The organism is Saccharopolyspora sp. MMCC62 (genome assembly GCF_057736575.1).
The window spans coordinates 394,476-449,959 of the sequence record NZ_JBYKCM010000001.1 but is presented as its reverse complement, the minus strand read 5'-3'; the positions used below and the strand labels follow the sequence as shown (position 1 = coordinate 449,959).

Below are 55,484 nucleotides of genomic sequence, written 5' to 3'. Positions count from 1 at the left end.
CCACACCGAGCACCTCGACCTGTCCACCCTCGAACCGCTCATCGCCCGCCCGTCCTCGCCCGGCGACGTCGTGCCCGTGCGCGAAGCCGCAGGCGCCGACATCGGCCAAGCCGTCATCGGCTCCTCCGCCAACCCCGGGCTGCGCGACTTCGCCACCGCCGCCGACATGGTCCGCGGACGCCGCATCGCCGAGCAGGTCAGCTTCGACATCAACCCCACCTCCCGCCAGACCCTCACCGACCTCGCCACCACCGGAGACCTCACCGCTCTGATCACCGCGGGCGCCCGCCTGCACCAGACCGGCTGCCTCGGCTGCATCGGCATGGGCCAAGCCCCCGCGGCAGGCACCCGCTCGCTGCGCACCTTCCCCCGCAACTTCCCCGGCCGCTCCGGCACCCCCGACGACTCGGTGTGGCTGTGCTCCCCGGAAACCGCGACCGCCGCCGCCCTCACCGGCCGCATCACCGACCCCCGCGACCTCGCCGACGACCTCGGCCTGCGGCCGCACGTGCGGTGGCCGCAGCACACCGCGATCAACACCGGCATGCTCGTCGCCCCGCCACCGGCCGCCGAAGCCGAACGCATCCGCCCCGAGAAGGGCACCAACATCTCCGCGCTCCCGGAGTTCACCGCCCTGCCCGACCAGCTCGACACTCCCGTGCTGCTGATCACCGGCGACGACGTCTCCACCGACGAGATCTCCCCGGCCGGCGCCCGCGCCCTGCCGCTGCGCTCCAACATCCCCGCCCTCGCACGCTTCACCTTCACCCGCCTCGACCCCGACTACCCGCGCCGCGCGGAGAACACCGGGCCGCACCTGATCGTCGGCGGCGACAACTACGGGCAGGGCTCCTCCCGCGAGCACGCCGCCATCACACCCCGCTACCTCGGCGTGCGGCTGGTCCTCGCGAAGTCCTTCGCCCGCATCCACTGGCAGAACCTCATCAACTTCGGCATCCTGCCGCTGCGGTTCACCGACCCCGACGACCACGACCGCATCGACCTCGGCGACGTCCTCACCACCAGCGGCCTGCGCGACGCACTCCGCTCCGGCGAACCCCTCACCCTCCGCAACACCACGAAGAGTCGCGACATCGCCGCCGAACCTCACCTCTCCGAGCGACAAACGGAGATCGTCCTCGCCGGAGGCATCATCGCGCTGTCGGCCACTTCCCCCTAAGTCTTCGCACGATGGTGGCCAGCCTTGTTTCGATCGGACTAGCGCTCCTACCGTGAGGAAACAGCGGTCGAGCACCCGGCCATGACGTCCCTGGCCCCTCGGAACCGCAGCGCCGCACCCCAGGCCCGCCACCGAGATCACCGGTGGCCGCCGCAACGCGCCGCCGCGATCCCCGAGGACCCACGGACCCACCAGGCCGGCCCGCCGCGAGCAGCACTCGAACACGGGGGAGGCAGTGTGATTCTCGCGAACACCGGCAACAGCGACCGCACCGCGCACCAGCGGCACGACCAGGTCGAACTCGCACCGCAACGCACGATCACGCCACCTCGCGACCCCGGGGAACCCGTCATCGGCACCCCCGGCCACCCCCGCGCGCTGCGGCTCGCGGTGCACCGGCCCGACCCCGGCGTCGTCATCGTCCACGTCGGCGGCGAAATCGACCTCGCCGCCGCACCACGCCTCGGCGAAATGGTCCGCCAACGCCTCACCGCCGCCGCCCTGCGCGCCATCGTCCTCGACCTCGCCGACGTCACCTTCTGCAGCTCCGCCGGACTCGAACTGCTCCTGCACGCCCAACGCCGCGCCGAAGCCCGCCGCACCCCGCTCTACATCGTCTTCGGCACCGGAGCCGTGCTGCGGCTGATCACCCTCACCGGCCTCGCCGACCGGTTCACCAGCCGCGACACCACCACCCACGCGCTCGCCGACATCCGCCGCCACCACCTGTGACCGGACCGCGAGCTCACCACGGGCGGCGCATCGCCACCCGCGGCCACCCCGGGAACACCGACCGCTCCGCGTCGAGCCGCGCCGCCAACCCCGGCGACAACGCCCCCTCCGGCACCACCCGGAACCCCGAGCGCGCGTAGTACGGGGCGTTCCACGGCACCTCCCGGAACGTCGTCAACGACACCCCCGCGCACCCGCGTGCGCCAGCAACGCCGCACCGATGCGCCGCCGCGCCCACCCCGGATCCACGCTCACCTGCGCCACGTGCAACGCCCCGTCGAGCACCTCCGCGGCCAGGAACGCCACCGGGCCCGGCCCCTGCACCGCCACCCACAACGAACCCGACTCCCGGAAACCCGCCAGCACCTCCACCGGCAACGGCGCGTCCGAGGCCACCCGCTCCATGCCCACCTCGGCGAAGCACCACCCCGAACGGCGCTCCACCTCCGGCAACACCGCCAGCTCCTCGGCCCGCGCCGCGCGAATCAACACCACCCCAGCATCACCACCCGCCCGCACCGGCGGCAACCGAATTCGAAACCGACCACACCGTTTCTCCCACCAACGGGGAAACCGCACCGCACAGCCCCGCGAGCGGGCACACTGGGCACCGTGACCGGATCACTGGAAGATCAGGTGGCGCAGCGGCACACCGCTCCCGCGCCCAGCATCGCCGACCCGCCGAGCCTGGTGGAACTGGCCGCCGGAACCATCCGACACATGATCATCAGCGGTGGGCTCCGCTGCGGCGACCGCATCGTGGAGAACCGGCTCACCCACGAGCTGGGCATCAGCCGCCCACCCCTGCGCGAAGCGCTGCGCGTGCTCGAACACGAAGGCCTCGTGCGCCAACTGCCCCGCAGAGGCGTCATCGTCACCCCGCTGACCCTGCACGACATCTACGAGATCGTCACCCTGCGCCGCGAACTCGAACGCCTCGCCGTGCACCGCGGCATCCCCGTGCGCGAACCCGCCCGGCTGCGCCGCTGCCGCACCGCACTCGACGCCCTGGCCGCCACCACCGGCGACCCCGCGCTGTTCGCCGAACGATCCCTGCAACTGCGCCTGGCCGTCATCGGACTCGCAGGAAACGAACGCCTCGAACACACCTGCCGCACCCTCGGCCTGCAGCTCATGCTCGCGCTCACCCTCACCCACCGCGTCGCACCCGCCCCCGACCTCGCCGCTCAACGGCGACTGGTCGAGGTCATCGCCGACGGCGACCCCGATACGGTGCTGGCGGAACTGGCCCGCACCACCGACCCCCGCGCCTTCGACGGCATCGAGGGGGTCGTCGGCGGCCACTCCCACGACGCGGTGCAATGGCTGCGCCGCGAACGCGCCGACCCGGAGGACCCGTGAACGCCCCAGCCGACACCGCCCGCACCATCACCCTCGGCGAACACACCCCGCAGCTGGCCGAGAGCGCCTGGGCAGCACCCGGCGCCACCCTCATCGGCCGCGTGCACCTGCACACCGACGCCAGCGTCTGGTACGGGGCGGTGCTGCGCGGCGACAACGAGGACATCACCATCGGCGAACGCAGCAACGTCCAGGACGGCTGCGTGCTGCACGCCGACCCCGGATTCCCCGCCACCGTCGGCCGCGGCGTCACCGTCGGGCACCGCGCCGTGCTGCACGGCTGCACCGTCGGCGACGACTGCCTGATCGGCATGGGCGCGGTCGTGCTCAACGGCGCGGTGATCGGGGAGGGTTCGCTGATCGCCGCCGGAGCCGTCGTCCTCGAAGGCGTCGAGATCCCGCCCGGCTCGATGGTCGCGGGCACCCCCGGCAAGGTGCGCCGCGAACTCACCGAGGACGAACGCGCCCGCCTGCGGTTCTCCGCCGAGGTCTACGTCGCCAACGCCGGCCGCCACCGCGACGCCCGCACCGGCTGACCCGCCACCGGTGCGGCAGGGGAGGGGAGCGGTACCCGCCACACCGGCCTCGAACATGCGAAATGCCGTGGCTTCCGTCCGAAGTGGACGGGAGCCACGGCATCGTCAGCAAGCCTGCGTGGGTCGCGAGGTCTCACTTGATGTGGCGTTGACCGTGCTCGCCGGATCACCGCCAGAGCGGTGGGCGCCGGTCCGCGACCCGGTGGGGCGCCACGTTCAGCCGGGGTGAACCGGGGCTGACGAACAGAGCCTTCAGCTCTGACCGCGACGGGCGGCCGAGCTCACGACCTGCGAGTGGGGGTGTCGCATCACGGTGCGAGCCCGTCCCATCTCCCGTGCCATGTCACCCAGCCAACGAACCAGACCTGCCATCTCGGCATCCCTTCACGCGTAGTGGTCCAGCCGCCACCACCCGCCCCGTGCCCCGCGAACTGGTGCGCCCCGGGTGAGCGAGTGGTGCCACCCCCGTAGTCGTCACTGGTGAACGCCGTGTTTCACCCTGCAAGTAACGAAGAGGTAACGACCACGGAGTGGGCCGATTTCACCCCCCACACCCGAATCAAACGATTCACCCCCGCCCGCCGAACCAGCGTGCGCAACGCCCCCGCCCTCGCCCTGTCAGCGGCGAAGCCGCTGAGCGGCGGCCACCAAGGACACCGGCACCGCCGCGGATTCTCAGCGGTGCTCACGCGAGGACAGCGTCTTCTCCTGCGGCGGAGCCACCTGCGAAGCAGCGAGGAGAACGCTCAGGTTCCGCCACCTGACCTCCCCAGCAACGGAACCAGAGCCGGACTCAAACAGGCCGACTGCCCACCGCATCCCGCACTTCTTCCACCATCGACATCCCCGACTCCCGCGCACAATGCGCACAGCAGAAGAACCGCCCGCTCACCTCCACCCCGTGCCCCAAGATCCGGCACCCGCAGTGCTCGCACTGCGGCGCCAACCGCTGCGCCGCGCACTCGAACGAATCGAACACGTGCACCCCGCCACCCGACGTGCGCACCTCGAAACTCATCCAGTACTCGTTCCCGCACACCTCGCACGTACCCATCACCACATCGCCTCCACGACCATCGGGGACCGCGCGCCACACCGGCACGCCCTGCGAAAGGCCCCAGCATGCGAGGCCCCGCGCACCCCGGCAACCGCCATGACCTGCACGAGCGATCACCCGGCCCGGTTCGGCGGCACCCACCCCCACCGGCGATGTGCCACGATGATCGACGCTCAGCAGTGGTCTGCACCAACCCGCTCCGAACGAGGGGACACCACATGCACGACGACCGCGCCGTAGTGGAAAAACGCCTCGACCGCATCCTCGCCGAACGACTCCGGCCCGCCGTGCACACCCGCACCCACCCCCTCGACATCGCCGCCTGGCACGTCCCCGGCGAACCCGTCCCCGCCCACCAAGCCCTCCACGCCCAGTACACCCCCGTCCACATCGGACACGAATGGGGACCCGCCTGGGGAACCACCTGGTTCCGCCTCACCGGCACCCTCCCCGAAGACTGGGCCGACCAACCCGCCGAAGCCGTCATCGACCTCGGCTTCGACCTCGACCGCCCCGGATTCCACTGCGAAGGCCTCGCCCACACCGACACCGGCACCCCCATCAAAGGCCTCAACCCCCGCAACACCCACCTGCCCCTGCACGCCCCACCCGGACAACCCCTCACCTGGTACGTCGAAGCCGCCGCCAACCCCCTCATCCTCGGCGACAACGGCTTCCGGCCCACCCACCTCGGCGACCCACCACCCTGGCTCGACGGCGGCACCACCACCGGCGCCCCCCTCTACCGCCTCACCCGCGCCGACCTCGCCCTCCGCGACCTCACCGTCCACGAACTCGTGCACGACACCGAAGTCCTCGCCCAGCTCATGCGCGAACTCCCCACCGACTCACCCCGCCGCCACGACATCCTCCGCGCCCTCGAACGCATGCTGGACCGCCTCGACCTCCACGACATCCACACCACCGCACCCGCCGCCCGCCACGAACTCACCACCGCCCTCCACCGCCCCGCCCACACCACCACCCACCGCATCAGCGCCACCGGACACGCCCACATCGACTCCGCCTGGCTCTGGCCCCAACGCGAAACCATCCGCAAAGTCGCCCGCACCGTCGCCAACGCCACCGAACTCATGACCCGCGACCCCGACTTCACCTTCGCCATGTCCCAGGCCCAGCAACTCGCCTGGCTCAAACAACACCACCCCGACCTCTTCGACCGCGTCCGCGAACACGCCCGCACCGGCCAATTCGTCCCCGTCGGCGGCATGTGGGTCGAATCCGACACCAACATGCCCGGCTCCGAAGCACTCGCCCGCCAATTCCTGCACGGCAAACGCTTCTACCTCGACGAATTCGGCATCGACACCCAAGAGGTCTGGCTACCCGACTCCTTCGGCTACAGCGCCGCCCTGCCCCAACTCGTCCACCACTCCGGCTCCCGCTGGTTCCTCACCCAGAAGATCTCCTGGAACCAGACCAACAAGTTCCCCCACCACACCTTCTGGTGGGAAGGCATCGACGGCACCCGCGTCTTCACCCACTTCCCACCCGTCGACACCTACAACGCCGAACTCACCGGCGCCGAACTCGCCCACGCCAGCCGCAACTTCACCGAACACGGCCACGCCACCCGATCTCTCGTGCCCTACGGCTACGGCGACGGCGGCGGCGGACCCACCCGCGACATGCTCGCCCGCGCCCACCGGCTCGCCGACCTCGAAGGCTCACCCACCGTCGAACTCCACTCACCAGCCGAGTTCTTCACCGCCGCCGAAGCCGACCACCGCGACCCCGCCGTCTGGTCCGGCGAGCTCTACCTCGAATTCCACCGCGGCACCTACACCTCCCAAGCCCGCACCAAACAAGGCAACCGCCGCAGCGAACACCTCCTCCGCGAAGCCGAACTCTGGTGCACCACCGCCCACACCACCCTCGGCCACGACTACCCCCACGACACCCTCGACCGGATCTGGAAAACCGTCCTCCTGCACCAGTTCCACGACATCCTCCCCGGCTCCTCCATCGCCTGGGTCCACCGCGAAGCCGAACAGACCTACCAGCACGTCGCCGCCGAACTCCACGAACTCATCGACCACGCCCAACGCGCCCTCGCCGGCACCGGACCCGGCACCACCACCTTCAACGCCACCCCCCACGCACACCACGGCATCCCCGCCCTCGGCGCCGGAACACCCACCACACCCGCCGCCACCACCGCCACCGAGAACCCCGACCGCACCACCACCCTCGACAACGGCCGCATCCGCGCCACCATCGACCACCGCGGCCTGCTCACCTCGGTCCTCGACCTCGACACCGGCCGCGAAGCCCTCGCCCCCGGACACCCCGGCAACCTCCTGCAACTCCACCCCGACCACCCCAACGCCTGGGACGCCTGGGACATCGACGAGTTCTACCGCCACCAAGGCCACGACCTCACCGACACCGACCACATCACCCTCGACGGCACCACCCTCACCGTCCAGCGCAGCTTCGGGAACTCCACCCTCGTCCAACGCCTCCACCTGCACGGCCGCACCCTCCACATCGACACCGACATCGACTGGCACGAAACCGAAAAACTCCTCAAAGCCGCCTTCCCCCTCGACGTCCACGCCGACCGCTCCACCGCCGAAACCCAATTCGGCCACCTCCACCGACCCACCCACACCAACACCACCTGGGACGCCGCCAAGTTCGAGATCTGCGCCCACCGCTGGCTCCACGTCGGCGAACACCTCTACGGCCACGCCCTCATCAACGACTCCACCTACGGCCACGACGTCACCCGCCACACCCGACCCGACGGCGGCACCACCACCACCGCCCGCCTCTCCCTGCTGCGCGCCCCCCGATTCCCCGACCCCGACACCGACCACGGACACCACCACCTGCGCTACGCCCTCGTCGTCGGCGCCGACATCGGCGACGCCATCCGCGAGGGATACCGCCTCAACCTCCCGCCGCGCACCGTCCCCGGCAGCAACCCCGTCCCACCCCTGATCACCCTCGACAACCCGGACGTCATCGTCGAAGCCCTCAAACCCGCCGAAGACCGCAGCGGCGACATCATCGTCCGCCTCTACGAATCCCGCGGCGGCCGCGCCACCACCACCCTCACCCCGAACTTCCCGCACACCACCATCACCCCCACCGATCTGCTCGAACGCCCCACCGGACCCGCCCGGGACCACACCGAACCCCTCACCCTGCGCCCCTTCCAGATCCGCACCCTGCGCATCACCCGAACCTGACCCGCCGGTACCGGGACCAGGGGAGCGGGGCACCGACCCGACCCGGTGAAACCAGCGGCGCGCCGGGGTGAACAGCGCCGATCCGGTGATCGCCACCGCGCCCCGCCACCACCCGCTCCGCATCATGGCCGCAGAGCCCGCACCCGACCGCGCACCGCGCCCGGGAGGCTCACCGGACCGCGCCCCACGGGACGCGGACGAAAAAGGGGTTCGGGGGGGCCGCCCCCCCCCCGCGCCCCCACCCCCCCCCCCCCCCCCCCCCCCCCCCCATGGCTCGCGGGGGGGCCCCCCCCCCCCCCCCCCCCCCCCCCCCCCCCCCCCCCCGACACCGACCACCCGCACCGACTCTCGCGGGTGATCCCCGCAGCCCGCCCTGGGTACCGTCGGACGGTCAACACGAACGACGACGGAGGGACCCCCGTGCTCGTGGCAGTCACCGGCGCACCAGGCGCCGCGAGCCGCGCGGTGCTCGACATCCACCCGAACGACCACACCCGGGCATGACCACCACACCCCGCGTCACAACCGGCCACCCTCGACGTCCCCATCCGGGCGGGCCGACACCCGGCGCCGCGCACCCGACGGACGGACGGGCGGTACCCGCGTACCGCGGTGGGGGACGACCATGAACCGGTTCGCCGAGTTCCTGCGACGACAGATCGACATCGACCTCGAACTGCTGCGCTGGATGCGCGAAGACGTCGAAGCGGGCAACGCCAAACCCTGCGGCGGCACCGTCTTCCGCGGCTTCCGCGAATGCGAGCTCAAAACCAGGCTGCTGCGCCGGCACCAGCTCTGCGGCTCGGGAACCGGACCCTGCGACCGCCTCGGCGAGGCCTACCCGCCCGAGGACGAACGCGGCTGCGCCACCCGCGCCCTGCTCGGACTGCCCTACTCCGACCGGCCCGGCTACCGCGCCCGCTGGAGACCCTGAACCGCGATCACGACGTCAGCAGCCGCCAATCCCGCGCTGCCAGCAGCACCGTCGCCAACAACCCGGCCAGCAGGAAACCCGCCACCTCGCCGAGCACCATGCACAACAACGCCGCCACCACCGCGACGCACCCCAGCACGACCCGCACCCCGGGTCGCGCCCGGCCGGGCAGCTCCGCCCTCCGCAACCGGTCGGCGAAATCGGGGTCCTGCAGAACCAGACCCTTCTCGATTTCCGCGATGCGGCGGCGTTCGTGCCTGGGCAGCATGACCTCGACCTCCCTGGAGTGGACCGACATCCGGCTACCCGCGCCGACGAGATCCCTACACCCCGCAGCCCCAGGTCACGGCCGCTTCGCCCGAACCAGCCACGCCGCCGACTCGAACAGCACGCCCCGCTCCGACTCGTGCTCGGCCAGCAGCTCCAGCAACCGCTGCCGCGCGAGGTCCCGTTCCGCCACGTCCAGCTCCGCCAGCAACCCAGCGAACTGGCCGGTGACGAACCGGCACGCGTCCGCGGCATCCCGGCCGAAGTACATCGGCTCCCGCCAGTCCTCCAGCCGCACCCGCTCGAAACCCGCCGACTCCAGCAGCGTCCGCACCGAACCCGGATCGCTCATCGACAGCGGACCCGGCCCCTCCGCAGGCGGCGCACCTTCCCGGCCGCCCGAGAGCGCCGAGCGGAAACCACCCATCCACGGGTTGAGCCGCGCCGGCTGCCACGTCAGCAGCGCCATGCCGCCACCCGGGGCCAGCACCCGCCCGAGGTGGGCGAACGCCTCGCGGGGAGCACCGAAGAACATCGCACCGTGCCTGCTCAACAGCAGGTCGACGGTGGGGAAGGGGTGCACCTGCGCATCGGCCCGCTCGAACGACGCGTTCGACACCCCCTCCCGCCGCGCCACTCGGCGCGCCGACTCGACCAGCGGCGCGGACAGGTCGACGCCGTGCGCCCAGCCCTCCGCCGCGCGCCGCGCCGCATCGCGGGTGACCTGCCCGCTGCCGCACCCGACGTCGAGCACCCGCGCCGCCGGTCCGATCCCGGCCGCTTCCAGGAACCGGTCGTGGTAGGCGGCGACGCCCTCGTCGAAGCGCTCGGCGCGCTCCGCCCAGAACTCGCCCTGTTCGCCGCCCCACGCCTCGGACTGGGCCGCGTTGGACGGGTCGATCGGTACGTCGGGGTGGTTCGGCATGTGCTTCCTCCGGGGGTGTGGTGAACGGCCGGCGGAGTCTATGCGGTGGTGGGGGTGGGGGTGATCGGAATGGCGGAGCGGGGGCGGATCGTGAGGGGCTTGGTCCGGGGAAGGTGGCTGCCGGGGAGGCGGCGATGCTCGACTGGGGAAGCTGCTCAACGGGGGAACGCCGGAGCACGGGACGAGAGCGGTGGATCTCGAAGTTGATCAAAGGGGTTTTTGGTGGATAACGTTGATTATCCATCAAATGGAGAAGGGGACGGGGGTCCGATCCCGGGGGATCCCGGTCGGCGCGGTGTCGGCCGGTGCTGCACGGGTTCGACGTGTTCGCGTCTCGGTGTGCCGTGTCGTCCCGCGCCGACCGGTGCGCCTGATGACGCGATCCGCGGTGACTCGGCTGAGCGGCCTGGCTGCCGGCCCGACCCTTGATCAACTGAGCTCGATGGATCTTGCCCGCCGGTCGGCTTCACCGCCGGTCGACTTCGCACGACCGGCAGCTACCTTTCAAAACGTCACTGTGACGTTTTGAAGGTGACTGCCGGGACCAGCGAAGACGGCCACCTCGGGGATGGTCCAAGCCGCGGCGGCACGTCGGCCATCGCGACGGCCTCGAGGTGCATCACCGCGGACGCCGCGCCAGCGGCCCGGCATGTCGCCGACGCGCCGGACGGTCAGCGGTGCTCATCGCACCCGAACGCACTGCCATCCGCGTGCCCGCATCCCACACCCGGCGCATCCCGTCGGACCCGGCCGATCGACCCCTTCTCGGCCGGATAACCCCAGGTCGACAAAGTGCCGATAATCTACATTATGTAAAGTAATGGAGATCCGACCTCCTCCGACCGCTCCCCGCAGTCGCAAGACGCACCGAGCCGGTCACCGCCCCCGCACGCGTTGCACGCCGGAACGCGCCTCCCCGCCTGCAGCCATCGGACCGGCCTCGACACGGACCGGCCCGCCGCACAGCCGCCGATCACACCCGCACGCCGCACCACCTGTCGGTCCCCACCGGTAAGCAGTGCTCATGCCGATGACGTTGACCGGGATCGAACACGCGTTCCGCCGGTCCTGGGGCGCCGACACCTGCGCGCCCGAGGACCTCCCGAAGTGGTCGCCGCGGAATCCGGCGCGCGGCCAGTGCGGCGTGACCGCTCTGGTGCTGCAGGACTTCCTCGGCGGCGAGCTGCTGCGCGGCGAGGTCCGGGTCGCCGGTGCGCGGGTCGACTTCCACTGGTGGAACCTGCTCGGTTCCGTCGAAGTCGATCTGACCCGGGAGCAGTTCTCCGCCGAGGAGGTCGTCGGACCCGGCGAGGTGGTCGTGCGCGGTCCGCTGCGGCGGATGCAGGCGGAGTACGAGCTGCTGCGCGAGCGCGTGCGGGTGCACCTCTCCCCTGCCTGCTGAGCGCTACCGCGCGCGCAGCGCCGATGGCCGCGAGTTCGGTTGCAGCCGGTAGAGCACGTCCATGTAGCGGGTCGGGAACAGCCGGGCCAACAGGTCGGGGATGACGGCCGAGGAGGCGATCAGCACGCGGCGCTTGCGGCGGTCGACGCCGTCGAGGATCCGGGCGGCGGCCTTGTCGGCCGGGTAGGACAGCAGCTTCGCGTAGTTCGCCCTCCCCCGGGCCAGCTGCTGTTCGTCGACGCCGCTGGCGACGCGGGCGGATTCGGCGATGCGGGTGCGGATGCCGCCGGGGTGCACGGTGGTGACGCCGATGCCCTGTTCGGCGAGTTCGTGGCGGAGCGCTTCGCTGAAGCCGCGCAGCGCGAACTTGCTGGCGGCGTAGGCGGATTGCCCGGGTGGCGCGATGAGGCCGTAGAGGCTGGAGACGTTGACGATGTGCGCGCCCGCGTCCAGCCGGGGTAGCAGCAGCCGGGTGAGGGTGACGGGTGCGCGGAAGTTGATGTCGATGACCCAGTCGAACTCCTCGCCGGTGAGCTGGTCGAAGGCTCCGCCGAGGGCGACTCCGGCGTTGTTGATCAGCAGGGTGATGCGGGGTGCGTCGGCGAGGATGCGCTGGGCGAGGTCGTCGAGGGCCGGGGTGTCGGCGAGGTCGGCGACGTGGGTGTGCACGGTGCGGTCCGGGTGGGTGCCGCGGAGGGTGTCGGCGACGGTGGTGAGGCGTGCTTCGTCGCGGTCGATGAGGACGAGGTCGCTGCCGCGGGCGGCGAGCTGGTGGGCCATGTGTTCGCCCATGCCGCTGGCGGCGCCGGTGAGGACGGCGGTGCCGCCGGTGAAGCGGTAGCGGTCGAGGGTGGGCATGCGTCTCCTTGCTCAGCGTTGTGGTGATCGAGTGTGCGCGGTGGTGGGCGTGGTGGCTTGACCCGGCGCGACGTTCTCGTGACTTCGTGCGACACGGCGCACGTCGCTGGGGGTGGTGTGCCACCAGCGTCGGCAGCAGCGGCTGAGCGCGGATTGTTCGGAGAGTCCGAGCAGGGCGGCGATCCGGCCGAGGGGCAGGTCGGTGCTCGTGAGGTAGCGGTGGGCGGCGTGGCGTCGGGCGTCGTCGAGGAGTGCGGCGAAGGTGGTGCCTTCGTCGCGGAGCCGGCGTTGCAGGGTGCGGGGGTGCAGGTTGATGAGGTGGGCGATGGCGCCGATCTCGGGTGGTGTGGTGCCGAGGGCTTGGGTGAGGACGCTGCGGACGCGGGTGGCGAGGTGGCTGCTCTCCCCCGGTGTGCGTTCGGCGAGGTAGGCGAGGGCGAGTTCGCGGACGCGCCCGTCGGCGCCGGTGAGGGGTTTGGTGGTGAGGCTGCGGGGCAGGCGGAGCAGGGCGGCGGGGGCGCCGGTGGTGATGGGGGCGCCGAAGAACTCCTCGTAGACGTGCAGGGGTGCGGTGGGTGTGTGGGGCAGTTCGACGGTGCGGAGTCCGTATCGGCCTGCGGCGAGGAAGGTGGTGGCGCGGTGCAGGAAGCCGAGTCCGAGGTCGGTGGCTTGGCCGGAGGTGGGTGCGTCGGGTGGGAGTGCGTAGCGGAGTGCGGCGATGCCGGGGGTGCCGCGGGGGTCGTCGTCGAGGGTGATGGTGAGGGTGCTGGCGTGGACGAACAGGTAGCGGGTGGCGCAGTCGAGGGCGTCGCCGATGGTGGGTGCGTTGCGGATGGCGAGGGCGAGCGGGCCGAGCATGCCGAGGTCCTGGCGGGCGGCGATGCGGAGTCCGAGGTCGGGTCGGTGCAGGTCGGCGGCGGCGATCTCGAGGGTGTTGACGAGGGCGCATTCGGGGACGAGGAGGTCGTCGGTGTCGAGTGCGGCGGTGGGCAGGCCTGCGGCTCGGGCGTAGTGCTCGGCGTCGCCGCCGAGTTCGGCGACGGTGGCGCGGAAGCCGCGCAGGCCTGCGGAGCGGATCACCGTCATGTCGTCGAGGGTCAAGGAGTTGTCGTGCGGCGTCAAGATCGGTTGGTGGTGGGTGCGGAGACTGGGGGCATGTCGGAGTCTGCGGTGGGTGTCGAGCACGTCGATGTGGTGGTCGTGGGTGCCGGGTTGTCCGGGATCGGTGCGGCGTACCGGTTGCGGTCGGAGTGCCCGGGGCGTTCGTTGGTGGTGTTGGAGGCGCGGGACGCGTCGGGTGGGACGTGGGATCTGTTCCGGTATCCGGGGGTGCGGTCGGATTCGGACATGGCGACGTTGGGGTATTCGTTCCGGCCGTGGCGGGGTTCGCGGCCGTTGGCGGATGGCGCGTCGATCTTGCGGTACGTGCGGGAGACGGCGGCGGAGTTCGGGATCGAGGGGTTGATCCGGTATCGGACGAAGGTGGTGGCCGCGGAGTGGTCGAGCGCGGAGTCGCGGTGGACGGTGCGGCTGGCGGTGCGGGATGCGGCGGGTGCGGTGTCGGAGCGGGTGTTGACGTGCGGGTTCCTGTACTCGTGCGCGGGTTATTACGACTACGAGCGTGGTCATGAGCCGGTTTTTCCGGGGGTGGAGTCGTTCGGTGGTGAGGTGGTGCATCCGCAGTTCTGGCCGGAGGGGTTGGATCTCGCGGGCAAGCGGGTGGTGGTGGTCGGGAGCGGTGCGACGGCGGTGACGTTGGTTCCGGCGCTGGCGGAGGCGGCGGCGCGGGTGACGATGTTGCAGCGGTCGCCGACGTGGGTCAGTCCGGTTCCGGGGCGGGATCGGAAGGCGGAGTGGTTGCGGTCGTGGTTGCCGGAGCGGGTGGCGAGCCGGTTGGTGCGGTGGAAGAACATCGCGTTCTCGACGGCGTTCTTCCAGTTCTGCCAGCGTTTTCCGCGGGTGGCGCGGGGGTTGTTGACGCGGCTGAACGTGCGGGCGTTGCAGGATGCGGAGGTGGTGCGGGAGCACTTCACGCCGTCGTACGACCCGTGGGATCAGCGGTTGTGCGCGGCGCCGGATGGTGATCTGCACGCGGCGGTCCGGGAGGGGCGGGCCGAGGTGGTGACGGATCACGTGGAGTCGTTCGTGCCGGAGGGGGTCCGGTTGCGGTCGGGTCGGGTGTTGGCGGCGGATGTGGTGGTGTCGGCGACGGGGTTGCGGTTGCTGGCGTTCGGGGGGATGTCGTTGCGGGTGGATGGTGGTGTGGTGGCGTTGTCGGAGCAGTTCGTGTGGCGTGGGGCGATGGTGTCGGGGGTGCCGAACTTCGCGGTGTGCGTGGGGTATTCGAATGCGTCGTGGATGTTGCGGGCGGATTTGTCGTCGCGGTTGGTGTGCCGGGTGTTGGGGTTGATGGGTCGGCGGGGTTGGTCGGCGGTGGTGCCGGTGCCGGGTCGGGGGTTGCGGGCGCGGCCGTTGCTGGATCTGGCGTCGGGTTATGTGCAGCGGTCGATCGATGCGTTCCCGCGGCAGGGTGATCGGGGTTCGTGGCGGGTGCGGCAGAACTACCCGTTGGACGCGGTGGCGACGTTGCGGGGTGGGTTGGCGCGGGAGTTGGTGCCGGTGCCGGTGTCGGGGCTCCGCTCCCCTGCCGTCACCGGGAGTTGAGCAGGGCGCGTTCGGTGCGGGGGTCCGGCTAGTCGGGTGTGGCGCTCTCGGAGGGCCCGCTGCGGGGATCGTGCCGGGTTGGCGGGCTGAACGCGCCGCCGGTGATCGGCGTGGTCGGGCTCCTCGCACTGCGGCGGCCTGGACGAATTACTGGACGTAGGTGAACGGGAACGGCTCTCGGGCGGTTTCTGCTGCGTTACGCCCGCGAAGCCGGTGCGGGAGGTCTCAGCAGCCGCCGCCACCGTCACCGTTGCGGGCGTTACCGCGGCCCTCGCCGTCGAGGTCGCCGCTGACGTCGCCCCCGTCGAATCCGCGGTCGTGCACGGAGGTGCTGTGCGTGGAGGGGTGGGCGCCGCCGGCCCCGATGAACGGGGCCGCGGTGTAGCCGCTACCGCGAGGGGCGGGGCGGCGTCGGGCGAGCAGGCCGACCACCACCGCGAGCACGAGCACGAAGAGCGCCACTGCTGAGATCACGACGATCAACCCCCATCGTCTCGGGCTCAGCGCCACCCGCGGGAGCCCGTTTCCGTTTCCAGTCTGAGCGGGCGTGTTCGGACGCTATCAGGTCGAAGGCGCCGCTGGACCGTGAACAGGTGGGTGATCAGCCTGTCCTTCGGCTGGTCGCCCATCCCTGGCATCGGATCGCCGTTCACCTCCGCCGGTCGCCGGTCCTGTTCCACCGGGCGTCGATCATGCGTCCGCTGCACCCCGGTTCGACGGCGCGGCTGCCTGCTGCCTGCCGCGAGGAGCTGCCGCTCCCCCGCCGCCGGTGCGGGCGTGCGGTGTCAGCGGCCGGTGAGGATGCGGGTGGCGGCGGTGACGAGTGCGGCGTTGTCGGGGGCGATGTCGCCGTCGGGGAGCTGGAGGGTGTCTTCGAGGCCGATGCGGGTGTCGAGTCCGCGGTGGGCGGCGAGGGTGAGCACGGGCCAGGCGCCTGCGCCGGAGCCGTGCAGCAGGACGGGGCTGCGGGCGGGTCCGATGCGGTCGAGGAGGGTCTCGGCGGTGGTGGCGGCGCCGCGGGCGGTGGGGTCGGTGACTTCGGCGAGGACGCGCAGGACTCGGTCGCGGGTGGGTGCGGTGCGGAACCGGTCGGGTCCGTCGGTGCCGGAGTGCAGGCCTGCTTCGACGGCGATGCCGCGGTCGAGGAGGGCGGTGGCGATGTCGTCGGCGCCGTCTTCGTGCCAGTTGACCGAGGCGTGGTCGGGCAGCACGGTCCAGGTGCGGATGGCGGTGATGCGGTCGCGGGGGTCGGGTGCGGTCCAGGCTCCGGTGGTGACGCCGATGGGGGTGCCGGGTGCGGCGGCGCGGACGGCGAGCAGGGTGGCGGCGAGGATGTGCGGGTCGAGGCTGTCGGTGCCGTCGGGGTGTTTGGGGTGCAGGTGCAGTTCGGTGGCTCCGGCCGCGGTGCAGGTGGCTGCGGCGGTGGCGAGCTGTTCGGGGTGCACGGGCAGGTGGTGGTGCTCGCGCGGGGTGCGGGCGCCGTTGAGGCAGGCCTGGAGCATGGGCTGATTGTGGCGGTTTTCGGGGGTGCGGGGTATTCGGTGCGCTGGGTCGTTGCCGTGCCGGTGGCGTGTCGTGATCATCGGTGGGGTGGTTAGCGTGGTGGTGTGGTGATGTTGGGTGCTCGGGAGCGGTTGGCGATCGATCGTCGGTTGGCGGGGTGGGACGTGGATTCGGCTCGGGGGCCGTGGACGCGGTGGTTACTGGAGTCGGTGCGGGATCGGCCTGGGGTGCGGGCGGCGGAGTTGGCGGCGGAGGTGGGTCGTCCGGTGTCGCGGGTGAAGGCGCAGGCGTGGTGGTTGGCGGATCTGGGGTTGGTGGAGCGGTCGGGGCAGTCGTACCGGTTGTCGGAGCGGGGTGCGGAGTACGTGGCGGGGCGGGCGAAATGAGTTGTGGCGGGGTGGTGCGGTCGGTTTAGGCTGCGCTTCCGCCGGGGGCCGCTCCCCTGGCCCGGGTTCGGGGGGATGCGCGTGCGGTTCGAGTTGGGGTCGTTGGATCCGGTGGCGCCGTTGGACGATCTGGAGCCGTTGCTGGAGGTCGTCGGGGACGCGCGGGTGGTGGCGGTGGGTGAGTCGAACCACGACGTGCGGGAGTTCGGGTGGGTGCGGCACCGGGTGGCGCGGTTGCTGGTCGAGCGGGCGGGTTTCGACGTGGTGGCGTTCGAGTCGGGGTTCTCCGAGGGGTTGGCGGTGGACGAGTGGGTGCGTTCGGGTGGTGCGCCGGTGGCGGAGGTCGCGGCTCGGGGGTTGTGCTACCGGTTCGGTGAGGCTGCCGAGGTGCGGGACCTGTTGAGCTGGGTGCGGTCGTTCGAGGGCGGGGTGCGGTTCGCGGGGGTGGATCTGCCGGGTTCGTCGGGTGGTGCGGATCGGGTGTGGCCGGTGTTGGCGGAGTTCTTGGCGGTGGCCGATCCGGGTGGGTCGGCGGTGTTGGAGCGGGCGCGGCGGGCGGTGGGGTCGTTCGCCGCGGTGCACAGCGGGTTGGCGATGGGTCGTTATGCGGCGTTGAGCGGTGCGCAGCGGGATGCGGTGGGTGCGGTGGTGGGTGAGCTGCTGGCGCGGGTGGCGGGTGCGGTGGGTGAGCGGGATCGGCATGCGGTGGCGTACTGGTCGGCGCGGGGTGTGTGGGCGTTGGAGCAGTTCATGCGGGAGCTGGTGGCGGGTGGTGCGCGGATGGTGTCGCGGGATGCGTACATGGCGGGGGTGGTGCGGTGGTTGTTGGAGCGGTGGCCGGGTTCGCGGATCGTGCTGCTGGTGCACAACGGGCATGCGCAGCGGGTGGTGTTGCCGGTGGGTGGTGGTGCGGAGGTGGTGCCTGCGGGTGCGCAGCTGGATTCGGTGCTGGGTGCGGGGTATCGGGCGGTGGCGGTGACCTGCGAGGCGGGGACGACGACGGGGTTGACGATGGATGCGGCGGCGCCGGGCGGGTTGTGGTTGCACGAGGCTCCGTTGCCTCCGGTCGAGGTGGGCAGCGTGGAGGCGTGGTTGGCGGGGCGGGGTGCGGTCGGGGTGGATGTGCGGGGGTTGCGGGAGGGGCCGTCGTCGATCCGGCATGCGGAGGGGTTCGTGGCGACTCCGGTGGCGGCGGCGTTCGACGCGGTGGTGCAGGTGCCGCGGGTGCGGCCGAGTGATTTCGTGCTGGGTTGATCGCCTGCTCGGGCGGGTGCTGAATCGGTCCGGGCGGGTGCGGGTTGTGATCCGTTGCGGCGGCGCGTGCGGGGCGCCGGGTGCGGGATAGCATCGCGGTCGGTAACCGTCCGGCGAGCAGGAAAGATTCCTCCTATGACCAAAGCGCCCGTCACCGTCACCGTCACCGGTGCCGCTGGCCAGATCGGCTACGCGCTGCTGTTCCGGATCGCTTCCGGGCAGCTCATCGGGGCCGACACCCCGATCAAGCTTCGCTTGCTGGAGATCCCGCAGGCCGTGAAGGCGGCCGAGGGCACCGCGATGGAGCTCGACGACTGCGCGTTCCCGTTGTTGAGCAGCGTGGACGTGTTCGACGATGCGAACGCGGCGTTCCAGGGCACGAACGTGGCCCTGCTCGTGGGTGCGCGGCCGCGCACCAAGGGGATGGAGCGCGGTGATCTGCTGGAGGCCAACGGCGGCATCTTCAAGCCGCAGGGCGAGGCGATCAACGCGGGTGCCGCGGATGACGTGAAGGTGCTGGTGGTCGGGAACCCGGCGAACACCAACGCGCTGATCGCGCAGTCGCACGCTCCGGACGTGCCCGCGGAGCGGTTCACGGCGATGACGCGGCTGGACCACAACCGCGCGTTGACGCAGCTGGCGCAGAAGCTGGGTACGACGGTCACCGACATCAAGAAGCTCACGATCTGGGGCAACCACTCGGCGACGCAGTACCCGGACCTGTTCCACGCGGAGGTCGGCGGGAAGATCGCGGCCGAGCAGGTGGAGCGGTCGTGGCTGGCGGATGAGTTCATCCCGACGGTCGCCAAGCGCGGTGCGGCGATCATCGAGGCTCGTGGTGCGTCGTCGGCGGCGTCGGCGGCGAACGCGGCGATCGACCACGTGCACACCTGGGTCAACGGCACCCCGGAGGGTGACTGGACGTCGGCGGGTGTGGTGTCCGACGGTTCGTACGGGGTGCCTGCGGGCATCATCTCGTCGTTCCCGGTCACCGCGAAGGATGGCCGGTTCGAGATCGTGCAGGGCTTGGACGTCGACGAGTTCTCGCGGGAGCGCATCGACGCTTCGGTGAACGAGCTGGTCGAGGAGCGGGACGCGGTGCGCGGGCTCGGTTTGATCTGAGCGGTGCGCTGACGGAGGGGCTCTGCCGGGTTGCCGGCGGGGCCCCTCCGTCGTGTTCGGGGTTCCGGTCGGGTGCGTCAGGTGAGGGGTTCGAGGAGGAACACCGGGATATCGCGGTCGGTCTTGGCCTGGTAGTCGGCGAATTGGGGGAAGACGTCGACGGCGCGGTGCCACCACGCGTTCTTCTCGGCTCCGGTGAGTTCGCGGGCGTGCATGTCCTGCTTGCGGGGGCCGTCCTGGACTTCGACGTGGGGGTGGTGGCGCAGGTTGTGGTACCAGCGGGGGTGGCGGGCGGAGCCGCCGTAGGAGGCGACGGCGAGGTAGTGGCCGTCGTGTTCGACGCGCATCACCGGCACTTTGCGCAGGGCTCCGGTGGTGCGGCCCCGGTTGGTGATGACGATGATCGGTGCACCGTGCAGGACGGTGCCTTCGGTGCCGCCGGAGGATTCGACGACGGCGACCTGGTCGCGGACCCACCGGGTGGGGCTGGGCAGGTAGTCACCGGTCAGGGGCATGGGGTGAGTGTTTCCGAGGGCGCGGGCTCCGGCAACGCGGTGGTGCCGGGCGGGAAGGGGTGGCGGGGTGCGGGGGGCGGGCGTGTCGGAGACGTCGCTGGTGACGTTGTACCTGCGGGCGTGCGATGCGGCGTCGCGGCGGCCGTTGCTGGGTGATCCGTTCGCGGCGGACCTGGTGCGGCGCATCGACCACGATTTCCGGAGGTTCGCGCTCGGCCGGGGCGATGCGCCGCTGGTGGCGGCGCGGGCGCGGTGGCTGGACGGGCAGGTCGAGGAGTTCTTCGCCGCGCACCCGCAGGGCCAGGTGCTGCACCTGGGTTGCGGGCTGGACAGCCGGCCGTTGCGGGTGCGGCCGCCCGCGGGGTCGGTGTGGTTCGACGTGGATCAGCCGGAGGTGGCGCGGCTGCGGCGCGAGGTCTACGACCTGCCGCCGCAGGTGGTGGTGATCGGTGCCTCGGTGACCGAGCAGGGGTGGTGGGAGCGGGTGGAGCCGGGGCGGCCGACGCTGGTGGTCGCCGAGGGCCTGCTGATGTACCTGGATCGGGAGCAGGTGCGCGGCCTGCTGGAGCGGGTGGTGGCGCGCTGCGCGGCGGGCCGGGTGGTGTTCGACGGGGTGGCCGGCTGGATGGTCGGGTTGTCGCGGCGGGTGCGGGCGCTGCAGCGCGCCGGGTTCGTGTTCCGCTGGCCGGTGGAGGACGTGGGCGGGCTGGTCGCGGGGGTGCGGCCGGTGCGGGATGAGTCGGTGATCGGCTTGCTGGCGGGTTCGCCGGTGTTGTCGGGGCCGGTGCGGGGTGCTTATCGGGGGTTGGTGCGGGTGCCTGCGATGCGGCGGTCGTTGCGGTTGCAGCGCTGGGATTTCGGCTGAGGGGACTTTGGGCGGACTCTGGTCGGGCGGACGACGTGCCGTTTGCTGTTGCGGCAATTTTCTTTGTCGGATCGGCGTGGGGCGGGGAGCATCTGCTGCAGAGGAGGGATTCCCATGGATCTGCAGGACCGCTCTTACGAGATCGTCGTGGTCGGCGGTGGCGCGGCGGGCACCAGCGCCGCGCTGAGCTCGGCACGGGCCCGGCGCAGCGTGCTCGTCATCGACGCGGGCGAGCCGCGCAACGCCCCCGCCGACGGCGTGCACAACTACCTGGGCCGCGAGGGCACCTCGCCGGGTGAACTGGTGGCGGCCGGGCGCGGCGAGGCCGAACGCTACGGCGCCGAGTTCACCGGCGGTGAGGTCGTCGCCGCCGAACGCGCACCGGGCGGCGGGTTCCGGCTCACCCTCGACGGCGGCAGCACGGTCACCGCCGCACGCCTGGTGATCGCCACCGGCCTGGTCGACGAACTGCCGCCGGTGCCGGGGCTGGCGCAGCGGTGGGGCCGGGAGGTGCTGCACTGCCCGTACTGCCACGGCTGGGAGGTCCGCGACCGGCACATCGCCGTGCTCGGCACCGGTCCGATGTCGCTGCACCAGGCAATGCTGTGGCGGCAGTGGAGCCCGCAGGTCACCTTGCTGCAGCACACCCTCGGCGAACTCGGCGACGACGATCGCGCGAAGCTCGACGCCCGCGGCATCACCGTCGTGCCCGGCCCGGTTCAGGGCGTGCGGGTGGACGAGGACCGGTTCACCGGCGTCGAGGTCGACGGGCGGCTGCTGACCTGCGACGCGCTGGTCGTGGCGCCGCTGTTCACCGCCCGCCTCGGCGCCCTGGCCGACCTCGGGTTCGGCACCGAACCGGTGTATCGCGGCGATGTCCTGGTCGGTACCCGGCTGCCCGCCGACGCCACCGGCGCGACCGCGGTGCCCGGGGTGTGGGCGGCGGGCAACGTCACCGACCTGACCGGCAACGTCATCGGCGCCGCCGCCGCGGGGGCGAACGTCGCCGCCCAGGTCAACGCCGACCTCGTCGAAGCCGACACCCGCCGCGCCCTGCACGACTCGCGGGAACCCGCCGCGAAACTCCGCTGAACCGAACCGCTGAACCGAACCCCGAGGAGCACCCGATGAGCGACCGCACCGCCGAAGTGCAGCTGTGGAACGAGATGTACAGCAGGGCCGAGCACTACTGGAGCGGCGAGGCCAACACCGCCCTCGTCGAGCAGGTCGCCGACCTGCCGCCGGGCCGGGTCCTCGACCTCGGCTGCGGGGAGGGTGGGGACGCGCTGTGGTTCGCCGGCCGCGGCTGGCAGGTCACCGCCGTGGACCTGTCCCCCGTCGTCCTCGACCGCGCCCGCACCCGCGCCGCCGACGCGGGCCTGGACCGGCGCATCACCTTCCGGGAGGTCGACCTGGCCGTCGACTTCCCGGAAGGCGAGTTCGACCTGGTCTCCGCGCAGTTCCTGCACTCCTGGGGTGAACTGCCCCGCGAACAGGTGCTGCGCCGCGCGGCCGACGCCGTCGCCCCCGGCGGCACCCTGCTGGTCGAAGGGCACTGCGGCTGGCCGGAGTGGGAGACGAATCCGCACCCCGACGTGCACTTCCCCACCCCGCAGGAGGTCGTGGATTCCCTGCGCCTCGCCGACCGGCGGTGGGAGGTGCAGGTCTGCACCGAGCACGAACGCATCCAGGCCGCCCCGGACGGCACCGAGACCACCCGCATCGACTCCACCGTCAAGATCCGCCGGTCGCGCTGACCGGTACCCCGTCGCGGCCCCGGTCGCGTACCGGGGTTCTGCCCCCGGTGGTGCCCTTTCGTCCCTTTCCGGGCCGCACCGGGGGCGGCGACGGTGGGCTCGCATGTCGATCACGTCCGTCCGGGGAGGACTCGATGCGTGGTACTCGCGATCAGCGCTCGGCTGCGGCACGACCTCGGCGGGGGCACCCGTCGGGCCGGGACGCGGAGAAGGACGTGGTCGCCGCCCTGGGGGCGCACGGGCCGCACGGCGTCGCGGCGCTGCAGCGGGTGGTGGGCAACGCCGCGGTCGCCCGGCTGCTCGGTGACCGCCCGCCCCGCGGCGACGCGACGCCCGTGCAGCGCACCGTCATCGACTACCAAGATGCCGACAACCCCGAGCAGGTGACGCTGGAGCAGATCACCGCACGTCCGGAGTTCCAGGACCTGACCCCCGCCCAGCGGCAGGGCCTCGCGGCGAAGGTCGACTCGGACGACTACTTCGTCTTGCAGGACCTGTCGCGCAGCACCGTGACGGGTGCGGTCAGCGGACCACACCCCCGCGAGGGGCGGTTCCTGGCCGAATTGGCGAACAGGCGGAGCAACGTGTTCGCCTACGACCCGGAGATGAACGAGAGCGCGATCCGGCGCGTCCTGGACGGCCAGATGGTCCTCGACGCTGCGGTGATGCTGCACGCGGACTCGATCACCTCGTTCGGCGAGCACGTGCCCAACACGGACGTGTTCGTCCCGCATCCGGGGCCGTGGACGATGGCAGCGGCGGGCTCGGATCTCGCCACGGCCCTGGACCACGTGCTCGGCACCGGCAGCCGCGCGTTCGTGCTCACCGACAACGAACCCGACAGCACCTACGCCGCCCGGTTGCAGCAGCGGATCGGTGCGATCAACGAGGCCGGCCAGGGGGATCCGTCCTACCGGCCCCTCGCGGTCGAGGTCGAGTCCATCCCCGGTACCGGCGCTGCGAACCAGCAGATCGGGTTCGGCCCGGACTCCGGCGACATCGAGCTGGAAGCGGGACACCGCGGCGACTACCGCCTGCTGCGGATCACCCGGAACTGACTCGCCTGCCAGCGCCCCGCATCCGCTCGCAGTGGCGAGAATCCGGTGGTTGTTGGCGATCACGCCACTGCCGGGTGTTGCGGCAGCCGACTAGCTTTCCCTCCGACCCTCGGAGAGAAAGAGCCCCTCGTGACGAAGTTCCTGCTCAGCGTGCACGTGCTCGCGGCGGTCCTGGCCATCGGCCCGGTCGCCGTCGCGGGCAGCGCGTTCCCCCGCTACCTGCGCGCCGCCACCGACCCGGCCGCGACCGGGGTGCTGCGCGCCCTGCACCGGCTGTGCCGGGCGTACGCGATGGTCGGGATCGTGGTGCCGGTGTTCGGGCTGGCGACCGCGCTGCAGCTGGGGGTGCTCGGCGACGCGTGGCTGATCACCTCGATCGTGCTGACCGCCGCGGCCGCCGCCCTGCTGGTGGCGGTGATCCTGCCCGCGCAATCCCGCGCCCTGGAGCTGGCCGGTGACGCCGGTGCGGTGGGCGCGTCCCGGCTGCCCGCGCGGCTGGGCATGAGCACCGGGATGTTCAACCTGCTGTGGGCGGTCGTGGTCGTGCTCATGATCATCCGGCCCGGTTCGACGACGGGGGCGTGACCGGGATGCGCGGAGAACTCCGCCTGCTGCGCGCGGCCGCCCTCGTCGAAGCAGCCTCGCTGCTGGTGCTGCTGGTCAATCTCGCCACCGTGCACTGGGCGCCGGTCGCCTCGGCCACCGGCCCGATCCACGGCTGCGCCTACCTGCTCACCATCGCCGCCACCTGGGCCACCCCGACACCCGTCCGCGCCAGGCTCCTCGCCCTGATCCCCGCCGCAGGCGGTCTCCTCGCCGTCCGCGAGGCCCGCCGCAGCCCGGTGACATGAGCGAACGGCCCGTTCGCCCGACCACCCCGGACGAACGGGCCGTTCAGGCGTGGGTGTCCTCGTCGCGCGCCCGCACGTCCTGCAAGAACAGGCCGAACGCCTGCGCACCGAACACCAGCACCCCGCCGCCGGGGTTCTTCGAATCCCGCACCACCGCCAGCCGCGCGGTGCGGGCCACTTCGACGCAGTTCTCCTGCGTGCCGCTGTAGCTGCTCTTGGACCAGGTCAGGTGGGTTAAGTCGGTGGGCTCCACGCGCGGTCGGTCTCCCCATCCATCACTGTTGCCAGGCTGGCAATCACTTCACTCGATTGTGTCTGAGTGAGTGCCTGGGTCAACAGGTTCCGAACGGCCGACTCGTAGGTCGCGATCTCTGCCGGGTCCTCCACGAACAGGCTGCAGGTGAGGTTCTCCAGGAACACCACGTCCGGCCCGTCGGCCTGCCGCAGCAGCGCGAACGAACCGTTCACCCCCGCGTGCGCTCCCGAGTTCGCCAGCACGTGGATTCGGATCCGCGGCCAGCGCCCCAGATCCAAGAGGTGTTCGAGCTGGCGGCGCTGCACGTCCACCCCACCGATCACCCGTCGCAGCGCCAGTTCGTCGATGATCGCGACCAGCGGCGGGGCGTCATCGCGGCGCAGCAGCCGATGCCGGTCCAGCCGCGTCACCATCCGGCCCTCGACCGCATCCGGTGCGACCAGCCCGGAATCCGACATCAACGCACGCGTGTACTCACCGGTCTGCAGCAGGCCCGGCACCAGCATGCCCTCGTAGCCGACGATGCTGGTGGCCCGCGACTCCAAGGAGATCAGGGTCCGCTGGCGTTCCGGGAAGTCCGGGCGATCCGGGTACCGCCAGCCGTCGCGGCCCTGGTCGCGCGCCAACGCGAGCGCGCTGGTGCGCCGCGCACCGGTGATGCCGTAGACCGCCAGCAGGGCGGCGACCGCCTCCACGCGCGGCGTGCGCAGCCCGCTCTCCACCCTGCTGAGCTGGCCGGTGGACCAGTCGATGCGTGCGGACGCCGCCGCAAGCGACATGCCCGCCGCGGTGCGGAACGTCCGCAGCCACGTGCCCAGTTCCTGTCCACGAACGGTGATCTCCTGCGGTGCCACGGCCCGCACCTCCTCGACTCGGGAAGCGGCCATGATCGACCCGCCGAGCCGGTTCGCCCCGCACCCGCGGCGGTGTTTTTCCCGGGACCACCCGCGAGCCCGACGGCTTGCCACCTCCGCAACGCTTGCGCGTCCGAATTCCGGACAGGTGAGTGGCCCATCCGCCCCACGGGGTTGGGCGAACGGGCCACTCACCTGCGGGTGTTCAGGCGAGGGTGTCCTCGTCGCGGATGCGGACGTCTTGGAGGAACTGGCGGAAGGCGCGGCGGCTGAACAGCAGGACCGCGCCGCCGGGGCTCTTCGAGTCGCGGACCGCGACGCGCGCCGGCAGCGCCGCGACTTCCACGCACTCCTCGGTGAGACTGCGGCTGCTCTTGCGCCAGGTGAGGTTCTCCGGCTCAAAGGATGTGCTCATGTCCCGCCTCCGCATGGATGTTCCGGGCGACGTCCTCGATCAAGTGAACCGAATCCTCCTCGCCCAGCGCAAGATCGAGCATTCCTCGCACGGCGTCGCGGTACGTGGCGACGTCGTGCGCGTTCTCGACGAACAGGCTCGATCCGAGGTGTTCGAGAAACACGACGTCGTGACCACGGCGCTGCCTGATCAACTGGAACGAACCGCCCCCTCCGGGCGGCAGCCGCTCGTTGGGCAGCACGCGAATCGTGACCTCCGCACGCGTCGACCAGTAGACCAGCTGCTCCAACTGCCGAACCAGTACGTGCGGCCCTCCCACCCTTCGGTGCAGCACCAGTTCGTCGATGAGCGCGACCACGGAACAGGCCCTCGTGTCGAACACGGCAGCGTGGCGACTCATCCGGGTCTCCATGCGCTTTTCGACGAGATCGCCCGGCAGCATCGAGGCCTCTTCGAGGGTCGCGCGCATGTACTCGCCGGTCTGCAACAACCCCGGGACGGCGACGGTCGTGTAGTTCACGATGCGTTCGGCCTTGGACTCCAGCGAGATCAAGGTCCGCTGCCGCTCCGGGAAGTCCGGCCTGTCGCGTCGCCACCACCCGTGCGCGTCGTGTTCACGGGCGAGTGCGAGTGCAGTGGCCCGGCGGCGTCCGGTGACCCCGTAGGTGGCCAGCAGCGCTGCCACGACTTCGGGTGCGGCGCGCCGTCGGCCGCCCTCGATGCGGCTGAGCTGGCTGACGGACATGTCGATCCGGCGCGCGGCGTTCTCCATGTTCAGCCCGGATTCCGAGCGCAACACGCGCAGCTGTTCGCCGAGTTCCTGGCCTCGGACGCTCGATGCGTTCGCGGTCGGCATGGCACACCTCCTGGTCAAGGGGAACGCCATGATCGAAGCGGTGTTCAGCCCACGCCAGCACCGGCGGCGGCGTTTCCGCGGCACCACACCAAAGCTCGACCACCGTGCGCGGCGTGCAACGCGACCGGGGCCCGAATGTCGTGCGGAGTGGGTCCGTTTCGAGGGGGCACCGTCCGCTGCCGGCCCAGGGACCGGCCGAATAGGACGAACCGGCTTTTTTGGGGCGTGGGCGCAGGGTTCTGGAAGTCGGAGGTGTTACCGCGTGATTGCATACCCCGGTGATTTCCAATGCCACGTTCCCACCCGGTATGTACTTAGAGCGGATTCTCTCCCAGTGGGAGCAGGACGAGGAACGCGACGCGATCGTGGACGGCGCGGTGCGGCTCACCCGCGGACAGGCCCGCCGCCTGCTGTTCCAGATCGGGCACGCACTGCGCGAGCAGGGGCTCGCGCCCGGCGGCGCCGTCGGGCTGTTCCTCACCAACCGCGCGGAATCGGCGCTGGTGGTGCTCGCGGTGCACCTGATCGGCTGCCGCGCGGTGATGCTGCCCCCGGAACCCGGCCCCGGGGAACTCGCCGGGCTCGTCGACCAGTCCGGCGCGCGGATCATCGTCGTCGACCCCGCGCACGGGCAGCAGGCCCTGCGCGCCGCCGAACGCTGCACCACCACCCCCGCGCTGCTGAGCCTGGGCGCCGCCCCCGACTCCTTCACCGACGCCGACCTGCTGGCGCTCGCCGCGCAACAGCCCGCGCACCGCCCCGAGCCCGCACCGGAACCCGGCCCGGACGAGGCGGTCACCGTCTTCTACACCGGCGGCACCCTCGGCAAGCCGAAGCTCGCCGCCCACGGCAGGGCCCCCTACGACGCCATCGCGGCCATGGCGGAGATGATGCGCGCCCAGCGGGCGACCGGCGAGGACCGCGTCCTCGCGGTCACCCTGCTGACCCACACCAGCGGGCACATGACGATGCTGCACGCCTTCATGACCGGCTCACCGCTGCTGGTGCTGCCCGAATGGGACGCCGACGCCGCCTTCACCGCTCTGCGCGACGAGAAGATCACCGCCACGATGCTCGTCCCGCCGATGCTGTACCAGCTGCTGGACCACCCGGAGTGCACCCCGGGCGCGCTGCCCTCGCTTCGGCAGCTCACCTTGGGCGCGGCACCGGTCGCACCGGAACGGCTCCGGCAGGCCGTGGAGATGTTCGGCCCGATCATCGCCCAGGGCTACGGGCAGACCGAGTGCGCGGGCATCGTCACCATGCCCCCGCAGGAGCTGCCCGACCCCGCCGACCACGCCTCCCCGCTGTGGCGCAGCTGCGGACGCCCCTTCCCCGGCACCCAGGTGCAGATCCGCGGCGAGGACGGCGCGGTGCTGCCGCAGGGCGAAGCCGGTGAGGTCTGCTCGCTCAACCCGATGCGGATGCTCGGCTACTGGAACGACCCCGAGCGCACCGCGAACGCCGTCGACGCCGACGGGTGGCTGCGCACCGGCGACATCGGCTACCTCGACGCCGACGGCTACCTGTACCTGGTGGACCGCGCCAAGGACATCATCGTCACCGGTGAGGCGAGCGGGAACGTCTACAGCCGCCTGCTGGAGGACTTCCTGCACACCCTGCCCGGCGTGCGCCACGCCGCGGCCGTCGGCATCCCCGACGAGGCCGTGGGCGAACGGGTGCGGCTGTTCCTCGTCGGCGAGGACATCGACCTCGACGCCGTGCCCGACGCGGTCACCGCGGAACTCGGCTCGAACTACACCCCGCACGAGGTGGTGCCGATGCCCGCGCTGCCGACCACCCCGATCGGCAAGGTCGACAAGAAGGCCCTGCGCGCCCTCCCGGAACCCGCGCTCGCCCGCTGAGCCCGCCCGGCGCCCCGCCGCGACACCGGTGGGGCGCCGGTCAGGCCGGGGTGATCGGGTTACCCCGGGCGAGGACGAGGCGCTGGCGGTGCAGGGCGTGCACGTCGGCGCTCGGGTCGCCGTCGACGACGAGCAGGTCCGCGTCGAAGCCCGCGGCCACCCGGCCCACCCGCTCCAGGCCCAGGGCGGCCGCCGCACCGGAGGTCGCCAGTTCCACCACCCGGCCCGGTGTCCAGCCCACCGCTTCCACGTAGTACGACAGCGCCCCGGCGTAGTCGTCGAACACCGACGTCGGCAGGCCGCCGTCGGTGCCGGGCAGGAAGTGCACGCCGAACCCGTCCATCCAGCGCACCCGGTCCAACGCGGCCTGGAACCGCTGCTCGCCGACGAATTCGGCGAAGCCGCGCCAGTCCGGCGGGTACGCGTGGCAGACGGCGATGCCGCGGGCGCTGATCTCGCGTGCGACGTCCTCGCGCAGATCCGGGCCGGAGTTCTCGGCACCCAGCCACGAGCAGTGCTCGATGGTGGACACCCCGGCCGCGACGGCGTCGGCGATGGACTGGGAGCCGTGGGCGTGCGCGGCGACGGGCAGGCCGGCGGCGGTGGCTTCGGCGACCACGACGCGCAACTCCTCGGCGCTGAACTGCTGCGCCCACGTCGGCGGGGAGTCCGGGGTCGTTTCCCCTCCGGAAGCCATCACCTTGATGACGTCGGCGCCGAGCTCGGCGTTGTGGCGGATCTGGGCGCGGATCGCGTCGACTCCGGAGACCTCGCCGCCGAAGAACCAGCAATGCCCCTTCGGCGGTGTCAGGGGCGCGGCGGAACAGAGGAGGCGTGGACCAGTGAGTTCGCCGCCATTGACCGCGTCCCGTACTCGCAGCACCAGGCCGCGCCGATCCCCCAGGTCGCGCAGCGTCGTGACACCGGCGCGCAAGGCCTGCTGCGAGCGGCTCACGACGCCGAGCAGCAGTTCGGTGTCGTCAGCGTCGAAGTAGTTCTGCAGCATCGTCATGCTCGCGTCCCACACCAGGTGCGCGTGCCCGTTGATCAGGCCGGGCAGGATCGTCGCGCCCGGGAAGTCGCGGCGCCGCGCACCTGCGGCCCCCGGATGCCGGTCGAGTTCGGCGCGCGGCCCGGCGGCGACGATCGTGGACCCCTCCACCAGCACCGCGCCGTCGGGAACCCGGTCCCCGTCCGGGCCGGGCAGCACCAGATCAGCGGTCAGCAGCAGCACGAGGAATCCTCCCGACGAGCACGGCGCGCGGCCGCGGCCCGGTCCGGCCGGAGACGCGGTCGAGTGCCTGGACCGCCCGCCACCCCAGTGATCCGGCGAGCGCCGCCGACCCTACTGGGACGCACCACCCCACCGGGCCGCATTCGTGAAACCCACCGGCCGGGCACCGGACGGCGGCCTGGCAAGATCGTCGGGTGCGCTTTCACGCCGATCTGCACATCCACTCGAAGTACTCCCGCGCGTGCAGCAAGGACTGCGACATCGAGCACCTGACCTGGTGGGCGCGGCGCAAGGGGATCGCCGTGGTCGGGACCGGCGACCTCACCCACCCCGCCTGGTTCGCGCACCTGCGCGAGGTCCTCGAACCCGCCGAACCCGGGCTGCTGCGGCTGCGCCCCGAGCTGGACCGGGAGATCACCGCGGCGATGCCCGCGAACTGCGGCGGCGACGTGCGGTTCATGCTCTCCTCCGAGATCTCGACGATCTACAAGTACGGCGAGCACACCCGCAAGATCCACCACCTGTGCTACATGCCGGACTTCGCGGCCGCGGAGGAGTTCTCCCGCCGCCTCGGGCGCATCGGCAACCTCGCCTCCGACGGACGGCCCATCCTCGGGCTCGACTCCCGCGACCTGCTGGAGATCACCCTCGAAGCCGGCGGCTACCTGGTGCCCGCCCACATCTGGACGCCGTGGTTCGCGGTGCTGGGCTCCAAAGCCGGGTTCGACTCCGTCGACGAGGCCTACCGGGACCTCGCCGGGCACGTCTTCGCCCTCGAAACCGGGCTCTCCAGCGACCCGGAGATGAACTGGCGCGTATCCGGGCTCGACCGCTACACCCTGGTCAGCCACTCCGACGCGCACTCCCCGCCGATGCTGGGGCGCGAGGCCACCGTGTTCGACACCGACCTCGACTACCACGCCATCAAACGCGCCCTGGAAACCCGCGACGGGTTCGCGGGCACCGTCGAGTTCTTCCCCGAAGAGGGCAAGTACCACCTCGACGGGCACCGCAAGTGCGGAGTGCGCCTCGAACCCGCCGACACCAAAGCCCGCGCCGGACGGTGCCCGGAATGCGGAAAACCGCTCACGGTCGGCGTGCAGCACCGCGTCGACGACCTCGCCGACCGCGCCGCGGGCGTCCGGCCCGCCGGAGCCGCCGGGTTCCGCAACCTCATCCCGCTGCCGGAGATCGTCGGCGAGATCCACGGCGTCGGGCCCAAGAGCAAGAAGGTCTTCGGCGCCGTGTCCGACCTCGTCGCCGCCCACGGGCCCGAACTTGGCATTCTCGACGACGTGCCGCTCGACGAGCTGCACCGCAGCGACCCGCGCGTCGCCGAAGCCATCGGACGGCTGCGCGCTGGCGAGGTCGTGCGCGACGCGGGCTTCGACGGGGAGTACGGCACCATCCGCGTGTTCCAGCCCGCCGAACTCGCCCGCCTGCGCAACGGCGACTCCTACAGTCTGTTCGGCGACGAGCTGTTCACCCCCGCCGAAACGCCCCGGCGGCCCGTCGCCGCCGAACCCGAACAGCACCCGGCACCGACCGAAACCCCCGCCGCGCCACCAGGAACACCGACGCACGGGGTTCTCGCCGGACTCGACCCCGACCAGCGCGCCGCCGCCGAAGTCCCCGAAGGGCCGCTGCTGATCGTCGCCGGGCCCGGCACCGGTAAGACCCGCACCGTCACCCACCGCCTCGCGCACCTCGTCCTCGAACGCGACGTGCCCGCGCGGGACTGCCTCGCGATCACCTTCACCCGCCGCGCCGCCGACGAACTCACCGAACGGCTGCACGCGCTCATCGGCCCCGACGCCGACGCGATCACCGTCGGCACCTTCCACTCGTTCGGGCTCGGTTTCCTGCGCGAGCACCACGACCGCCTCGGGCTCACCGCCTCCTTCGGCGTCGCCGACACCACCCGCAAGCACGAGGTGCTCACCGAGATCACCGGCGACGAGGCCGCGGCCCGCGCGCTCGCCCGCGGCCGCACCGACCCCGAGCACGCCGAGGCCGCGGGCCGCTACCGGGCGCGGCTGCGGGAACTCGACCTCGTCGACTTCGACGACCTGCTCACCGAACCCGTCCGGCTGCTCGACGAAGACCCGCGGCTGACCGCCACCTACCGCGACCGGTACCGGTGGATCACCGTCGACGAGTACCAGGACGTCGACGACACCCAGTACCGGCTGCTACGCGCCCTCGCCCCCGCCGGGGCGAACCTGACCGCCATCGGCGACCCCGACCAGGCCATCTACTCGTTCCGCGGCGCCGACGTCGGGTTCTTCCTGCGCTTCGAACAGGACTACCCGAGCGCGCCCGTGCACCGGCTGACCCGCAACTACCGCAGCGGGAGCCACATCATCGACACCGCGGTGCGCGCCATCGCCCCCAGCACCCTCGTGCCCGGCCGGGCCCTGCACGCCGCCTCGAACCGCGACGCGCACCGCGTGGTGCGCCACGACGCCGCCGACGAACGCGCCGAAGCCGCCTTCGTCGCCCGCACCATCGACAGGCTGCTCGGCGGCTCCTCGTTCCACTCCCTCGACAGCGGCCGCGTCACCGGCGACGGGACCGGCGGCATCGGGTTCGACGACATCGCCGTGCTCTACCGCACCGACGCCCAATCCCGCGTGCTGCTCGACGAATTCGCCCGGGCCGGGCTGCCCGTGCAGAAGCGCTCCCACGACCCGCTGTCGGCCCGCGCCGGCGTCGACCTGCTGCTGGCCGAACTCGCCCACGTCGCCGACCGCGACGGCAGCGCCCTGGACAAGCTGCGGGCCGCCGCGACCACCGTCGTGTTCAGCGTCCCCGACGACGCCCAGGCCGACGTGCACGGCGCGGTCGAACTGCTCACCCCGCTCGCCGCCCGCTGCGGCGACGACCTCGCCCGGTTCCGCCGCGAAGTGCTGCTCGGCGCCGAGGTCGACGCACTCGACCCGCGCGCCGAAGCGATCTCCCTGCTGACCCTGCACGCGTCGAAGGGCCTCGAATTCCCGGTGGTGTTCCTCGTCGGCTGCGAGGACGGGCTGCTGCCGCTGAGCTGGCCCGGCACCGGACCCACCGCCGAGGAGCTCGCCGAAGAACGCCGCCTGTTCTTCGTCGGCGTCACCCGGGCCCAGGACCACCTGTGGCTCACCGGCGCCGCGCGGCGCACCCGCCACGGCCAGGTCCGCGACCGCACCCCGTCGCCGTTCCTCACCGGCCTCGGCGACGCCGTCACCCGAGCCGAGACCCCCGCACCGCGCAAGGCCCGCGCGACCCAGCTCAGCCTGCTGTGAGGAGCACCGGTACCCCGCTGAGCCGTCGCCGGAGCGCGTGCTCGTCACGCGCGGGGCACGTCGTCGGCTTCACCGAGCCGGAGCAGGCGGTCGACGAGCCGCGGGACGCTCAGCTCCGCGCGTCGTCGATGAGGACGCGTTCGACCAACGTCCGCCAGCTCTCGACCAGGCGCAGCTCCGCGCCCGGGGCGGGCTCGGCCGCGTCCGGGCGCAGGTAGAACAGCACCGGGCCTTCCAGCGCGGCCGAGAGCTGGAGCGCGAGGCCGTCCGGCTCCGGCACGCCCGCCTCGCCGAGCAGCATCCGGACGTGCAGCCGGGTCAGGCTCACCCCGGAGTGGATGTCCGGCCGACCGGGCCCGGCGGCGGCCTGCGCGAACGCGTGGTGGCGCAGCAGGTACGGGATGCGCTCCCGGCCGTAGGCGATGAGCCGTTCGGCGGGGCCCGCGCCGGGCCCCAGCGGCGGCGGCCCGGAGAGCACCTGCTGCTGGAACCGGCTCTCGTCGTCCTCCAGCAGGGCGCGGAAGATGCCGGCGCGGCTGCCGAAGCGCCGGAACACGGTGCCCTTGCCCAGGCCCGCGCGCTCGGCCAAGCCGTCCATGGTCACCTTCTCGACGCCGTGCTCCGCGATCAGCTCGCGCACGACCGCCAGCAGGTGCTCGCGGTTGCGCACCGCGTCGGCGCGTTCCGCGCGCGGCTTCCCGAAGGGCACGACATCCACACCGGCGAACCTACCCCGGAACAAAAGCGGGGTACGGTCCGTTTAATCTTCCGGGTGTGACGACGGGTCACGCACCGCACCACCGCAAGGAGCCGCACGCATGAACCTCTTCCGCCTGGACGCCAGCATCCTGCCCGGCACCTCCACCAGCGCCGAGCTCGCCGACCTCGCCGAAGCCGAATGGACCGCGGCCCACCCCGGCGCCACGATCACCCGGCGGCACCTCGGCGCCGAACCGCTGCCCGCCGACGCGTGGACGTCGGCCACCACCGCCGGATTCACCCCCGAAACCGACCGCACCCCGCAGCAGCGGGACGCCCTCGGCCTGGCGGCAGCACTCGCCGACGAACTCCGCCACGCCGACGCGGCCGTCTTCGCCGTGCCGATGTACAACTTCGGCGTCTCCCAGCACTTCAAGACCTGGGCAGACCTGGTCATCGCGGGCGCGGGACCCACCGACCCGCTGCTGGCGGGCAAGCCCGCGGTCCTGATCACCACCATCGGCGGCGGCTACGGCCCCGGCACCCCGCGCGACGGCTGGGACCACTCCAGCCCCTACCTGCAGCGCATCCTCGGCGACGTCTGGCAGGCCGACCTCACCTTCATCAAGCGCGAGCTGACCCTCGCCGCGAGCAACCCCGCGATGGAGGCACTGCGCGACCTCGCCGAGCAGCAGCACGCCGACGCGCAGGCCGCCGCCCGCGACGCGGGCAAGGTCCTCGCCGACCGCTGATCCCCGCAGCGGTGTCCGCGTCCCGCCGAGCGGACGCGGGCACCGCATTCCCCGGCAACCGGGCCTCAGAGCAGTCCGGACGGCGCCGCATCCAAGCCGAGCAGCAGGACGCCGTAGTCGTCCTCGACGACGTGCGAGGTGAACTGCACGTGCCGCGACCCGACCGCGAAGTCCCGCCAGAACCGCTGCAGCGGGTTCGCGGCGTCCAGCCCGCTGGAACCGTGCAGGTCCAGCAGCTCCTCCAGCGCGCTGCGGCACTCGCGCACCGCGGTGATCAGATCCATCCGCAACCGGGCCCGTTCCTCAGCGGGGAGGGCCTCGCCGGGCGAGGCGGATTCGAGGGCTTCGGCGACGCCGAGCATCCGCCGCCGCGCGGTCTCGATCCGGTGCGCGGCGACGGCCAGGTTCCGGCGGGCCCCGGGTGAATCGGCCATCGACGCATGCCCCGGATTCGGCGAGGTGCGCTTGCCGACGACCTCGGTCACCACGTCCAGCGCGCCGCGCGCGGCACCCCACAGCGGGGCGAACAACCCGACCGCGATCGCCAGGTTCGACAGCGCCGCCCCGATCCGCCCCAGATCCAGCAGGTGCGTGTCGGGGATCCACACGTCCTCGCCGACGAGGGTGTGGCTGCCGGTGCCGCCCAGCCCCGCCATGTTCCAGTCCCGCTCGACGGTGAGATCGCGGGTGCGGGCGAACACCGCGGCGGGCTGCGCCGGGCGATCACCCTCGGCGGGCAGCTGCACCGACAGCATCGCCCACTCGGCCAGCTCGCAGCCCGACGCGTACGGCCACCGCCCGGAGATGCGCAGCCCGCCGGGCTCGCGGACGGCCGTGCCGGTGCGGGCCGAGGAGCACACCACGTCGTCGACGTCGCGGAACGCGTCCGCGTACGCCTCGTCCGTGGTGCCGATCTGCAGCAGGCTCTTCGCTTCGTAGGTCGTGGCCGCAACCCACGCCGTCGACGGACAGCCCCGCCCGAGCTCGGCCAAGAACCGGACCCGCGTGCTCAGTCCTGCTTCGAGCCCGCCGTCGGCCCGGCGCACGCCCAGGGCGAACGCGCCCGCGGCCCGGGCGGCGGCTGCACTGGCGTCGGTGATCCGCCGATCCCGTTCGGTGGCCGCGGCTTCGGCCGCCGCCTGCTTCGCCGCTGTGCGGGCGGCGTCGAGCAGCGGGACGGCCGCGCCGTCGATCATGTCAGTAGTCATGAGCCCGGCAACATTTCATGATCGACATCTATTCCCGGGGTTCGAACCGGCACGGGTACCACCGTGAACCGGATGCCCCACCTCAGCCCGGCAGCGCCCCGCGCTCGATGCGGTACTGCTCGACCAGCACCTCGTACTCCGCCGGATCACCCGGACGCAGCACCACTTCCCGCCCGGTCAGCGCCCGGACCCGCTCGCCGACCTGCTCGGCGACCTCGCTCGACGCGATGATCACCACGACCAGGCACACCCCCTCGCCCGTGTCGCGGACGGTGCACGTCCACGGCACCTCGCACGGCCCCCGGTGCTCCGGTTCCGGGCACAGCAGCAACCCGATCGGCTCCTGCCACGCCAGCACCTCCCGCGTCGAGGTGCACCCGTGGACCTGCACTTCATGCACCCCTGGTTCTCCCACGCCCACCACCTTCGGACATCGGCCCGCCCAGAACATCGGGGATGCCACCGACCCGACCACCGGGATCGCCCGCCCCGACCCCGATCAGCGCCCCCACACCTCCCGGACGACCTCACCGACGCGGGCTGCTCCCGCTGCAGCTGTCCGGGACGAACCGCCCAGGACACGTCACCGGCTCCGGGTCCTGGGCACATGACCCTGGACCGGCTCCGGCCGCGAGACCGCGAACCGGTTGATCCGCCGGTGACAATCGACGGATGGGAACCACCTACGCACGCCTCGACCAGCGATTACGGGCGTTCATCGTCGAACAGCCGGTGTTCTTCGTGGCCACCGCACCGCTGTCCGGTGACGGGCACGTCAACCTCTCCCCGAAGGGCCGCTCCGGCACCCTCGTCGTCCTCGACGAGCACACCCTCGCCTACCTGGACTTCGGCGGCAGCCACGCCGAGACCATCGCGCACCTGCGGGAGAACGCCCGCATCACCCTGATGTGGTGTGCGTTCACCGGGCCACCGAAGGTGCTGCGCGTGCACGGCCGCGGCACCCCGATCTTCCGCGACGACCCGCGGTTCGGACCGCTCGTCGAGCACTTCGGCGACGCCGACGCGCCCGGGCTGCGCGCGGTGGTGCTCGTCGACGCCGACCGCATCAGCGACTCCTGCGGGTTCGCCGTCCCGCTGATGGACCACCGCGCGGACCGGGACCTGCACGCCCGGCACTTCGGCCGCAAGACCGACGAGGAGTTCGCCGCCTACTGCGCGGCCAAGGAGCACAACGTCACCAGCATCGACGGCCTGCCCGCCGTGCCGATGCCCCTGCCCCCGCGCGGCTGACCTGCGCCCCGAGGACGACCGGAGGTCCGGATGCGAGCACTGCTGGCCACGATGGGAACGCGCGGCGAGGTGCAGCCGCTGCTGGCGCTGGCGCGCGCCCTGCTCGACGACGGGCACCGCGCGCAGGTCGCGGTGCCACCGGACTTCCACGACCACGCCGAACGGCTCGGGGTGCCGGTGCTGGCGCTCGGGCCGCCGATGCGCGGCTCCGGCTGGGACCTCAGCACCGATGCCGGTCGGCGCCGCGCCGCCGAGGACACCGTCGCCGCCCAGTTCGCCGTGCTGCCCGCGGCCGCCGCCGGCACCGACGTGCTGGTGGGCACCGGGTCGCTGGCGATCGGCGTGCGCTCGGCCGCCGAACTCGCCGGGAGCCGCTACGTCCACGCGCACTACTGCCCGGCGACGCTGCCGTCCCCGCAGCACCCGCCCGCGCCGTGGCCCGGCTGGCCGCAGCACCCCGCAGGCGGCAACGCGCAGCTGTGGGCCGCCGAGGAACACCGGTGGGACACCACCTGGGGCGCACCGCTGCGCACCCACCGCGCCTCGGCCGGGCTCCCGCCGATCGGCGGCGTGCGCGCCCACGTGTTCGGGGACCGGCCGTGGCTGGCCGCCGACCCGGTGCTCGCCCCGTGGCCCGGCGACGACGTGCACCAGACCGGGGCGTGGCTGCCGCCCGAACACCGCCCGCTGCCGCGCGAGGTCGTCGACTTCCTCGACGCAGGAGACCCACCGGTGCACCTCGGACTCGGCAGCAGGCCCGCCGCCGCGGACGATCTCGCCCGGGTCGCGGTCGAGGCGCCCCGCAGGCTCGGGCGCCGCACGATCATCTCCCGCGGCTGGGCCGGGCTCGATCCGCCCGCCGGGGACCACCTCCTCGTCGACGACCTCGACCACCGGACCCTGTTCCCGCGCGTCGCCGCCGTCGTGCACCACGGAGGTGCGGGCACCACCACCGCGGCCGCCCGCGCCGGAGTCCCGCAGGTCCTGCTGCCGGAGGTCTACGACCAGCACTACTGGGCCCGGCGCGTCACCGATCTCGGCCTCGGCGCCGCGCATCCCGGCACGCCCACCGCGGACTCCCTCACCGACGCGCTGCGCACCGCGCTCACCTGCGCAGAACGCGCCCGGCACCTCGCCGGCCGGGTCCGCGCCGACGGTGCGCGGATCGCCGCCCGCGACCTCGCCCGGCTGCGGTGAGAGCGCCCTACCGGTCGCCGGTCGTTCCAGGTGGGCGTCTGCGCGCCGAGCGGGCGAGGCGCTCGGCGAACGCCTCGACGTGCTCGCGCAGCTCGGCGGGACGTTCGACCGCGAAGGGCAGGTCCAGGGCGGCGAGCACGCCGGGCACCCAGTCGAGCCGCTCCGCCCGCAACTCCACCCGGCACCAGCCCGGCTCGCCCGCGCCCTCCGACACGACCACGAGCCCCGCGGGCAGCCCGCCGCGGACCTGCTCGGCCTCGCCCTGCACCAGCAGCACCACCTCGTGCCGGTGCGGAGCGGTGGCCAGCCCGGTCAGCACCCGCTGCGCCGCATCCACCTCGCCGGGCGGGGCGAACGCGCCGGGCAGCGGCATCGCAGCCGAGATGCGGTCCAGCCGGAAGTTCCGGTCCTCCCCGATCCCCGGATCGGCACCGGTCACGTACCAGCGGCCCGAGTGGGCGACGAGCCCGTACGGGTGCAGGGTCCGCTCGCTGCGCCTGCCGTCGGCGGCCGTGTAGCGGATCGACACCGGCCGGTGGTGGCGCACCGCATCGGCGAGCGCCAGCAGCACCGCGGCCTCCGGCACCGGTGGATCTCCGGCCGGGGCGGTGAAGGCGAGCGCGCCGAGCACCGCGTCGAGCCTGTCCCGCAGCCGCTGCGGCAGCACCCGCCGGATCTTCGCCGCCGCCGTCTCGCCCGAGGCGCCCGTGGCCGTGGCCAGCCCGGCCCGGCGTCCGGCGACCAGGCCGAGCAGCACCGCCAGCGCCTCCTCATCGGTGAGCATCAGCGGCGGCAACCGGTGCCCGGCGGCGAGCCGGTAGCCGCCGTAGCGGCCGCGCACCGACTCCACCGGCACCTCCAGGTCCAGCAGGTGATCGACGTAGCGGCGCACCGTGCGCTCGTCCACCCCCAGCCGGTCCGCCAGCTCGGCGACCGGACGGGTCCCGCCCGACTGCAACAGCTCCAGCAGGGCCAGCACGCGGGCGGTGGGTCGGGGCACGTCCGAGATTCTCCCTCCGATACCGGGCGGGTTCCGCCCGGTATCGCTCGTAGCGTGCGGTCGAACGAGCAACCGCCCCCTGGAGGAGCACCCGTGGACTTCGCATCGATCCGCATCATCACCGCCGACGTCGCCCGCCTCGTCGACTTCTACGAGCGCGCCACCGGCATCCCGGCGGCCTGGGCCACCGAGGACTTCGCCGAGATCAGCGCCCCCTCGGCGACCCTCGCACTCGCCGGAACCCGCACCGTCCCGCTGTTCGCGCCCGGCTCGGCGCACCCGGGCGAGAACCGCAGCGTCATCATCGAGTTCCTGGTCGCCGACGTGGACGCGGTGCACCGGAACCTGACCAGTCTCGTGACCGAGTTCGTCGCCGAACCGACCACGATGCCGTGGGGCAACCGGTCGCTGCTGTTCCGCGACCCCGACGGCAACCTCGTCAACTTCTTCACCCCCGTCACCCCGGCGGCGATCGCGAAGTTCGCCCGCTGATCGCGTGGCCGGGTTCACCGCGCCCGGGGCGCGTTCCTGAGTAGGTTCGGGGACATGGAAGCCGAGGAACCCAGCCGGACCGCGCTCGCGACCGCCCGCGCCCGCGCCTACCACCAGGTCGCCGACCGGCCGCTGATCCTCACCGACCCGGTCGCGGGCCCACTGGTCGGCATCACCGACGAGGAGCTCGCCGCCTACGCCGAGCCCGCCGAGGACCGCCCCGACAGCCGGCCGCGACGCCTGTTCTTCGCCGCCCGCGCCCGCTTCGCCGAGGACCGCGTGGCCGCGGCCGCCGCAACCGGCGTCCGGCAGGTCGTGGTCCTCGGCGCGGGCCTGGACACCTTCGCCTACCGCAACCCGCACCCCGGGCTGCGCGTGTTCGAAGTCGACCACCCGGCCACCCAGGCGTGGAAGCGCAGGCGCCTCACCGAGGCCGGGATCGAGCGGCCCGACACCATGACCTTCGTGCCCGTCGACTTCGAAACCGACGCGCTCGCCGCCGAACTGGCCGCCGCCGGGTTCGACCGGGACGAACCCGCCGTGTTCGTCTGGCTCGGCGTCGTGTTCTACCTGAGCCCGGACTCCGCGCGCGACACCCTCGCCTACGTCGCCGGTCAAGCCCGGCCCGTCGATGTCGTCTTCGACTACCTGCGACCGGCCGAGGACGATGCCGAACGCGCGCGGCTGCGGCAGCGCGCCGAACGGGTCGCCGCCCTCGGCGAACCCTGGCACAGCCTGTTCACCCCGGAGGACATCGCCGGACAGCTGCACGACCTCGGGTTCACCGAGGTCGAGGACCACTCCGCCACCGAACTCGTCGCCGGATACCTCGGCGGATCGGGGGAGTTCGACGGAGAACCGCCCCGGGCGCTGCGCGCCAGCCGCATCCTGCGCGCCCGCCGCTGAGCATTCCCCGAGCCCACCGCGCTCGGCCCCGCCTCCCGAACCGCGCTAACATTAAGAAACAAAGGTGTCTCTTAATGGGAGGGTTGGTCGCCGTGCCGCGCAATCGCATCGATGTGCACGCCCACTACCTCGGCGGATCCATCGCCGAGCTGTTCCGCTCCGGGCTGCGCATCGCGGGTGGCTACCGGGTCGACGTGGACTGGTCGCCGGACGCCGCCATCGCCTTCATGGACCGCCACGACATCGCCGCCCAAGTGCTGTCCGTGCCCGCGACCTTCGCCGGCGGCACCGGCGACACCGGACTCGCCCGCGCCGTCAACGAGGAGTACGCCGAGATCATCGCCGCGCACCCGGACCGCTTCGGCGCCTTCGCCGCCCTCCCGGGTAGCAGCACCGACGCGGCGCTGGCCGAACTCGAACACGCCCTGGACGTGCTGCACCTGGACGGCGTGCTGCTCAACTCCAACACCGGCGGGCACTACTTCGGCTCCGAGCAGTACGCACCGCTGCTCGCCGAACTCGAACGCCGCCGGGTCCCGGCGTTCCTGCACCCCGCCGACAGCCCCGTCATCGTCGACCACCTCGGGCTCGGGCGGCCCAGCTCGGTCTGCGAATTCACCTTCGACACCGCTCGCACCATCATCGACGGGATCTACCGCGGCGTGTTCCGCCGCCACCCCGAGCTCACCCTGATCCTCGCGCACTGCGGCGGACCGCTGCCCACCCTCGGCTGGCGCATCGCCGAGCACAGCGAGATGGGCATGGGACCCGACGACGACCACGAGGTCGGACCCGAGCACATCCGGACCGCGCTCGGCGCGCTGTACTACGAGACCGCCCTGGCGGGCAGCCGCAACTCGCTGCTGCCGACCCTGGAGGTCACCGGCACCGACCACATCCTGTTCGGCACCGACTGGCCCGCCGCGCCCGAGACCAACGGGGCCCGCAACACCGCGAACCTCACCGGATTCGGCTTCTCCGACGACGAGCTCGCCGTCATCGAACGCGGCAACGCCGCCCGGCTGTTCCCGCGGCTCGCCTGAACCGGCTACCACCGCCGGATCATTTCGTCACCGTGACTGAAATAGATCATGTCCCAGGTACCGCGAAGATCGTCGCCGACCGGCCCGCGTCCGGCTCCGGCGCGACCTCGGCGTGACCCCGGCCCGGTAACTTGACCGCCCGCCGGGGAATACCCGGCGACCGGATACCGCCGAGGAGGACACCGTGCCGCGCAACCTCGATCGACCAGTGGCTGCGCGGTGATCGGCCTCCCCACGATCCTCGCGCTGGCACTGCTGGGCCTCGCGGGCGGCATCGGCATCACCGCCCTCGGCCCCGGCGGCGTGCTGCCCACCATCGGGCTGTTCGCACTCACCACCCTGACCCCGGCCGAAGTCGCCGGCACCGCCATCGCCACCCACATCGCCACCGGCGCCCTCGGTACCGCCGCCTACACCCGGTCCGGGCAGCTGCGCGAACCCGAGACCCGCCGCACCGCGCTGCTGCTGGCGGGCACCGCCGTGCTCGGCACCCCGATCGGCGTGCAGCTCAACACCCTCGTGTCCCAGCGCGCCTTCGGGATCGTGCTCGCCGTGCTGGTCACCGCTGTGGCCGGACTGGTGTGGTTCCGCGAACGCCGCACCCCCACCCGGACCCGTGCGCACCCGCCGGTGGCCGCCGTGGTCGCGCTCGGGCTGGCCGTGGCCATCGCCTCGGGCATCGTCGGCATCGGCGGGCCGATGCTCACCGTCCCGCTGCTGATCGCGCTGCGCGTGCCGGTGCTCGAAGCGCTGGCCGCCGCCCAAGCGCAGTCGATCGTCATCGCGAGCGTCGGCACCATCGGCTACCTCGCCCACGGCGCCATCGACTGGCCGCTGGCCGCGATCGTCGGCGTGCCGGAACTGCTCGGCGTGCTGCTCGGCTGGAAGATCGCCCGCGCACTGCCCACCCGCACCCTCACGTACGCGCTGATCATCACCCTGCTCGCGCTCGCGCCCTACCTGGCGCTGCACGGCTGATCACCGCAGCCAGCCCCGGTGCAGCGCCGGAGACAACTCGTGCGCCGCCGACTGGGCGAGGTCCTCGGCGTCGTGCAGGTAGCCCTCGGTGGTCGACAGCGCCGCATGCCCCAGGTCGTGCTGCACCTGGCGGGGCTCGGCACCGCGGGTGATGGCGTGCGTGGCGTAGGAGTGCCGCGCCGAATGCGGGTGGATCGTCTCGCGCAACGGGCCCAGGTGCGCCGCGACCAGCGATGCCTGCTCACCGTCGAGCACCTCCCGCAACCGCCGCGACCGCGGCGGCGCCGCATCCGGGGCGGGGGCGAACGTCGCGCACAGCCGCCGCAGCAACGCCTGCACGTGCGACACGTGCACCCGACGGCCCGTCGAGGTCACGAACATCGGTTCCGGCGCGCGCAGCCCCGGCTGCCCGCGCAGCGCCGGGACCTGCGGCGCGGTCCGCATCCGCAGGTAGTCCTCCACCGCATCCGCCACCGGTGCCGCCAGCGCCACCCGACGGTCCTTCGCGCCCTTGCCGTGCACCCGCAGCGCGGCAGGACCACCCGCGGCGGGACGGTGGTAGTCGTCCAGGTTCACCCCGACCAGCTCCTCCGCGCGCACCCCGGTGCCGATGAGCACCTCCACCATCGCCCGGTCCCGCGGCCCGTTGCGGTGCCGGTCCGCCAGCAGGTGCGCGGCCAGCAGCAACGCCCGGCACGCCTCGAACGACCACATCGCCGTCTGCGACGGGGTCGAGCCGGACCGGTTGAGGTGCTGGGCGGAGCGGTCCACCAGCGCGGCCGGGTTGTGCTCGGCGAGGCCTTCCCGCAGCAGGTACTTCTGGTAGAACGCCGAGACCGCCGAGAGCATCCGCGCCCGGGTCGCGTCCCGGTACCCGGCCCGGGCGAGTTCCTCCAGCCAGCGCTCCACGTGCTGCACCCGCACCTCGGCGAACGAGCCGAAGTCCTGGCGCACGCACCAGTGCAGCCACTCCAACCCGGTCGGCTCGCTGCGCCGGGCCCGCCCGCGGCGGCGTCCCGGCTCGGGCGCGGTGTAGCCGGGCACCCAGTCCAGCGGGATGCCGAGATCGGTGGCGTAGGCGATGCGGGTGTTCAGCGAGGCGTAGACGCGCAGGAACTCGGCGAAGCGCTCCGGGCCCGGCGTGCCGGTCGGCTCCTGGCGGGTGGCCACCTCGGTCATGCGTCTCCCCTGCTTTCCGCGGATCCCCCATTTTTCGGGGGTCGACTCCGCCCCTGATCGTGTCCGATTTGCCGTATTGCACGGCCGTTCCGGCGTTGTCCCGCCGCAAGATCAGAGTATATCCATAATCCTGGTTATCCATATGAACTCCTCTGGAGTTCCTGCGTAGCTTGATTTTGGTTCGGTAAGTCGAACCAGATGTTAGAGTTTCAGAATCAAAACCGCTCGAACGAAGGAGTGCAGGTCAACGTGAGCGAAGTGGCGGCGACCCCCGAAACGGACGAGAACGCGGAGCGGTCCGACACCCGGACACCCCCGACCCGCCGCGGCAGCCGGGACGAACGACGGGAAGCGACCCTGCGCGCCCTCGCCGCCGGGCAGGACGCCGCCTGCGCCTACTGCGGCGAACCGCTCCCGCCGCTGCCCCCGCGCGGCGGACGACCCACCCCCTACTGCGCCCCCGACCCCGACCGCTACGGGCAGTGGGGCGCCAAGACGATCAGCTGCGCCATGCTCGACGAGCAGCGCGAGATCTGGACCCGGGTCTACGGCCCCGACCAGCCCATGACCCACCTCGACGTGCACGCCCTCGACGAGCGCCTCACCGCCCTGACCGGAGTGCTCGACCCGGTGCGCACCGAGATCGCCGCGCTGCAGCAGCACGCCACCGAACAGCTCGCCACCGCGCTCACCGCCCGCGCCACCGCCGAAGCCGACCGGGACGACGCGCTGGAGAAGTCCCGCGCCGCCGAACACGACCGCGACCGCGCCCGCGCAGCGGCGGCCGAGGCAGGCGAGCAGGCCGCCGCGGCCCGTGCCGCGCAGGAGGCCGCCGAAGCCGAACGCGACGAAGCCGTGCAGGAGCGCGACGCCGCGCACGCCGACCGGGACGCCGCCCGCCGCGACAGCACCCAGGCCCACGCCGACCGGCAGTCCGCGCTCGCACAAGCCGCCGCCGCGCAACAGCACATCACCGAACTCAACGACGCTCGCGCGACCGAACGCGCCACCGCCCTCGACGAGCAGGAACGCCTCCGCCACGAAGCCGACGAAGAACGGCAGCGGCTGCGCGACGAACTCGACCGGCACTGGCGGCGGCAGCTGCACGAGCAGGAAGCCGAGCTCGCCCAGCAGCTCACCGCCACCCGCGAGGCCGCCGACGCCCGCGCCGCCGAACTCACCGACCGGCTCACCGAAGCCACCCGCACCTACGCCGCAGGACTCGCCCCGCTGCACCAGGAACTCGCCGCCGAACGCGCCGCGCACGCCGAGCAGCACGCGGCCGCGGCCACCGCCCGCCGCGAGCACGAGGAATTCCGCGCGACCCTGCGCCAGTCCCTCACCGCCGAACCCGCCGGCGAGCTGCCCGCACGGGTGCGCGCCCTGCTCGGTCCGGACGAGGACACCGAGGAGACCACCGGCTGAGCGCGGCGGCGAATCCCCGCGATCGGCTTCGGCGACCGGGCTCGCGCCGCTACGTTGCGGGAGACGACGGGAGATCACCCGATATTTTCGTCACCGTGCTGAAAGTCGCGGGCGTTGGGGACCAGCGCGGAAACGATCATTGTCGGGCCATCCGCCCCCTCGACCGGCGACGAAGGAGCCACACCCATGAAGTTGATCAGCGCGGACCGGATGCTGCCGGGACCTGCCGGAGACTGCGTCGACGACGGCGCCGTCCTGGTCGACGGTGCCCGGATCGCCGCCGTCGGCCCGCGCGAGCAGCTGCGCCACCGGGAGCACGCCGAACACGAGCACTGGCCCGGCGCCACCCTGCTGCCCGGGCTGATCAACGCCCACGTGCACCTGGTCTTCGACGACACCGCACCCGACCCGGCCGCCCTGGTCGAACGGGTCCGCACCGCCTCCGACGACGAGCTGCGCGCGCAGGCGGCCGAACACGCGCGGCAGGCGCTGCTCTCCGGGGTGACCACGCTGCGGGACTGCGGCGACCGCGGCGGGATCACCGCGCGGCTGCGCGACGACATCGCCGCGGGCCACCTCCCGGGCCCGCGGCTGATCACGACCGGTCCGCCGCTGACCGTGCCGGACGGGCACTGCTGGTTCCTCGGCGGCGCCGCCGGAACCGATGCGGAGCTGCGCGAGCAGGTGCGGCGCAACGCCCGGCTCGGCGTCGACATGATCAAGGTGATGGCCTCGGGCGGGCAGATCACCCCCGGATCGCCGCCGAGCTGGCAGTCCCAGTTCGACCGGGACCGGCTGCGGCTGATCGTCGCCGAAGCCGAGCACCACGGCCTGCCGGTCGCCGCGCACGCCCACGGCACCACCGCGATTCGGGACGCCGTGGCCGCGGGCGTGCACACCGTCGAGCACTGCTCGTGGATGACCGGCCCCGGCGAGGTGCACCGCGACGCGGCGACCGCTGCGGAGATGGCCGCGCGCGGCGTGCACGCGTGCGCGGCCTCCTCCCGCAACTGGCGGCGGATCATCGACTCGCTGCCACCGGAGGTCGCCGACCGGGTCTACGGCCGGTTGCCGTGGCTGGCCGAGCGCGGCGTCGGGCTGATCACCGGCACCGACGCGGGCCTGCCGTCCAGCCCGTTCGACGACTTGGCCGGGGCGCTGGAGCTCTACGTCCACCTCGGGTTCACCACCGAGCACGTCGTCGAGATGGCGACCACGACGAGCGCGGCCGCGCTCGGGCTGGGCGAGGTGACCGGCCGGCTCGCTCCCGGGCTGGACGCGGACCTGCTCGTCGTCGACGGCGATCCGCGCACCGGCGTCGCCGCGCTGGGAGCGGTGCGCGCCGTGCTCGCCCGGGGCGCGGCGGTCGGCTGAACCTCAGCTCACGTCGAGGACCGCTTTGCCGTGCAGCTCGCGGTCGCGCAGCTTCGCGGTGGCCTCCCCGACCCGCGCCCAGTCGCCGCGCCAGGAGATCTCCGGGTGCAGCCGGCCGGTGGCGACCTGCTCGGCCAGCCAGGTCAGGTCCGCGCCCAGCCCGGATTCGGCGGGCATGAAGAACGTGACCAGGTGGCGATCGTCGTTGCCGGGGGCGCCGAACAGCTCGCCGAACGGGAAGTGCTCGGCCGCGCCGGTGGTGTGCCCGACGGCGACCAGCGTGCCACCCGCGTGCAGCCGGCGGAACGCGCTGACCAGCTGCGGTCCGCCGACGTTGTCCACCACGCCGTGCACGGGCTCGGCGAGCTCGTCGGGTCCGCTGATCACGTCGTGGGCGCCGAGGGCGCGCAGTTCTTCGCCGTGGGCGGCGGTGTCGCGGGTGGAGGCGATCACGTGCGCCCCGCCGAGGCGGGCGAGTTCGACCGCGTAGCGCCCGACCCCGCCGGTGGCGCCGGTGACCAGCACCCGCCTGCCGAGGATGGGCCCGAGCCTGCGCAGGGCGCGCAGCGCGCTGGCCCCGGCGACCGGGACGGTGCTGAGCACGCCGAGGTCGGCGCCCGCGGGCGCGGTGCCGATCGTGTCGGTGTCGACGGCGCGCAGCTCGGCCCAGCCGCCCTGCATGGCCATGGTGACCACCGGGGTGCCCGCGGCCGGTCCGGAGCCGTCGGCGGCGGCGCGTTCGACGACGCCCGCCGCGTCCCAGCCCAGCAGCGTGCCGTCGGGCGAGCCGGGCAGCAGGTCGGTGACCTCGCCGTAGTTCAGCGAGATCGCCGAGACGCGCACCAGCGCCTGGTTCGGCGCCGGGTCGGGATCGGCGGCGTGGTCGAGCCGCAGCCCGGTGGGTGCGGAATGGTCGACGAGCAGTGCACGCATGTTGCTGGGCCTTTCACCTGGTGGGAGTCGCCGCGCGAACGCGACCACCCAGTTATGCCACCGAGTGGCACATGGCGTCAAGGGGCGATCGGCGGGCCCCGAAAATCCGTCGCACCCCCGATCGCCGCGTGACAGCATCACCCGCATGCCCGAAGCCCTGACCGCCCGGCAGCGCGCCGACCGCACCGCCCGCGCCCTCGCCGCCGCCACCGCCGCGGGCCGCGAGCTCGGGCTGGACGTCTCCGCGGCGACCGTGCTGCACGACGTGTTCTCCGTCGTCGTGCACCTCGCGCCGTCCCCCGTCGTGGTCCGGGTGCCGACCGTGCTGCCCCGCGGCACCCGCGTGGAGGACCAGGCCGCCCAGCAGCGCATCGAGCTCGACGTCGTCGCCTGGCTCGCCGAGAGGGGCGTGCCCGTCGTCGCCCCGAGCCCCCTCGTACCTCGGGAACCCCTGCGGCGCGACGGGTTCTCCATGACCTGCTGGCAGCACGTCGAGCACGACACCACCGCCGAACCGGACTACACCGCCCGCTGCGGCCTGGTCGCCGACCTGCACCTGGCGCTGCGCGACTACCCCGGCGCACTCCCGTTCCTCGACTCGGCGGCACCCGACATGATCAGCGGCGGGCTCGCCGACCTCGCCGAGTCGCCCGAGCTGATCACCCCCGCCGACCTGGACCGCGCCCGCCGCGAATGGGACGTGCTCGCACCACTGGTGCGCTCCCGCACCGCGTTCGAGGCGGAGTTCCCCGGCATCGACGTCCAGCCGATCCACGGCGACGCGCCCGCCGTCAACATCCTCACCACGCCCGGCGGTGACCTGTTCGCCGACTTCGAACTCGCCACCGCCGGCCCCGTCGAGTGGGACTTGGCGTTCCTGGGCGCCGAAGGCGAAGCGGTCTACGACGCCGCGGCCGCCGAGCTCGGCCTGCGCACCCTCGACGCACGGGTCCTGCGGTTGGTCAACGCGATCGGGATGCTGCGCTCGGTGGCCTGCCTCGCCCTCGCCCCGCAGCTGCCGATGCTCGCCGAGGCCGTCGCCCCGGCGCTCGACGGCTGGCGGGCCGGACCGTTCGCCGGTGGGCTCGACGGCTGAACGCCACCGGGTGCCCGATGCCCTCCGGTGGCGTTCACCCCTGGGACGACCCGCGGCGTAGGCTCGGCCGCATGCCCGAGGCCACCGCAGGATCGCTGCGCGAGCGCAAGAAGCAGCGCACCCGCCAAGAGCTCATCGACACCGCGCTGGAGCTGTTCACCGAACGCGGCTTCGACGCGGTCACCCTCGACGAGCTGTGCGCCGCCGTCGAAGTCTCCAAGCGCACCTTCTTCCGCTACTTCACCAGCAAGGAAGACGTCGCCATGTCCCCGGCCCAGGACATGTGGCTGGCGCTGATCGAACGGCTGCGCACCGGCGAACCCGAGCCGGGCCGCGCCCTGCTCGACTCGGTGCAGGACGACCTGCTGGCCACCGTGGCGGACATGCCCGCGGAGTGGGCGCAGCGCACCCTCGCCGCGCACCGGCTCACCGCCACCACCCCGGCGATGAACGGGCACAACCTGCACTTCTGCGACCGCACCACCCGCACCATCCGGGACGTCCTCGGCGCGCGGTTCGCCATCCCCGACGACACCACCGACCCGCGGCCGCGGATCGCCCTCGACGTGCTGATCTCCGCGACCCGCTGCGCGCACGACACGTGGGCCGCGGCCGGCACCGGGACCCGCGAGGAGCTTCTCACCCACCTGCGGACCGCGTTCGCCGCGATCCCCGGTGCGCTGACCTGCGCCCCGCACGCGCGAGACTGAGCCAGATGCCCGGCCGAGACCTCGCATCGCGGTGGTTCTTCGGCCTGGTCGTGCTGCTGTCGCTGCCGTTCTGGGTGCTCGGCGCTCTCGCAGGCCCGGTCCCCGGCTTGCCGATGGGGATCCCGGTCAGCGCCCTCATGTTCATCGTCCCCGGTGCGGTCGCGCTGCTGCTCGCGGCCCGGGACGGCACCGCCCGCGCACTGCTCGCCCGGTTGCGGCCGAGCCGGGTCGGCCTGGTCTGGTGCGCCGGGTCGGCGCTGCTGATCTCCGCGCTGGTCCTCGGCTCGTGCACCGCGCTGCGGGTGGTGCTGCCGCTGCCGCCACTCGGGTTGCCGTGGTCGTCGCTGCCGGTGCTGGTCGTGCTGTTCCTGCTGGCGGCCACCGGGGAGGAACTGGGCTGGACCGGGTACGCCTACGCCCGCTCCAGCGGATCGTGGACCTTCGCGCTGGGACTGGGCGCGTTCTGGGCCGGGTGGCACGTGATCCCGCTGGTGCAGGCCGGGCGCGGCGCGGGGTGGATCGTCGCGTGGTTCGCGGGCACCGTCGCGCTGCGGGTGCTGCTGTGCCGGATCTACGACGCCTCCGGGGCGGTGCTGCCGACCGCGATCACCGGGCACGCCGCGGTGAACGTGGCGAGCTCCGCGCTGCCGCACTACGACTCGGCCGCCGTGGCCGCGGCCGTCGCCGTCGGGTTCGTGGTCGCCGCGAGCGTGGCGGTGCCGCTGGGGCGAGCGCGCTGATCCTCGTCGTTCCGCGGTGTTCGCGGCAGCCTGGCACTTAGGGTGAGCGGATGTCGTCGATCAAGCAGGTCCAGGTCACCTTCGACTGCGCCGAACCGGAACGCCTCGCCCGGTTCTGGTGCGAGGTGCTGGGCTACGTCGTGCCGCCACCGCCGGAGGGCTTCGCGAGCTGGGCGGACTACGACCGGACGCTGCCGCCGGAACGGCAGGGCGCCGGGTTCGTGTGCCGGGATCCCGAAGGCCGGGGCCCGCGGCTGTACTTCCAGCGCGTGCCCGAAGGCAAGGTCGTCAAGAACCGGGTGCACCTGGACGTGCGCGTCGGAACCGGCCTGGTCGGCGCGGAGCGCGTCGCCGCGCTGGAAGCCGAATGCGCGCGGCTGGTCGCGCTCGGCGCGGAGCGGGTGCGGCTGCTCGTCGCCGACGAGTACGACGAGTCCTGCCTGCTGATGCAGGACGTCGAGGGCAACGAGTTCTGCCTGGACTGATCGCGGATCAGCCGCGGCCCGCGGGGAACCGGGTGGTGCCGCGGAGGAACCGGGTGATCCGCTGCCACCGCCCGGCCGGCGGTTCGGGGCGGACCGGCGCGGCCGGAGCGGAGGTGCGGGCCTGCGCGCGCCGCTCGCGCCAGTCGGCGACGAGCTCCTCCACCTGCACCAGGCCCAGCGGAACCTGCGGCCCGGTCGGAGTGCGCAGCCACGCCAGGATGCGCCGGTTGAGCTCCGCGGCCGCGTCCCGCACCGCCTGCTCGGTCGGCAGCTGCCGCACCTCGCTGCGGAGGCGTTCGGCCTCCTTGCGCAGTTGCAGCGGTGTCGGCAGCAGCGCCTCCCGGGACAAGCCCTCCCGGTCGACGTAGCCGCGGACCCACCACAGCTCGTCGTGCGGCTCGCCCGCCCCGGGCAGCGGGCGGCCCAGGCCGTCGAGGTCCTCGAAGTCGCCGCGTTCCTGGGCGACGCGGATCTGCCGTTCGATCCACGTCTCGAACGTCGTGCCGTGCGGTTTGCGCTCGGTCATGTCGCCCTCCCGGCTTCCTCGCCACCGGTTTCCAGGATATCCGCGGCTCCGCGGTCGATCGACCGTTCGCTCAGCGCCTCGCGAGCGCGCGCAGCCGCGCCTCCAGGGCGGCGCCGTCCGGCACGAACCACACCTGGTCGCCGCGATCGGACTCGCGCACCAGGGCGCGCAGTGCTCCGCTCGCGGTCAGCTGCTCGGTCAGGTCGCCGACCACCGCCAGCGGCAGCCGGTACTGGGCGAACTTCTGCAGCACCTGCCCGGCCAGTCCGGTGCCGAGGGTGAAGAACTCCGGTGCCAGGCGGTCCACCGGCACCACCACCGCCTCGGCACCGAGGTAGGCGGCGCCGATCAGGTCGACGGCGTCCTGCTCGGTGGCCACCGGCGGCCCGGCCGGGTCGCACACCAGCACCGGTACTCCGGCTCGTTCCTCGATCACGTCACCCATCGCGTCCCTCCCGGTGCAGCAGGTCGTCGAGCACGCCCGCCAGCAGGTCCAGCGCGGCGGCCGTGCTCGCGGGCTCGCCGAGCAGCACGATCCGCAGCCGATCGCGGCGCGGATCGTGCGAGGTCTGCACGCTGATCCCGTCCGGACCGGTGCCCGCGCCCGCCAGCAGCAGGGTGCCGAGCCGGTCCGCGGCGGCACGGTCCACGCCGTCCACGTGCACGACGCTGGTGACCTCCGCCGCCGGTGCGGTCGCCGGTTCCGGTGGCAGTCCGGTGAGCGCGGCCAGCTCTGACGCGGCGATGCGGTACTGCTTGCCGATGCGCACCGCGCCGAGCCGCCCGGAGCGGATGTAGCCGCGCACGGTGCGCACGTGCAGGCCGAGCCGCTCGGCCACCTGCTCGACGGAGTACATTTCCTGACTCATCGTTCCCCATCATAAGTCACCATGGCGAACGATGCGGAAGGTTTCAGGTGCGCAGGTACGAGGCGCCGTTGACGTCGAGCACCGCGCCCGAGGACCAGGTCGCCGCCGGCGAGGCCAGGTACAGCACCGCGGAGGCGATCTCCTCCGGTGCGGCGACCCGGCCGAACGGGCTCTGCGACCGGATGTCCGCGCCCTGCTGCCCGTCCAACCGGCCCGCGACCCGTTCGGTCTCGACGAACCCCGGCGCCACCGAGGCCACCGCGATGCCGTGCGGGGCCAGCGCCACCGCCAGCGACTGGCCCAACGCGTGCAGTGCCGCCTTGCTCGCCGCGTACGCCGGGTGGTCGGGTTCGCCGCGGAACGCCCCGCGCGACCCGACGTTGACGATGCGCCCGCCCGCGCCGCGCTCGATGAGGTGCGCGGCCACCTGGTGGCTCAGGTTCGCCGCGCCCAGCAGGTTCACTTCGACGGTGCTGCGCCACGCCGCCTGCCAGTCGGCGTAGGAGGTGGTCGCCGGCGGGTGCGGGGTCATCACCGCCGCGTTGTTGACCAGCACGTCGAGCGCGCCGAGCCCGTCGACCGCCTCCCCGACCAGGCGCGGCACCTGGCCCGGGTCGGCGATGTCGGCCCGCACCAGCACGTGCCCGGAACCGGGCAGCGACTCCAAGGTGCGGGCGGCCTCCTCCGGACGGGAGGAGCAGTGCACTGCTACCCGGCCCCCGGCCTGGGCGAACGCGGTCGCGATGGCCCGCCCGATGCCGCGGGAGGCGCCGGTGACCAGCACGCCGCGCCCGGATTCGGCAGGGCGAGGAGAAGAACCCGACATGGCACTCCGATCACTGAGGTTTCTACTTCTGGCGCGAAGGGGGTGGGTGGCGGAACCTCAGCGGTTCCCTCGCTGCGGGATCGTTCTCACCGGTGGCTCCGCCGCAGGCGAAAACGCCGTCCTCGCGAGGGAACCGCTGAGAACCCGCGGGTGGTCGGGCTGCGTGGGTGGTCGGCGGTTCAGCGGCGTCGCCGCTGACAGGAAACCGACGACCCGCCTGGTAGAAAGGCCTGTCCCGCAGGGACGCGGACTCAGCGGGTCGACTCGAACAACTCGACGACCTCGTCGGTGGTCCCCGTCTCGCCGAGGCGCGGGAAGATCCGCTCCAGGCTGTTGCGGTGCGCCTCCGCGTCGAGGTCGGTCATCGCGTCGGTGGCGAGCGTGACGTGGTAGCCGTGCTCGTGCGCGGCGCGCGCGGTGGATTCCACGCCGAGGCTGGTGGCGATGCCGCTCAGCACGATCTGGGTGACGCCGCGGCGCCGCAGCTGCACGTCCAGGTCGGTGCCGTGGAAGGCGCCCCAGTTCCGCTTGGTCACCACGATGTCGGCGGGGTGCCCGGCGAGCTCGTCGATGATCCGGTCCCAGCCTTCCGGGAACTCGCGGCGGCCGGCGCCCGCGGAGGTGCGGCCCGGCGCGGCGTCGGCACCGTCGGCGGCGAAGCTGACCCGCACCAGCACGACCGGGGCGTCGTGCTCGCGGAAGACCTCGGCGAGCCGGACGCAGCGCTGCACCACGTCGGCGGCGGTGTGCGGGGTGCCGGGCGCGCCGGTGATGCCGTTCTGCAGGTCGATGAGGACCAGCGCGGTGCGCGGGTCGAGCGTGCTCAGGGACATGGGTGGAACCTTTCCGGTGGTGGATTGCCGATCGATCACCGCGCCGCCGCGGGCCCGAGGCTCCGCAACGTGCGGTCGAGCACCGTCACCACCAGCAACAGGGCGGCGACGGCGATCAGGAACAGGGCGAGGCCGTGCAGCCCGGTGGTGTCGGCACCACCGGAGAGGAAACCGCCGCCCGCGGCGGCCGCGACCATCGCCCCGACGTAGGTGAAGGTGCGCAGCAACCCGGCCGAGGAACCCATCCGCTCCGGATCGGCCTGGTGGTACAGCGCCTTCTGGTTGGCGAGGCTGATCAGCCCCTGCGGGATGCCGACGACGACCGCGATCGCCACCAGCAGCCAGATCCCGCTGCGCGCGCCGACGGCCAGCAGCAACGCGCAGGCCACCAGCTGGGCCAGGCCGCCGACGAGCAGCTTGCCGCGAACGCCGTCGCTGCGGCCGGTGGTGCTGGACACGACGATGCCGGTCAGGAACATCGGCAGCAGCACCAGCCCGGATTCGGTGGGGGTGAGCCCGCGGCCCTGCTCCATCCACTGGGTGAAGCCGAACAGGAACGCGTAGGAGACGGTGAACGCCAGCAGCGTCCGCGCGAAGGTGCCCAGCACCGGCAGGTTCCCGGCCAGCACCCGCAGGTCCAGGAACGGTTCCCGCACCCGCAGCTCCCGCACGGCGAACCCCGCTCCGGCGGCGACCGCGAGCACGGGCAGGTACCAGTGCCCGGCGCCGGGTTCCATCAGGAACAGCAGCAACGCGCTCAGCGTCGCCGCGAACAGCGCGATGCCGGGCACGTCCAGCGAACCCGAACCGGACTCCTGCCCGCCACCGCGCGGCAGCCGCAGCGCGCCGAGCACCAGGCAGGCCAGCGACAGCGGGATGTTCACCGCGAACACGGTGCGCCAGCCGCCGAACCCGATCAGCAGCCCGCCGAGGGTGGGGCCGACCACGGCGATGGTCTGCGCGGAGATCGCCAGCGCCGTCAGCACCCCGTTCGGACTGTCCTGCCCGGTGCGCCGCGCTTCGCTGCGGATCAGGTGCATCGCCGCCGGATAGCCCGCGCAGGTGCCGAAACCGATCAGCACCCGCGCGACGACGAGCACCCCCAGGTTCGGCGCCAGCGCCCCGAGCACCCCGGCGATGCCGAGCAGCGCCGCACCGGCGAGGAACAGCCGCCGCGGGCCGTGCAGGTCCACGAGCCTGCCGACCACGGGCTGGCCGACGGCGGTGGCCAGGTACAGCGCGGAGACCAGCCACGCCGTCTCGGCGGGTGGCGCGCCGAGCGCGGCGCCGATCGGCACCAGCGCCACGGCGATCATGGAGGAGTTCACCGGGTTCAGCGCCGAGCCGAGCACCATCGGGGTGATCAGCCTGCGGTCGAACCGCTCCTGCTCGGTGGCGGTCACTGCTCCGCGACCCGTTCCAGCAGCGCCATCGCCTCGATGATCACGTGCCGTTCCTGTTCGGTGCACCGCTCCTGCAGCGCGGCGGTGAGCCATTCGCGGCGCGCCTGCCGGTCGCCTTCGGCGCGGCTCCGGCCCGCTTCGCTGAGCGTGATGAGCTGCCTGCGGCCGTCCGACGGGTCGGGCCTGCGCTCGATGAGCCCGTGCTGGTCGAGGGCGGCGAGCGTGCTGGCCATCGACTGGGGCCGCACCCCTTCGGCGACCGCGAGCACGCTGGCCGAGGAATCGCCCTCCTTGCCGAGCCGGGTGAGCACCGAGGTCTGCGAGGGGCTGAGGTCGTCGCCGACGGCGAGCT

General features: G+C 72.7%; 59 protein-coding genes (2 of these 59 cut by a window edge). 31 read left to right on the top strand and 28 right to left on the bottom strand.

The window, feature by feature from the left end; genetic code table 11:
- Nucleotides 1-1,180, top strand: the 3' portion of a protein-coding gene (locus AC29IT_RS02110) for an aconitate hydratase (RefSeq protein WP_488217635.1). 764 nt of this gene lie to the left of the window's left edge; 1,180 of the gene's 1,944 nt are visible here — the last part of the coding sequence; its start codon lies beyond the left edge, outside the window; the stop codon is at nt 1,178-1,180.
- 237 nt (nt 1,181-1,417) lie between these two features.
- A complete protein-coding gene (locus AC29IT_RS02105; RefSeq protein ID WP_358445601.1) occupies nt 1,418-1,912 on the top strand; it encodes an STAS domain-containing protein in 495 nt (164 codons plus the stop codon).
- Between the two features lie 13 nt (nt 1,913-1,925).
- On the opposite strand, the gene AC29IT_RS02100 is transcribed toward AC29IT_RS02105, so the two are convergent.
- A complete protein-coding gene (locus AC29IT_RS02100) occupies nt 1,926-2,096 on the bottom strand; it encodes a hypothetical protein (RefSeq protein WP_488217634.1) in 171 nt (56 codons plus the stop codon).
- On the bottom strand, nt 2,087-2,404 hold the full coding sequence (locus AC29IT_RS02095; RefSeq protein WP_488217633.1) for a GNAT family N-acetyltransferase: 318 nt from the start codon (nt 2,402-2,404) through the stop codon (nt 2,087-2,089). The genes AC29IT_RS02100 and AC29IT_RS02095 overlap by 10 nt, the downstream gene beginning before the upstream one ends.
- Before the next feature lie 120 nt (nt 2,405-2,524).
- On the opposite strand from AC29IT_RS02095, the gene AC29IT_RS02090 reads away from it, so the two are divergent.
- Together AC29IT_RS02090 and AC29IT_RS02085 are read left to right on the top strand one after the other, a co-directional pair.
- Nucleotides 2,525-3,274, top strand: coding sequence for a GntR family transcriptional regulator (locus tag AC29IT_RS02090; protein WP_488217632.1), 750 nt, complete (start codon nt 2,525-2,527; stop codon nt 3,272-3,274).
- Nucleotides 3,271-3,810: a gamma carbonic anhydrase family protein gene (locus AC29IT_RS02085; RefSeq protein WP_488217631.1), complete on the top strand. Its 540-nt coding sequence runs from the start codon at nt 3,271-3,273 to the stop codon at nt 3,808-3,810. The genes AC29IT_RS02090 and AC29IT_RS02085 overlap by 4 nt, the downstream gene beginning before the upstream one ends.
- A gap of 793 nt (nt 3,811-4,603) precedes the next feature.
- On the opposite strand, the gene AC29IT_RS02080 is transcribed toward AC29IT_RS02085, so the two are convergent.
- A complete protein-coding gene (locus tag AC29IT_RS02080; protein WP_358445590.1) occupies nt 4,604-4,864 on the bottom strand; it encodes a Prokaryotic metallothionein in 261 nt (86 codons plus the stop codon).
- Nucleotides 4,865-5,085: 221 nt separating this feature from the next.
- Here AC29IT_RS02080 and AC29IT_RS02075 point away from each other — a divergent pair, with 221 nt between their 5' ends.
- Both AC29IT_RS02075 and AC29IT_RS02070 read left to right on the top strand, forming a co-directional pair.
- Nucleotides 5,086-8,085 (top strand): alpha-mannosidase, encoded by a 3,000-nt coding sequence (locus AC29IT_RS02075; RefSeq protein ID WP_358445587.1) that lies wholly within the window; start codon nt 5,086-5,088, stop codon nt 8,083-8,085.
- A 625-nt stretch (nt 8,086-8,710) separates the two neighbouring features.
- Nucleotides 8,711-9,019: a DUF6221 family protein gene (locus AC29IT_RS02070; protein ID WP_358446319.1), complete on the top strand. Its 309-nt coding sequence runs from the start codon at nt 8,711-8,713 to the stop codon at nt 9,017-9,019.
- 7 nt (nt 9,020-9,026) lie between these two features.
- Here the strand turns inward: AC29IT_RS02070 and AC29IT_RS02065 are convergent, their stop codons facing one another.
- Nucleotides 9,027-9,287 (bottom strand): DUF3040 domain-containing protein, encoded by a 261-nt coding sequence (locus AC29IT_RS02065; RefSeq protein ID WP_358446321.1) that lies wholly within the window; start codon nt 9,285-9,287, stop codon nt 9,027-9,029.
- A gap of 75 nt (nt 9,288-9,362) precedes the next feature.
- Entirely contained in the window at nt 9,363-10,211 is an 849-nt protein-coding gene (locus AC29IT_RS02060; protein WP_358446324.1) for a class I SAM-dependent methyltransferase, read from the bottom strand.
- Nucleotides 10,212-11,235: 1,024 nt separating this feature from the next.
- Here AC29IT_RS02060 and AC29IT_RS02055 point away from each other — a divergent pair.
- Nucleotides 11,236-11,613, top strand: coding sequence for a YunG family protein (locus tag AC29IT_RS02055; RefSeq protein WP_488217630.1), 378 nt, complete (start codon nt 11,236-11,238; stop codon nt 11,611-11,613).
- Nucleotides 11,614-11,616: 3 nt separating this feature from the next.
- Here the strand turns inward: AC29IT_RS02055 and AC29IT_RS02050 are convergent, their stop codons facing one another.
- Both AC29IT_RS02050 and AC29IT_RS02045 read right to left on the bottom strand, forming a co-directional pair.
- The gene (locus AC29IT_RS02050; protein ID WP_358446333.1) at nt 11,617-12,471 is read right to left on the bottom strand and encodes an SDR family NAD(P)-dependent oxidoreductase; all 855 of its coding nucleotides are present in this window, start codon (nt 12,469-12,471) and stop codon (nt 11,617-11,619) included.
- 12 nt (nt 12,472-12,483) lie between these two features.
- Nucleotides 12,484-13,593, bottom strand: coding sequence for an AraC family transcriptional regulator (locus tag AC29IT_RS02045; RefSeq protein WP_488217629.1), 1,110 nt, complete (start codon nt 13,591-13,593; stop codon nt 12,484-12,486).
- Nucleotides 13,594-13,626: 33 nt separating this feature from the next.
- Between AC29IT_RS02045 and AC29IT_RS02040 the strand changes: the two genes are divergently transcribed.
- The gene (locus AC29IT_RS02040; RefSeq protein ID WP_488217628.1) at nt 13,627-15,135 is read left to right on the top strand and encodes a flavin-containing monooxygenase; all 1,509 of its coding nucleotides are present in this window, start codon (nt 13,627-13,629) and stop codon (nt 15,133-15,135) included.
- Between the two features lie 225 nt (nt 15,136-15,360).
- Here the strand turns inward: AC29IT_RS02040 and AC29IT_RS02035 are convergent, their stop codons facing one another.
- On the bottom strand, nt 15,361-15,609 hold the full coding sequence (locus tag AC29IT_RS02035) for a hypothetical protein (protein ID WP_358446342.1): 249 nt from the start codon (nt 15,607-15,609) through the stop codon (nt 15,361-15,363).
- Nucleotides 15,610-15,920: 311 nt separating this feature from the next.
- Complete coding sequence (locus tag AC29IT_RS02030; RefSeq protein WP_358446345.1) at nt 15,921-16,637, bottom strand: 3-keto-5-aminohexanoate cleavage protein; 717 nt, start codon at nt 16,635-16,637, stop codon at nt 15,921-15,923.
- A gap of 468 nt (nt 16,638-17,105) precedes the next feature.
- Here AC29IT_RS02030 and AC29IT_RS02025 point away from each other — a divergent pair, with 468 nt between their 5' ends.
- Nucleotides 17,106-18,278 carry an erythromycin esterase family protein gene (locus AC29IT_RS02025; protein ID WP_488217627.1) on the top strand — a complete coding sequence of 391 codons (1,173 nt, stop codon included), beginning with the start codon at nt 17,106-17,108 and terminating at the stop codon, nt 18,276-18,278.
- 135 nt (nt 18,279-18,413) lie between these two features.
- The gene (locus AC29IT_RS02020; protein WP_358446351.1) at nt 18,414-19,400 is read left to right on the top strand and encodes a malate dehydrogenase; all 987 of its coding nucleotides are present in this window, start codon (nt 18,414-18,416) and stop codon (nt 19,398-19,400) included.
- A 77-nt stretch (nt 19,401-19,477) separates the two neighbouring features.
- Here the strand turns inward: AC29IT_RS02020 and AC29IT_RS02015 are convergent, their stop codons facing one another.
- Nucleotides 19,478-19,915, bottom strand: coding sequence for a nitroreductase family deazaflavin-dependent oxidoreductase (locus AC29IT_RS02015; protein WP_488217626.1), 438 nt, complete (start codon nt 19,913-19,915; stop codon nt 19,478-19,480).
- Nucleotides 19,916-19,997: 82 nt separating this feature from the next.
- On the opposite strand from AC29IT_RS02015, the gene AC29IT_RS02010 reads away from it, so the two are divergent.
- The 6 genes from AC29IT_RS02010 (at nt 19,998) to AC29IT_RS01985 (ending at nt 24,446) form a co-directional block, all read left to right on the top strand.
- Entirely contained in the window at nt 19,998-20,780 is a 783-nt protein-coding gene (locus AC29IT_RS02010) for a class I SAM-dependent methyltransferase (protein WP_488217625.1), read from the top strand.
- A 114-nt stretch (nt 20,781-20,894) separates the two neighbouring features.
- Complete coding sequence (locus tag AC29IT_RS02005) at nt 20,895-21,872, top strand: NAD(P)/FAD-dependent oxidoreductase (protein ID WP_488217624.1); 978 nt, start codon at nt 20,895-20,897, stop codon at nt 21,870-21,872.
- A 35-nt stretch (nt 21,873-21,907) separates the two neighbouring features.
- Nucleotides 21,908-22,537 carry an SAM-dependent methyltransferase gene (locus tag AC29IT_RS02000; protein ID WP_488217623.1) on the top strand — a complete coding sequence of 210 codons (630 nt, stop codon included), beginning with the start codon at nt 21,908-21,910 and terminating at the stop codon, nt 22,535-22,537.
- Nucleotides 22,538-22,671: 134 nt separating this feature from the next.
- A complete protein-coding gene (locus AC29IT_RS01995) occupies nt 22,672-23,595 on the top strand; it encodes a hypothetical protein (RefSeq protein WP_488217622.1) in 924 nt (307 codons plus the stop codon).
- A gap of 129 nt (nt 23,596-23,724) precedes the next feature.
- Entirely contained in the window at nt 23,725-24,180 is a 456-nt protein-coding gene (locus tag AC29IT_RS01990) for a hypothetical protein (protein ID WP_488217621.1), read from the top strand.
- A gap of 5 nt (nt 24,181-24,185) precedes the next feature.
- Nucleotides 24,186-24,446, top strand: a complete 261-nt coding sequence (locus AC29IT_RS01985; protein WP_358446664.1) for a DUF3817 domain-containing protein — start codon at nt 24,186-24,188, stop codon at nt 24,444-24,446.
- A 43-nt stretch (nt 24,447-24,489) separates the two neighbouring features.
- Here the strand turns inward: AC29IT_RS01985 and AC29IT_RS01980 are convergent, their stop codons facing one another.
- From AC29IT_RS01980 to AC29IT_RS01965, 4 genes are all read right to left on the bottom strand, one after another.
- A complete protein-coding gene (locus AC29IT_RS01980) occupies nt 24,490-24,699 on the bottom strand; it encodes a DUF397 domain-containing protein (protein WP_358446642.1) in 210 nt (69 codons plus the stop codon).
- Nucleotides 24,681-25,556, bottom strand: a complete 876-nt coding sequence (locus AC29IT_RS01975) for a helix-turn-helix domain-containing protein (RefSeq protein WP_488217620.1) — start codon at nt 25,554-25,556, stop codon at nt 24,681-24,683. Before AC29IT_RS01975 ends, AC29IT_RS01980 begins: the two co-directional genes overlap by 19 nt.
- 205 nt (nt 25,557-25,761) lie before the next feature.
- Nucleotides 25,762-25,971, bottom strand: coding sequence for a DUF397 domain-containing protein (locus AC29IT_RS01970; protein WP_488217619.1), 210 nt, complete (start codon nt 25,969-25,971; stop codon nt 25,762-25,764).
- Nucleotides 25,955-26,827, bottom strand: a complete 873-nt coding sequence (locus AC29IT_RS01965; protein WP_488217618.1) for a helix-turn-helix domain-containing protein — start codon at nt 26,825-26,827, stop codon at nt 25,955-25,957. Before AC29IT_RS01965 ends, AC29IT_RS01970 begins: the two co-directional genes overlap by 17 nt.
- Before the next feature lie 308 nt (nt 26,828-27,135).
- Here AC29IT_RS01965 and AC29IT_RS01960 point away from each other — a divergent pair, with 308 nt between their 5' ends.
- Nucleotides 27,136-28,692: a class I adenylate-forming enzyme family protein gene (locus AC29IT_RS01960; RefSeq protein WP_488217617.1), complete on the top strand. Its 1,557-nt coding sequence runs from the start codon at nt 27,136-27,138 to the stop codon at nt 28,690-28,692.
- Nucleotides 28,693-28,732: 40 nt separating this feature from the next.
- Here AC29IT_RS01960 and AC29IT_RS01955 read toward each other — a convergent pair whose 3' ends face one another.
- The gene (locus tag AC29IT_RS01955) at nt 28,733-29,926 is read right to left on the bottom strand and encodes an amidohydrolase family protein (RefSeq protein WP_358446655.1); all 1,194 of its coding nucleotides are present in this window, start codon (nt 29,924-29,926) and stop codon (nt 28,733-28,735) included.
- Nucleotides 29,927-30,120: 194 nt separating this feature from the next.
- Here AC29IT_RS01955 and AC29IT_RS01950 point away from each other — a divergent pair, with 194 nt between their 5' ends.
- Complete coding sequence (locus AC29IT_RS01950) at nt 30,121-33,207, top strand: UvrD-helicase domain-containing protein (protein ID WP_488217616.1); 3,087 nt, start codon at nt 30,121-30,123, stop codon at nt 33,205-33,207.
- A gap of 109 nt (nt 33,208-33,316) precedes the next feature.
- On the opposite strand, the gene AC29IT_RS01945 is transcribed toward AC29IT_RS01950, so the two are convergent.
- Nucleotides 33,317-33,925: a TetR/AcrR family transcriptional regulator gene (locus AC29IT_RS01945; protein WP_488217615.1), complete on the bottom strand. Its 609-nt coding sequence runs from the start codon at nt 33,923-33,925 to the stop codon at nt 33,317-33,319.
- A 100-nt stretch (nt 33,926-34,025) separates the two neighbouring features.
- Here AC29IT_RS01945 and AC29IT_RS01940 point away from each other — a divergent pair, with 100 nt between their 5' ends.
- Complete coding sequence (locus tag AC29IT_RS01940) at nt 34,026-34,658, top strand: FMN-dependent NADH-azoreductase (protein ID WP_488217614.1); 633 nt, start codon at nt 34,026-34,028, stop codon at nt 34,656-34,658.
- Between the two features lie 65 nt (nt 34,659-34,723).
- Here the strand turns inward: AC29IT_RS01940 and AC29IT_RS01935 are convergent, their stop codons facing one another.
- A complete protein-coding gene (locus AC29IT_RS01935; protein ID WP_488217613.1) occupies nt 34,724-35,866 on the bottom strand; it encodes an acyl-CoA dehydrogenase family protein in 1,143 nt (380 codons plus the stop codon).
- A gap of 82 nt (nt 35,867-35,948) precedes the next feature.
- The gene (locus AC29IT_RS01930; RefSeq protein WP_488217612.1) at nt 35,949-36,281 is read right to left on the bottom strand and encodes a hypothetical protein; all 333 of its coding nucleotides are present in this window, start codon (nt 36,279-36,281) and stop codon (nt 35,949-35,951) included.
- 257 nt (nt 36,282-36,538) lie between these two features.
- Here AC29IT_RS01930 and AC29IT_RS01925 point away from each other — a divergent pair, with 257 nt between their 5' ends.
- Together AC29IT_RS01925 and AC29IT_RS01920 are read left to right on the top strand one after the other, a co-directional pair.
- Complete coding sequence (locus AC29IT_RS01925; RefSeq protein ID WP_488217611.1) at nt 36,539-37,117, top strand: pyridoxamine 5'-phosphate oxidase family protein; 579 nt, start codon at nt 36,539-36,541, stop codon at nt 37,115-37,117.
- 30 nt (nt 37,118-37,147) lie between these two features.
- Nucleotides 37,148-38,314, top strand: coding sequence for a glycosyltransferase (locus AC29IT_RS01920; protein ID WP_488217610.1), 1,167 nt, complete (start codon nt 37,148-37,150; stop codon nt 38,312-38,314).
- Between the two features lie 7 nt (nt 38,315-38,321).
- Here the strand turns inward: AC29IT_RS01920 and AC29IT_RS01915 are convergent, their stop codons facing one another.
- Nucleotides 38,322-39,314 (bottom strand): helix-turn-helix transcriptional regulator, encoded by a 993-nt coding sequence (locus AC29IT_RS01915; protein ID WP_488217609.1) that lies wholly within the window; start codon nt 39,312-39,314, stop codon nt 38,322-38,324.
- A gap of 93 nt (nt 39,315-39,407) precedes the next feature.
- Between AC29IT_RS01915 and AC29IT_RS01910 the strand changes: the two genes are divergently transcribed.
- From AC29IT_RS01910 to AC29IT_RS01895, 4 genes are all read left to right on the top strand, one after another.
- Entirely contained in the window at nt 39,408-39,806 is a 399-nt protein-coding gene (locus tag AC29IT_RS01910) for a VOC family protein (RefSeq protein ID WP_488217608.1), read from the top strand.
- Nucleotides 39,807-39,860: 54 nt separating this feature from the next.
- On the top strand, nt 39,861-40,712 hold the full coding sequence (locus tag AC29IT_RS01905; RefSeq protein WP_488217607.1) for a class I SAM-dependent methyltransferase: 852 nt from the start codon (nt 39,861-39,863) through the stop codon (nt 40,710-40,712).
- A 74-nt stretch (nt 40,713-40,786) separates the two neighbouring features.
- Nucleotides 40,787-41,755 carry an amidohydrolase family protein gene (locus AC29IT_RS01900; protein ID WP_488217606.1) on the top strand — a complete coding sequence of 323 codons (969 nt, stop codon included), beginning with the start codon at nt 40,787-40,789 and terminating at the stop codon, nt 41,753-41,755.
- A gap of 219 nt (nt 41,756-41,974) precedes the next feature.
- Nucleotides 41,975-42,733, top strand: a complete 759-nt coding sequence (locus AC29IT_RS01895) for a sulfite exporter TauE/SafE family protein (protein WP_358444597.1) — start codon at nt 41,975-41,977, stop codon at nt 42,731-42,733.
- On the opposite strand, the gene AC29IT_RS01890 is transcribed toward AC29IT_RS01895, so the two are convergent.
- Nucleotides 42,734-43,912, bottom strand: a complete 1,179-nt coding sequence (locus AC29IT_RS01890; protein ID WP_488217605.1) for a tyrosine-type recombinase/integrase — start codon at nt 43,910-43,912, stop codon at nt 42,734-42,736.
- A 249-nt stretch (nt 43,913-44,161) separates the two neighbouring features.
- Between AC29IT_RS01890 and AC29IT_RS01885 the strand changes: the two genes are divergently transcribed.
- Both AC29IT_RS01885 and AC29IT_RS01880 read left to right on the top strand, forming a co-directional pair.
- The gene (locus AC29IT_RS01885; protein ID WP_488217604.1) at nt 44,162-45,337 is read left to right on the top strand and encodes a hypothetical protein; all 1,176 of its coding nucleotides are present in this window, start codon (nt 44,162-44,164) and stop codon (nt 45,335-45,337) included.
- Nucleotides 45,338-45,523: 186 nt separating this feature from the next.
- Nucleotides 45,524-46,711, top strand: a complete 1,188-nt coding sequence (locus AC29IT_RS01880) for an amidohydrolase family protein (RefSeq protein WP_488217603.1) — start codon at nt 45,524-45,526, stop codon at nt 46,709-46,711.
- Nucleotides 46,712-46,714: 3 nt separating this feature from the next.
- Here the strand turns inward: AC29IT_RS01880 and AC29IT_RS01875 are convergent, their stop codons facing one another.
- Entirely contained in the window at nt 46,715-47,644 is a 930-nt protein-coding gene (locus AC29IT_RS01875) for a zinc-binding dehydrogenase (protein ID WP_488217602.1), read from the bottom strand.
- 145 nt (nt 47,645-47,789) lie between these two features.
- Between AC29IT_RS01875 and AC29IT_RS01870 the strand changes: the two genes are divergently transcribed.
- The 4 genes from AC29IT_RS01870 to AC29IT_RS01855 all read left to right on the top strand — a co-directional run bounded on the left by AC29IT_RS01870 (nt 47,790) and on the right by AC29IT_RS01855 (nt 50,675).
- Complete coding sequence (locus tag AC29IT_RS01870) at nt 47,790-48,740, top strand: phosphotransferase (RefSeq protein ID WP_488217601.1); 951 nt, start codon at nt 47,790-47,792, stop codon at nt 48,738-48,740.
- Nucleotides 48,741-48,811: 71 nt separating this feature from the next.
- Nucleotides 48,812-49,450, top strand: coding sequence for a TetR/AcrR family transcriptional regulator (locus AC29IT_RS01865; protein ID WP_488217600.1), 639 nt, complete (start codon nt 48,812-48,814; stop codon nt 49,448-49,450).
- Nucleotides 49,451-49,455: 5 nt separating this feature from the next.
- Nucleotides 49,456-50,190, top strand: a complete 735-nt coding sequence (locus AC29IT_RS01860; RefSeq protein ID WP_358444625.1) for a CPBP family glutamic-type intramembrane protease — start codon at nt 49,456-49,458, stop codon at nt 50,188-50,190.
- A 50-nt stretch (nt 50,191-50,240) separates the two neighbouring features.
- On the top strand, nt 50,241-50,675 hold the full coding sequence (locus AC29IT_RS01855; protein WP_488217599.1) for a VOC family protein: 435 nt from the start codon (nt 50,241-50,243) through the stop codon (nt 50,673-50,675).
- Nucleotides 50,676-50,682: 7 nt separating this feature from the next.
- Here the strand turns inward: AC29IT_RS01855 and AC29IT_RS01850 are convergent, their stop codons facing one another.
- The 7 genes from AC29IT_RS01850 to AC29IT_RS01820 all read right to left on the bottom strand — a co-directional run.
- Nucleotides 50,683-51,201 (bottom strand): DnaJ family domain-containing protein, encoded by a 519-nt coding sequence (locus tag AC29IT_RS01850; RefSeq protein ID WP_358444631.1) that lies wholly within the window; start codon nt 51,199-51,201, stop codon nt 50,683-50,685.
- 70 nt (nt 51,202-51,271) lie between these two features.
- Nucleotides 51,272-51,646, bottom strand: coding sequence for a DUF4180 domain-containing protein (locus AC29IT_RS01845; RefSeq protein WP_488217598.1), 375 nt, complete (start codon nt 51,644-51,646; stop codon nt 51,272-51,274).
- Nucleotides 51,639-52,070 (bottom strand): helix-turn-helix domain-containing protein, encoded by a 432-nt coding sequence (locus tag AC29IT_RS01840; RefSeq protein ID WP_488217597.1) that lies wholly within the window; start codon nt 52,068-52,070, stop codon nt 51,639-51,641. Before AC29IT_RS01840 ends, AC29IT_RS01845 begins: the two co-directional genes overlap by 8 nt.
- 43 nt (nt 52,071-52,113) lie before the next feature.
- On the bottom strand, nt 52,114-52,896 hold the full coding sequence (locus AC29IT_RS01835) for an SDR family NAD(P)-dependent oxidoreductase (protein ID WP_358444637.1): 783 nt from the start codon (nt 52,894-52,896) through the stop codon (nt 52,114-52,116).
- A 251-nt stretch (nt 52,897-53,147) separates the two neighbouring features.
- On the bottom strand, nt 53,148-53,729 hold the full coding sequence (locus tag AC29IT_RS01830) for a hydrolase (protein WP_488217596.1): 582 nt from the start codon (nt 53,727-53,729) through the stop codon (nt 53,148-53,150).
- A gap of 35 nt (nt 53,730-53,764) precedes the next feature.
- The gene (locus tag AC29IT_RS01825; protein ID WP_488217595.1) at nt 53,765-55,132 is read right to left on the bottom strand and encodes an MFS transporter; all 1,368 of its coding nucleotides are present in this window, start codon (nt 55,130-55,132) and stop codon (nt 53,765-53,767) included.
- Nucleotides 55,129-55,484, bottom strand: the 3' portion of a protein-coding gene (locus tag AC29IT_RS01820; RefSeq protein WP_488217594.1) for a MarR family winged helix-turn-helix transcriptional regulator. It continues 88 nt past the right edge of the window; 356 of the gene's 444 nt are visible here — the last part of the coding sequence; its start codon lies off the right edge, out of view; its stop codon occupies nt 55,129-55,131. The genes AC29IT_RS01825 and AC29IT_RS01820 overlap by 4 nt, the downstream gene beginning before the upstream one ends.

Excerpts from the sequence above, each read along its gene's own strand:
- AC29IT_RS02080 (WP_358445590.1), bottom strand. The coding sequence starts at position 4,864 with ATGGGTACGTGCGAGGTGTGCGGGAACGAGTACTGGATGAGTTTCGAG.
- AC29IT_RS02075 (WP_358445587.1), top strand. The coding sequence starts at position 5,086 with ATGCACGACGACCGCGCCGTAGTGGAAAAACGCCTCGACCGCATCCTC.
- AC29IT_RS02070 (WP_358446319.1), top strand. The coding sequence starts at position 8,711 with ATGAACCGGTTCGCCGAGTTCCTGCGACGACAGATCGACATCGACCTC.
- AC29IT_RS02065 (WP_358446321.1), bottom strand. The coding sequence starts at position 9,287 with ATGCTGCCCAGGCACGAACGCCGCCGCATCGCGGAAATCGAGAAGGGT.
- AC29IT_RS02060 (WP_358446324.1), bottom strand. The coding sequence starts at position 10,211 with ATGCCGAACCACCCCGACGTACCGATCGACCCGTCCAACGCGGCCCAG.
- AC29IT_RS02055 (WP_488217630.1), top strand. The coding sequence starts at position 11,236 with ATGCCGATGACGTTGACCGGGATCGAACACGCGTTCCGCCGGTCCTGG.
- AC29IT_RS02050 (WP_358446333.1), bottom strand. The coding sequence starts at position 12,471 with ATGCCCACCCTCGACCGCTACCGCTTCACCGGCGGCACCGCCGTCCTC.
- AC29IT_RS02040 (WP_488217628.1), top strand. The coding sequence starts at position 13,627 with ATGTCGGAGTCTGCGGTGGGTGTCGAGCACGTCGATGTGGTGGTCGTG.
- AC29IT_RS02030 (WP_358446345.1), bottom strand. The coding sequence starts at position 16,637 with ATGCTCCAGGCCTGCCTCAACGGCGCCCGCACCCCGCGCGAGCACCAC.
- AC29IT_RS02020 (WP_358446351.1), top strand. The coding sequence starts at position 18,414 with ATGACCAAAGCGCCCGTCACCGTCACCGTCACCGGTGCCGCTGGCCAG.
- AC29IT_RS02015 (WP_488217626.1), bottom strand. The coding sequence starts at position 19,915 with ATGCCCCTGACCGGTGACTACCTGCCCAGCCCCACCCGGTGGGTCCGC.
- AC29IT_RS02005 (WP_488217624.1), top strand. The coding sequence starts at position 20,895 with ATGGATCTGCAGGACCGCTCTTACGAGATCGTCGTGGTCGGCGGTGGC.
- AC29IT_RS02000 (WP_488217623.1), top strand. The coding sequence starts at position 21,908 with ATGAGCGACCGCACCGCCGAAGTGCAGCTGTGGAACGAGATGTACAGC.
- AC29IT_RS01995 (WP_488217622.1), top strand. The coding sequence starts at position 22,672 with ATGCGTGGTACTCGCGATCAGCGCTCGGCTGCGGCACGACCTCGGCGG.
- AC29IT_RS01985 (WP_358446664.1), top strand. The coding sequence starts at position 24,186 with ATGCGCGGAGAACTCCGCCTGCTGCGCGCGGCCGCCCTCGTCGAAGCA.
- AC29IT_RS01970 (WP_488217619.1), bottom strand. The coding sequence starts at position 25,971 with ATGAGCACATCCTTTGAGCCGGAGAACCTCACCTGGCGCAAGAGCAGC.
- AC29IT_RS01965 (WP_488217618.1), bottom strand. The coding sequence starts at position 26,827 with ATGCCGACCGCGAACGCATCGAGCGTCCGAGGCCAGGAACTCGGCGAA.
- AC29IT_RS01960 (WP_488217617.1), top strand. The coding sequence starts at position 27,136 with ATGTACTTAGAGCGGATTCTCTCCCAGTGGGAGCAGGACGAGGAACGC.
- AC29IT_RS01940 (WP_488217614.1), top strand. The coding sequence starts at position 34,026 with ATGAACCTCTTCCGCCTGGACGCCAGCATCCTGCCCGGCACCTCCACC.
- AC29IT_RS01935 (WP_488217613.1), bottom strand. The coding sequence starts at position 35,866 with ATGACTACTGACATGATCGACGGCGCGGCCGTCCCGCTGCTCGACGCC.
- AC29IT_RS01925 (WP_488217611.1), top strand. The coding sequence starts at position 36,539 with ATGGGAACCACCTACGCACGCCTCGACCAGCGATTACGGGCGTTCATC.
- AC29IT_RS01920 (WP_488217610.1), top strand. The coding sequence starts at position 37,148 with ATGCGAGCACTGCTGGCCACGATGGGAACGCGCGGCGAGGTGCAGCCG.
- AC29IT_RS01905 (WP_488217607.1), top strand. The coding sequence starts at position 39,861 with ATGGAAGCCGAGGAACCCAGCCGGACCGCGCTCGCGACCGCCCGCGCC.
- AC29IT_RS01900 (WP_488217606.1), top strand. The coding sequence starts at position 40,787 with ATGGGAGGGTTGGTCGCCGTGCCGCGCAATCGCATCGATGTGCACGCC.
- AC29IT_RS01890 (WP_488217605.1), bottom strand. The coding sequence starts at position 43,912 with ATGACCGAGGTGGCCACCCGCCAGGAGCCGACCGGCACGCCGGGCCCG.
- AC29IT_RS01880 (WP_488217603.1), top strand. The coding sequence starts at position 45,524 with ATGAAGTTGATCAGCGCGGACCGGATGCTGCCGGGACCTGCCGGAGAC.
- AC29IT_RS01875 (WP_488217602.1), bottom strand. The coding sequence starts at position 47,644 with ATGCGTGCACTGCTCGTCGACCATTCCGCACCCACCGGGCTGCGGCTC.
- AC29IT_RS01870 (WP_488217601.1), top strand. The coding sequence starts at position 47,790 with ATGCCCGAAGCCCTGACCGCCCGGCAGCGCGCCGACCGCACCGCCCGC.
- AC29IT_RS01865 (WP_488217600.1), top strand. The coding sequence starts at position 48,812 with ATGCCCGAGGCCACCGCAGGATCGCTGCGCGAGCGCAAGAAGCAGCGC.
- AC29IT_RS01860 (WP_358444625.1), top strand. The coding sequence starts at position 49,456 with ATGCCCGGCCGAGACCTCGCATCGCGGTGGTTCTTCGGCCTGGTCGTG.
- AC29IT_RS01855 (WP_488217599.1), top strand. The coding sequence starts at position 50,241 with ATGTCGTCGATCAAGCAGGTCCAGGTCACCTTCGACTGCGCCGAACCG.
- AC29IT_RS01850 (WP_358444631.1), bottom strand. The coding sequence starts at position 51,201 with ATGACCGAGCGCAAACCGCACGGCACGACGTTCGAGACGTGGATCGAA.
- AC29IT_RS01845 (WP_488217598.1), bottom strand. The coding sequence starts at position 51,646 with ATGGGTGACGTGATCGAGGAACGAGCCGGAGTACCGGTGCTGGTGTGC.
- AC29IT_RS01840 (WP_488217597.1), bottom strand. The coding sequence starts at position 52,070 with ATGAGTCAGGAAATGTACTCCGTCGAGCAGGTGGCCGAGCGGCTCGGC.
- AC29IT_RS01835 (WP_358444637.1), bottom strand. The coding sequence starts at position 52,896 with ATGTCGGGTTCTTCTCCTCGCCCTGCCGAATCCGGGCGCGGCGTGCTG.
- AC29IT_RS01830 (WP_488217596.1), bottom strand. The coding sequence starts at position 53,729 with ATGTCCCTGAGCACGCTCGACCCGCGCACCGCGCTGGTCCTCATCGAC.